At 38.3% G+C, this 56,775-nt stretch carries 63 protein-coding genes and 5 pseudogenes (2 of these 68 only partly in view); 44 read left to right on the top strand and 24 right to left on the bottom strand.

The window, feature by feature from the left end; genetic code table 11:
- The 16 genes and pseudogenes from MLC44_RS10375 to MLC44_RS10300 form a co-directional block, all read left to right on the top strand.
- Positions 1-868, top strand: the 3' portion of a protein-coding gene (locus MLC44_RS10375) for a transaldolase (protein ID WP_151899792.1). 116 nt of this gene lie to the left of the window's left edge; the window shows 868 of its 984 coding nt (coding positions 117-984); its start codon lies off the left edge, out of view; it ends in the stop codon at positions 866-868.
- Positions 865-2,055 (top strand): type IV pilus twitching motility protein PilT, encoded by a 1,191-nt coding sequence (locus MLC44_RS10370; RefSeq protein ID WP_151899793.1) that lies wholly within the window; start codon positions 865-867, stop codon positions 2,053-2,055. The genes MLC44_RS10375 and MLC44_RS10370 overlap by 4 nt, the downstream gene beginning before the upstream one ends.
- Positions 2,056-2,111: 56 nt before the next feature.
- Positions 2,112-2,648, top strand: a complete 537-nt coding sequence (locus MLC44_RS10365; protein ID WP_151899794.1) for a 50S ribosomal protein L25/general stress protein Ctc — start codon at positions 2,112-2,114, stop codon at positions 2,646-2,648.
- Between the two features lie 7 nt (positions 2,649-2,655).
- A complete protein-coding gene (pth, locus tag MLC44_RS10360; protein WP_434636638.1) occupies positions 2,656-3,210 on the top strand; it encodes an aminoacyl-tRNA hydrolase in 555 nt (184 codons plus the stop codon).
- Complete coding sequence (locus tag MLC44_RS10355; RefSeq protein ID WP_346389885.1) at positions 3,204-4,280, top strand: LptF/LptG family permease; 1,077 nt, start codon at positions 3,204-3,206, stop codon at positions 4,278-4,280. Before pth ends, MLC44_RS10355 begins: the two co-directional genes overlap by 7 nt.
- A gap of 53 nt (positions 4,281-4,333) precedes the next feature.
- Positions 4,334-5,545, top strand: coding sequence for a diaminopimelate decarboxylase (gene lysA / locus MLC44_RS10350; RefSeq protein WP_188110035.1), 1,212 nt, complete (start codon positions 4,334-4,336; stop codon positions 5,543-5,545).
- Position 5,546: 1 nt separating this feature from the next.
- Entirely contained in the window at positions 5,547-6,335 is a 789-nt protein-coding gene (locus tag MLC44_RS10345) for an HAD-IIA family hydrolase (RefSeq protein WP_151899797.1), read from the top strand.
- Positions 6,335-7,417: a prephenate dehydratase gene (gene pheA / locus MLC44_RS10340; protein WP_151899798.1), complete on the top strand. Its 1,083-nt coding sequence runs from the start codon at positions 6,335-6,337 to the stop codon at positions 7,415-7,417. The genes MLC44_RS10345 and pheA overlap by 1 nt, the downstream gene beginning before the upstream one ends.
- Complete coding sequence (hisC, locus tag MLC44_RS10335; protein ID WP_346389886.1) at positions 7,414-8,508, top strand: histidinol-phosphate transaminase; 1,095 nt, start codon at positions 7,414-7,416, stop codon at positions 8,506-8,508. Before pheA ends, hisC begins: the two co-directional genes overlap by 4 nt.
- 19 nt (positions 8,509-8,527) lie before the next feature.
- Positions 8,528-10,237 (top strand): flagellar basal-body MS-ring/collar protein FliF, encoded by a 1,710-nt coding sequence (gene fliF / locus MLC44_RS10330; RefSeq protein WP_434657217.1) that lies wholly within the window; start codon positions 8,528-8,530, stop codon positions 10,235-10,237.
- A 2-nt stretch (positions 10,238-10,239) separates the two neighbouring features.
- Positions 10,240-11,268 carry a flagellar motor switch protein FliG gene (fliG, locus tag MLC44_RS10325; protein WP_151899801.1) on the top strand — a complete coding sequence of 343 codons (1,029 nt, stop codon included), beginning with the start codon at positions 10,240-10,242 and terminating at the stop codon, positions 11,266-11,268.
- Between the two features lie 3 nt (positions 11,269-11,271).
- The gene (gene fliH / locus MLC44_RS10320) at positions 11,272-12,051 is read left to right on the top strand and encodes a flagellar assembly protein FliH (RefSeq protein WP_151899802.1); all 780 of its coding nucleotides are present in this window, start codon (positions 11,272-11,274) and stop codon (positions 12,049-12,051) included.
- A gap of 1 nt (position 12,052) precedes the next feature.
- Positions 12,053-13,876, top strand: a pseudogene (dxs, locus tag MLC44_RS10315) (1-deoxy-D-xylulose-5-phosphate synthase).
- Between the two features lie 72 nt (positions 13,877-13,948).
- Positions 13,949-14,380: a DUF4395 domain-containing protein gene (locus MLC44_RS10310; protein WP_434580150.1), complete on the top strand. Its 432-nt coding sequence runs from the start codon at positions 13,949-13,951 to the stop codon at positions 14,378-14,380.
- Positions 14,380-14,529, top strand: coding sequence for a hypothetical protein (locus MLC44_RS10305; protein ID WP_434657215.1), 150 nt, complete (start codon positions 14,380-14,382; stop codon positions 14,527-14,529). The genes MLC44_RS10310 and MLC44_RS10305 overlap by 1 nt, the downstream gene beginning before the upstream one ends.
- Positions 14,526-14,783, top strand: a complete 258-nt coding sequence (locus MLC44_RS10300) for an RrF2 family transcriptional regulator (protein WP_434657213.1) — start codon at positions 14,526-14,528, stop codon at positions 14,781-14,783. Before MLC44_RS10305 ends, MLC44_RS10300 begins: the two co-directional genes overlap by 4 nt.
- On the opposite strand, the gene pgeF is transcribed toward MLC44_RS10300, so the two are convergent.
- Entirely contained in the window at positions 14,780-15,502 is a 723-nt protein-coding gene (pgeF, locus tag MLC44_RS10295; RefSeq protein ID WP_434657210.1) for a peptidoglycan editing factor PgeF, read from the bottom strand. The genes MLC44_RS10300 and pgeF overlap by 4 nt on opposite strands.
- A 46-nt stretch (positions 15,503-15,548) precedes the next feature.
- Here pgeF and ovoA point away from each other — a divergent pair, with 46 nt between their 5' ends.
- The 8 genes and pseudogenes from ovoA to MLC44_RS10255 all read left to right on the top strand — a co-directional run bounded on the left by ovoA (position 15,549) and on the right by MLC44_RS10255 (position 19,462).
- Positions 15,549-16,412 carry a 5-histidylcysteine sulfoxide synthase gene (gene ovoA, locus MLC44_RS10290; RefSeq protein ID WP_434657208.1) on the top strand — a complete coding sequence of 288 codons (864 nt, stop codon included), beginning with the start codon at positions 15,549-15,551 and terminating at the stop codon, positions 16,410-16,412.
- On the top strand, positions 16,373-17,059 hold the full coding sequence (locus tag MLC44_RS10285) for an SUMF1/EgtB/PvdO family nonheme iron enzyme (RefSeq protein WP_434657205.1): 687 nt from the start codon (positions 16,373-16,375) through the stop codon (positions 17,057-17,059). Before ovoA ends, MLC44_RS10285 begins: the two co-directional genes overlap by 40 nt.
- Entirely contained in the window at positions 17,005-17,646 is a 642-nt protein-coding gene (locus MLC44_RS10280) for a putative 4-mercaptohistidine N1-methyltransferase (protein WP_434658879.1), read from the top strand. Before MLC44_RS10285 ends, MLC44_RS10280 begins: the two co-directional genes overlap by 55 nt.
- On the top strand, positions 17,631-17,822 hold the full coding sequence (locus tag MLC44_RS10275) for a hypothetical protein (protein WP_434657203.1): 192 nt from the start codon (positions 17,631-17,633) through the stop codon (positions 17,820-17,822). The genes MLC44_RS10280 and MLC44_RS10275 overlap by 16 nt, the downstream gene beginning before the upstream one ends.
- Positions 17,747-18,473 (top strand): annotated as a pseudogene (locus tag MLC44_RS10270) (aminotransferase class I/II-fold pyridoxal phosphate-dependent enzyme). The gene MLC44_RS10275 and the pseudogene MLC44_RS10270 overlap by 76 nt, the downstream one beginning before the upstream one ends.
- Positions 18,474-18,546: 73 nt before the next feature.
- Positions 18,547-18,822 (top strand): hypothetical protein, encoded by a 276-nt coding sequence (locus tag MLC44_RS10265; protein WP_434657200.1) that lies wholly within the window; start codon positions 18,547-18,549, stop codon positions 18,820-18,822.
- Positions 18,815-19,036, top strand: coding sequence for a hypothetical protein (locus MLC44_RS10260; protein WP_151899808.1), 222 nt, complete (start codon positions 18,815-18,817; stop codon positions 19,034-19,036). Before MLC44_RS10265 ends, MLC44_RS10260 begins: the two co-directional genes overlap by 8 nt.
- Complete coding sequence (locus MLC44_RS10255) at positions 19,037-19,462, top strand: pyridoxamine 5'-phosphate oxidase family protein (protein ID WP_151899809.1); 426 nt, start codon at positions 19,037-19,039, stop codon at positions 19,460-19,462. It abuts the gene before it with no gap.
- Here the strand turns inward: MLC44_RS10255 and MLC44_RS10250 are convergent.
- Positions 19,437-19,610: a uracil-DNA glycosylase gene (locus MLC44_RS10250; protein ID WP_434580140.1), complete on the bottom strand. Its 174-nt coding sequence runs from the start codon at positions 19,608-19,610 to the stop codon at positions 19,437-19,439. The two genes, MLC44_RS10255 and MLC44_RS10250, sit on opposite strands and share 26 nt — an antisense overlap.
- Before the next feature lie 81 nt (positions 19,611-19,691).
- Here MLC44_RS10250 and MLC44_RS10245 point away from each other — a divergent pair, with 81 nt between their 5' ends.
- Together MLC44_RS10245 and MLC44_RS10240 are read left to right on the top strand one after the other, a co-directional pair.
- Entirely contained in the window at positions 19,692-20,387 is a 696-nt protein-coding gene (locus MLC44_RS10245; RefSeq protein ID WP_346389893.1) for a dUTP diphosphatase, read from the top strand.
- Between the two features lie 3 nt (positions 20,388-20,390).
- Positions 20,391-20,962 (top strand): annotated as a pseudogene (locus tag MLC44_RS10240) (ATP-binding cassette domain-containing protein).
- On the opposite strand, the gene crcB reads toward MLC44_RS10240, so the two are convergent.
- The 7 genes from crcB to MLC44_RS10205 are packed head-to-tail and all read right to left on the bottom strand — an operon-like array spanning position 20,952 to position 25,975.
- Positions 20,952-21,341, bottom strand: a complete 390-nt coding sequence (gene crcB / locus MLC44_RS10235) for a fluoride efflux transporter CrcB (RefSeq protein WP_151899813.1) — start codon at positions 21,339-21,341, stop codon at positions 20,952-20,954. The pseudogene MLC44_RS10240 and the gene crcB sit on opposite strands and share 11 nt — an antisense overlap.
- Positions 21,310-22,008 carry a lysophospholipid acyltransferase family protein gene (locus tag MLC44_RS10230; RefSeq protein ID WP_434657196.1) on the bottom strand — a complete coding sequence of 233 codons (699 nt, stop codon included), beginning with the start codon at positions 22,006-22,008 and terminating at the stop codon, positions 21,310-21,312. Before MLC44_RS10230 ends, crcB begins: the two co-directional genes overlap by 32 nt.
- A complete protein-coding gene (locus tag MLC44_RS10225) occupies positions 21,986-23,032 on the bottom strand; it encodes a hypothetical protein (RefSeq protein WP_434657194.1) in 1,047 nt (348 codons plus the stop codon). The genes MLC44_RS10230 and MLC44_RS10225 overlap by 23 nt, the downstream gene beginning before the upstream one ends.
- Positions 23,029-23,703, bottom strand: a complete 675-nt coding sequence (gene purQ, locus MLC44_RS10220; RefSeq protein ID WP_151899816.1) for a phosphoribosylformylglycinamidine synthase I — start codon at positions 23,701-23,703, stop codon at positions 23,029-23,031. Before purQ ends, MLC44_RS10225 begins: the two co-directional genes overlap by 4 nt.
- Positions 23,703-23,942 (bottom strand): phosphoribosylformylglycinamidine synthase subunit PurS, encoded by a 240-nt coding sequence (gene purS / locus MLC44_RS10215; RefSeq protein WP_151899817.1) that lies wholly within the window; start codon positions 23,940-23,942, stop codon positions 23,703-23,705. Before purS ends, purQ begins: the two co-directional genes overlap by 1 nt.
- A 3-nt stretch (positions 23,943-23,945) precedes the next feature.
- Positions 23,946-24,659 (bottom strand): phosphoribosylaminoimidazolesuccinocarboxamide synthase, encoded by a 714-nt coding sequence (purC, locus tag MLC44_RS10210; RefSeq protein WP_151899818.1) that lies wholly within the window; start codon positions 24,657-24,659, stop codon positions 23,946-23,948.
- A gap of 5 nt (positions 24,660-24,664) precedes the next feature.
- A complete protein-coding gene (locus MLC44_RS10205) occupies positions 24,665-25,975 on the bottom strand; it encodes a S41 family peptidase (protein WP_151899819.1) in 1,311 nt (436 codons plus the stop codon).
- A gap of 110 nt (positions 25,976-26,085) precedes the next feature.
- On the opposite strand from MLC44_RS10205, the gene MLC44_RS10200 reads away from it, so the two are divergent.
- From MLC44_RS10200 to MLC44_RS10150, 11 genes and pseudogenes are all read left to right on the top strand, one after another.
- Positions 26,086-26,601: a shikimate kinase gene (locus MLC44_RS10200; RefSeq protein WP_151899820.1), complete on the top strand. Its 516-nt coding sequence runs from the start codon at positions 26,086-26,088 to the stop codon at positions 26,599-26,601.
- On the top strand, positions 26,594-27,028 hold the full coding sequence (locus MLC44_RS10195; RefSeq protein WP_151899821.1) for a thioredoxin family protein: 435 nt from the start codon (positions 26,594-26,596) through the stop codon (positions 27,026-27,028). Before MLC44_RS10200 ends, MLC44_RS10195 begins: the two co-directional genes overlap by 8 nt.
- Positions 27,028-28,316: pseudogene (hisD, locus tag MLC44_RS10190) on the top strand (histidinol dehydrogenase). Before MLC44_RS10195 ends, hisD begins: the two are co-directional and overlap by 1 nt.
- 261 nt (positions 28,317-28,577) lie before the next feature.
- Positions 28,578-29,213: a 4Fe-4S dicluster domain-containing protein gene (locus MLC44_RS10185; RefSeq protein ID WP_151899823.1), complete on the top strand. Its 636-nt coding sequence runs from the start codon at positions 28,578-28,580 to the stop codon at positions 29,211-29,213.
- Positions 29,213-29,806 (top strand): NrfD/PsrC family molybdoenzyme membrane anchor subunit, encoded by a 594-nt coding sequence (gene nrfD / locus MLC44_RS10180; RefSeq protein ID WP_434657192.1) that lies wholly within the window; start codon positions 29,213-29,215, stop codon positions 29,804-29,806. The genes MLC44_RS10185 and nrfD overlap by 1 nt, the downstream gene beginning before the upstream one ends.
- Complete coding sequence (locus tag MLC44_RS10175; protein WP_434658909.1) at positions 29,716-30,135, top strand: hypothetical protein; 420 nt, start codon at positions 29,716-29,718, stop codon at positions 30,133-30,135. The genes nrfD and MLC44_RS10175 overlap by 91 nt, the downstream gene beginning before the upstream one ends.
- Positions 30,136-30,148: 13 nt before the next feature.
- Positions 30,149-33,424, top strand: a complete 3,276-nt coding sequence (locus MLC44_RS10170) for a molybdopterin-dependent oxidoreductase (RefSeq protein WP_346389897.1) — start codon at positions 30,149-30,151, stop codon at positions 33,422-33,424.
- A gap of 78 nt (positions 33,425-33,502) precedes the next feature.
- Positions 33,503-34,153 carry a TorD/DmsD family molecular chaperone gene (locus tag MLC44_RS10165; protein WP_346389898.1) on the top strand — a complete coding sequence of 217 codons (651 nt, stop codon included), beginning with the start codon at positions 33,503-33,505 and terminating at the stop codon, positions 34,151-34,153.
- Entirely contained in the window at positions 34,150-35,250 is a 1,101-nt protein-coding gene (locus MLC44_RS10160; RefSeq protein ID WP_434657190.1) for a 4Fe-4S dicluster domain-containing protein, read from the top strand. The genes MLC44_RS10165 and MLC44_RS10160 overlap by 4 nt, the downstream gene beginning before the upstream one ends.
- Complete coding sequence (locus MLC44_RS10155; protein ID WP_434657188.1) at positions 35,247-35,672, top strand: hypothetical protein; 426 nt, start codon at positions 35,247-35,249, stop codon at positions 35,670-35,672. The genes MLC44_RS10160 and MLC44_RS10155 overlap by 4 nt, the downstream gene beginning before the upstream one ends.
- 10 nt (positions 35,673-35,682) lie before the next feature.
- Positions 35,683-36,141 (top strand): hypothetical protein, encoded by a 459-nt coding sequence (locus tag MLC44_RS10150; RefSeq protein WP_346389901.1) that lies wholly within the window; start codon positions 35,683-35,685, stop codon positions 36,139-36,141.
- On the opposite strand, the gene MLC44_RS10145 is transcribed toward MLC44_RS10150, so the two are convergent.
- From MLC44_RS10145 to MLC44_RS10130, 4 genes are read right to left on the bottom strand one after another with little or no spacing between them, the layout of a single operon-like run.
- Positions 36,134-36,265, bottom strand: a complete 132-nt coding sequence (locus tag MLC44_RS10145) for a hypothetical protein (protein ID WP_434657186.1) — start codon at positions 36,263-36,265, stop codon at positions 36,134-36,136. The two genes, MLC44_RS10150 and MLC44_RS10145, sit on opposite strands and share 8 nt — an antisense overlap.
- 17 nt (positions 36,266-36,282) lie before the next feature.
- Complete coding sequence (locus MLC44_RS10140; protein ID WP_434657184.1) at positions 36,283-37,284, bottom strand: hypothetical protein; 1,002 nt, start codon at positions 37,282-37,284, stop codon at positions 36,283-36,285.
- Complete coding sequence (locus MLC44_RS10135; protein WP_434657182.1) at positions 37,265-38,836, bottom strand: vWA domain-containing protein; 1,572 nt, start codon at positions 38,834-38,836, stop codon at positions 37,265-37,267. Before MLC44_RS10135 ends, MLC44_RS10140 begins: the two co-directional genes overlap by 20 nt.
- Positions 38,833-39,744, bottom strand: a complete 912-nt coding sequence (locus tag MLC44_RS10130; protein WP_434580128.1) for a VWA domain-containing protein — start codon at positions 39,742-39,744, stop codon at positions 38,833-38,835. The genes MLC44_RS10135 and MLC44_RS10130 overlap by 4 nt, the downstream gene beginning before the upstream one ends.
- Positions 39,745-39,789: 45 nt before the next feature.
- On the opposite strand from MLC44_RS10130, the gene MLC44_RS10125 reads away from it, so the two are divergent.
- Entirely contained in the window at positions 39,790-40,146 is a 357-nt protein-coding gene (locus MLC44_RS10125; RefSeq protein WP_188110038.1) for a c-type cytochrome, read from the top strand.
- 107 nt (positions 40,147-40,253) lie between these two features.
- Here MLC44_RS10125 and MLC44_RS10120 read toward each other — a convergent pair.
- Both MLC44_RS10120 and MLC44_RS10115 read right to left on the bottom strand, forming a co-directional pair.
- A pseudogene (locus MLC44_RS10120) lies at positions 40,254-40,538 on the bottom strand (redoxin domain-containing protein); the annotation flags it as partial.
- A gap of 29 nt (positions 40,539-40,567) precedes the next feature.
- A complete protein-coding gene (locus tag MLC44_RS10115) occupies positions 40,568-40,750 on the bottom strand; it encodes a hypothetical protein (protein ID WP_434657180.1) in 183 nt (60 codons plus the stop codon).
- 64 nt (positions 40,751-40,814) lie between these two features.
- Between MLC44_RS10115 and MLC44_RS10110 the strand changes: the two genes are divergently transcribed.
- The gene (locus tag MLC44_RS10110; RefSeq protein ID WP_346389904.1) at positions 40,815-41,327 is read left to right on the top strand and encodes a nitrous oxide reductase accessory protein NosL; all 513 of its coding nucleotides are present in this window, start codon (positions 40,815-40,817) and stop codon (positions 41,325-41,327) included.
- 21 nt (positions 41,328-41,348) lie between these two features.
- Here the strand turns inward: MLC44_RS10110 and dnaK are convergent, their stop codons facing one another.
- Positions 41,349-43,235, bottom strand: coding sequence for a molecular chaperone DnaK (gene dnaK, locus MLC44_RS10105; protein WP_151899838.1), 1,887 nt, complete (start codon positions 43,233-43,235; stop codon positions 41,349-41,351).
- A 108-nt stretch (positions 43,236-43,343) separates the two neighbouring features.
- Complete coding sequence (grpE, locus tag MLC44_RS10100; RefSeq protein ID WP_151899839.1) at positions 43,344-43,874, bottom strand: nucleotide exchange factor GrpE; 531 nt, start codon at positions 43,872-43,874, stop codon at positions 43,344-43,346.
- 192 nt (positions 43,875-44,066) lie between these two features.
- Between grpE and MLC44_RS10095 the strand changes: the two genes are divergently transcribed.
- A complete protein-coding gene (locus MLC44_RS10095) occupies positions 44,067-44,342 on the top strand; it encodes a hypothetical protein (protein WP_434657179.1) in 276 nt (91 codons plus the stop codon).
- Positions 44,343-44,365: 23 nt separating this feature from the next.
- Positions 44,366-46,087, top strand: coding sequence for a hypothetical protein (locus MLC44_RS10090; protein WP_434657177.1), 1,722 nt, complete (start codon positions 44,366-44,368; stop codon positions 46,085-46,087).
- On the opposite strand, the gene MLC44_RS10085 is transcribed toward MLC44_RS10090, so the two are convergent.
- Genes MLC44_RS10085 through MLC44_RS10055 form a run of 7 tightly spaced genes read right to left on the bottom strand, consistent with a single transcriptional unit; the run spans position 46,079 to position 53,615 of the window.
- Positions 46,079-46,657, bottom strand: a complete 579-nt coding sequence (locus tag MLC44_RS10085) for a ComF family protein (RefSeq protein ID WP_151899841.1) — start codon at positions 46,655-46,657, stop codon at positions 46,079-46,081. The two genes, MLC44_RS10090 and MLC44_RS10085, sit on opposite strands and share 9 nt — an antisense overlap.
- A 10-nt stretch (positions 46,658-46,667) precedes the next feature.
- A complete protein-coding gene (gene lepA, locus MLC44_RS10080; RefSeq protein ID WP_434657175.1) occupies positions 46,668-48,458 on the bottom strand; it encodes a translation elongation factor 4 in 1,791 nt (596 codons plus the stop codon).
- A gap of 8 nt (positions 48,459-48,466) precedes the next feature.
- Complete coding sequence (locus tag MLC44_RS10075; protein ID WP_151899843.1) at positions 48,467-49,393, bottom strand: ribose-phosphate pyrophosphokinase; 927 nt, start codon at positions 49,391-49,393, stop codon at positions 48,467-48,469.
- 59 nt (positions 49,394-49,452) lie between these two features.
- Positions 49,453-49,860, bottom strand: a complete 408-nt coding sequence (locus MLC44_RS10070; protein ID WP_151899844.1) for a Fur family transcriptional regulator — start codon at positions 49,858-49,860, stop codon at positions 49,453-49,455.
- A gap of 38 nt (positions 49,861-49,898) precedes the next feature.
- Positions 49,899-50,867, bottom strand: a complete 969-nt coding sequence (holA, locus tag MLC44_RS10065) for a DNA polymerase III subunit delta (RefSeq protein ID WP_151899845.1) — start codon at positions 50,865-50,867, stop codon at positions 49,899-49,901.
- Positions 50,860-52,806 (bottom strand): RNB domain-containing ribonuclease, encoded by a 1,947-nt coding sequence (locus MLC44_RS10060; RefSeq protein ID WP_434657172.1) that lies wholly within the window; start codon positions 52,804-52,806, stop codon positions 50,860-50,862. Before MLC44_RS10060 ends, holA begins: the two co-directional genes overlap by 8 nt.
- 5 nt (positions 52,807-52,811) lie before the next feature.
- Positions 52,812-53,615, bottom strand: coding sequence for an HDOD domain-containing protein (locus MLC44_RS10055; protein ID WP_434657170.1), 804 nt, complete (start codon positions 53,613-53,615; stop codon positions 52,812-52,814).
- A 143-nt stretch (positions 53,616-53,758) separates the two neighbouring features.
- Here MLC44_RS10055 and MLC44_RS10050 point away from each other — a divergent pair, with 143 nt between their 5' ends.
- The 3 genes from MLC44_RS10050 to purL all read left to right on the top strand — a co-directional run.
- The gene (locus tag MLC44_RS10050) at positions 53,759-54,085 is read left to right on the top strand and encodes a hypothetical protein (protein WP_151899848.1); all 327 of its coding nucleotides are present in this window, start codon (positions 53,759-53,761) and stop codon (positions 54,083-54,085) included.
- Between the two features lie 12 nt (positions 54,086-54,097).
- Complete coding sequence (greA, locus tag MLC44_RS10045) at positions 54,098-54,622, top strand: transcription elongation factor GreA (protein WP_151901487.1); 525 nt, start codon at positions 54,098-54,100, stop codon at positions 54,620-54,622.
- 62 nt (positions 54,623-54,684) lie between these two features.
- A protein-coding gene (gene purL / locus MLC44_RS10040) for a phosphoribosylformylglycinamidine synthase subunit PurL (RefSeq protein ID WP_418640554.1) crosses the window boundary here: on the top strand, positions 54,685-56,775 show its 5' portion. It continues 126 nt past the right edge of the window; only the first 2,091 of its 2,217 coding nucleotides appear in the window; it begins with the start codon at positions 54,685-54,687; its stop codon lies beyond the right edge, outside the window.

Here is a 56,775-nt window from a genome sequence, read left to right as displayed (position 1 = left end):
TCCGGCAATATTTAAGAATGCAATTTTAAGCTCTCCTGCATACAAAGAGCAACTTGCATCACTGGATGCGCTTTCTCCAAAAGAAAAATATGAAGCAGTGGCAATATATGACATACGAAAAGCAGCAGATATTTTAAAACCCTTATACGACAAAGGGGATGACGGATATGTCAGTATAGAAGTTGATCCTTTTTTGTGTGATGACGCACAGGCAACTGCTGCAGAGGGAAAAAGGCTTTTTAAGGCGATAAACAGAGAAAATGTTATGATAAAAGTTCCGGCCACAGAAGCTGGGTATGAAGCGATGCAGGCGTTGACATCTGTTGGAATCCCTGTGAACGCAACATTGATTTTTAAAAAATCCCAAGCCATATACTGTGCGCAGGCTTTTGAAAAAGGAAGTGAAATATATGGCAAAAGCGTGCCTACTGTTATCAGTATTTTTGTCAGCAGAATCGACCGGGCACTTGATATACTCTTAAAAGAAAACGGTATAGAAACAGGATTGACAGGCATATACAATACTTCTGTCATCTATGAAGAGATACAGAGTATGAATGTAGAGGGATGCAGGGCTCTTTTTGCCAGTACCGGAGTAAAAGACGACTCTCTGCCGCCCTATTATTACATCGAAAAACTGTTGGCGTATAACAGTGTCAATACAGCCCCTGTAGATACCATAAAAGCGTTTCATGCGCATAATGGTTCTAAAAAAGCAGCTTTGCCGATTGATAAAAAAATCATTAACAGACATTTTACACAGATAGAAGATACCGGTGTTAAAATGGATGAAGTACTGCAAAAGCAAATAGATGATGGTTTGGAAGCATTTAAAAAAGCATTCCAAGAGATATTGGAGGCATTATGAATACAGAGGTTGATGTCAGTAAGCTGACATTTGAGCAGTTAAAAAAAATACGTCTGCATCTGAAAAAAATGATTGAGGTGGGAGGCAGTGACTTACATGTAAAGGCCAATGCTGTAATTCGGGCAAGGATTAATGGAAATATTGTCCAGTTTTCCGGTGGTATTTTAACAAAAGAGGATGCTTTGATATTTGCAAAAGAACTTTTAAAAGGGCGTTTTGCCGAGTTTGTTGAAAAAAAAGAACTCGATTTGGTATATCCTTATGATGAAAACAATCGTTTCCGTGTCAATATATTTTTTCAGATGGACGGAGTGTCGGCAGTATTTCGTGTGATTCCTATCAAAATTCCTTCATTTGAAGAACTCTATTTACCGGATATTGTCAAAAGTTTTACACAAAGAGAAAGAGGCTTGGTTCTTGTGACGGGTGTGACCGGAAGCGGTAAGTCTACAACACTTGCAGCACTTGTCAATGAGATTAATCTTACTAAGAAAAAGCACATAATTACCATTGAAGATCCGATCGAATTTGTGCACAAGGACAGAAACTGTATCATCAATCAGCGTTCTGTAGGCCAGGATACCCTCTCTTTTGGAACAGCTCTGCGTGCAGCACTTCGTGAAGACCCTGATATTATTCTGGTAGGGGAAATGCGGGATCAGGAGACGATAAACCTTGCCCTGCACGCGGCAGACACCGGTCACCTTGTTTTTTCAACACTGCATACAGTGGATGCGAAAGAGACGATCAACCGTATAATTGCCCAGTTCCCGACAGATGAGCAAAATCGTGTGCGTCTTTCACTTGCAGGTGTTTTGCAGGGAGTAGTTTCTCAAAGGCTGATACCTACTGTAGACGGAAAGCGCCGCGCCGCTCTTGAAGTACTGGTACGGACTCCGACAATTGAAAAACTTATTTTGGAAAACAGAGATTACGAAATTCGTGATGCAATTGAAGCAGGAAAAGAGCATTACAAATCACAAAGTTTTGACCAGGCTATTCTGGATCTCTACAATGAAGGTGTTATTTCCAAAGAAGAAGCGCTTAACAATGCGACGAGTGCTTCTGATGTAGAACTGAAAATGAACGGACTTATAAGCGGGACAATGGCAGATATGGCTGAAGAAAATGAACTGCCAAAAGTTGAAATATCTTCTGACGATGATGATATTTTTGATTTAAAGTAAAGTTTAATCCATAAAACTGTATAATTGCGCCTATTTTAAAAGACAAAGGACTTCATATGTTAGAAGGTATAGTTAGAGAGAGTATTGGCAAAAAGGGCACAAAAGCGCTTCGCCGTGATGGTTATCTAATTGCGAATATTTACGGAAAAGGGCTTGAAAATATCAATGCTGCATTTAAAGAAAATGAGTATATCCGTACTGTTCGTAATAAAAACACATTGGCATTTCCTGTTTCAATTGATGGAAAAGAGATGCAGGTTGTTGTTCAGGCATATGAGTCTCATCCGGTAACAGGAAAACTTTTACATGTAGATTTAATGGTGGCACAGCCAGGTGTTGTAACACACTATATGGTTCCTGTTGAAGCGGTCGGTGATTCAATCGGTGTGAAAAACAAAGGACTTGTAAATATTTCAAAAAGACGTTTGAGAGTCAAAGCAAAGATTGAAGATTTACCAAAAGCAATTACAATTGATGTAACAGATATGGATATTGGCGACGCTAAGCTTATTCGTGACATCGAAGTAACTGAAAATGTACAATTTACAGATGCTGACCGTGTTGCCGTACTAAGTATTATCAAAGCTAAGTAGTAGCAATATGCTTATAGTTGGGCTGGGAAACCCTGGATCCGACTATGAGGCTACACGCCATAATATCGGTTTTATGGTTATAGATGAACTGATTCGTCGTCATAATGCCAGTAAGATTTCCTCCTCATCATTTCAAGGTGAACTCTATAAATTTCAAAATCATTTTTTATTAAAACCATTGACATATATGAATCTTTCCGGAGAATCTGTTGTAAAAGTAAAGCAGTTTTACAAAATCGAAGATGTCGTTGTAATACATGATGATTTGGATCTTCCTTTTGGTGCCTTACGTTTTAAAAAAGGCGGAGGACATGGCGGGCATAACGGTCTTAAATCAATAGATTCAAAAATATCCCGTGAATATGTCAGAGTAAGAATGGGCATAGCAAAACCAGCGCATAAGGGAGAAGTGGCCTCTTATGTATTAAGTCCTTTTAGTGCAACAGAACAAAAATGTCTGTCGGAATGGATAGATAAATGTTGTGATGCAGTGGAGTTTTTACTGGCACATTCATTGGAAGAGACACGGTGCAAATACTCCCAAAAGGCAATGGAATGTTAGCATTCAGATATATTTCATGGCACTATATAAAATATTTTTTGATTATACTGACAGCTTTGGTTCTGTTTGTTGTCGGTTTTGACTATATGGGCAGTGCCCAGGATTTATCCAAGTCATCGGCAAACCTTATTTTGATTTATCTGGTGTACAAATCATTTTCTGCCATAGATATTTTACTGCCAATCGCACTGGTATTTGGAATGATATCTACAAAAATATATCTTATCCGCTCCAATGCACTTGTTTCATTCTTTTCTTTGGGATATTCAAGAGTAGATGTTTTGCGTCCCTTTGTTCTTGTTTCTACCGCTGTTATTGTTCTGTTTATAGCGCTGCATGCGTGGTCGAATTTTGCCAGAGCAGAAGAGTTTTCCAGAAATATTAAAAAGAATTCGCAATATTTAAGTCCCACACGCGATCTTTTTTTTGCGTACAAGGGAAAGTATATATATTTTTCAAAACTGCTTCCTTTGCAGGAAACTGCGAAGAATATTCGTGTGTTTAGTGTTACAAATGAGTCTTTAAAAGAAGTGGTTGTTGCCAAGTCAGCCAGATACATAGATAACTACTGGTTTATCAGGCAGGCTGATATTATTACAAAGCCTGATGATTTGTCTCTTGCCTCACCCGGAATAAAAGTCACTAAAGCAAAAGATTTGAAAATTTTAGAAGGGTTTCGCCCTAAAATGCTTGACCAGGTATATGAGGGAAAAGTGAACTTTACAATTATAGATGCCGTGGATGCTATGCTTTTACTGAATAAACAAAACATTAATACGGATAATATCAAGTCAGCACTTTATAAAATATTTATCTATCCTTTTTTTGTTCCGTGTCTCATTGTTATAATATTTTTCTTTGTCCCAATGAGTGTACGATTTTTGAATGTTTCTCTTTTTACATTTGGTGCAATCCTGGCAACGTTGCTCACCTGGGGAATTCTCTTTTTTCTGATAAAGCTTGCAAACAATAAAGTGATACCGAGTGAAGTCGGGATAGTTCTTCCTGTTGCGATATTGGCTCTATTGGCCTTTTTTCAGTGGTATAGACACAGAACACTACTGTCTTAGGCACTTCTAAGCACATTTTAGATAAAATCATCTAAAAAATATTTGGAATTTTTATGATTGATTTTAAAGCATTGGCAGATGAGTATGGAACACCCTTGTACGTATATGATTTTGATTATATGTCCGCACAGTATACAGAGTTAAAAGAAGCATTCAGGGGACGTAAGTCTATTATTGCTTATGCAGTAAAAGCAAATTCAAATTTAAGTGTTGTTCGTCATTTTGCAAAAATGGGCAGTGGTGCTGACTGTGTTTCTATTGGTGAAGTGCGTCGTGCTCTTTTGGCAGGAATTCCCGCATATAAAATTATATTTTCTGGTGTCGGCAAAAGTGATGAGGAGATACGTGAAGCGATAGAAAAAGATATTTTATATATCAATGTTGAAAGCGAAGCGGAGCTTGATCGGGTTGAGGCTATTGCAGAGAGACTGGACAAGCCTTCACGCATAAGTATCAGAGTGAATCCCAATATTGACCCGCAGACACATCCTTATATCTCTACCGGACTGCATGACAATAAATTTGGTGTGGATCTCTCAAGTGCTAAACGTATGTATATCAAGGCTAAAAATTCTCAATATTTGGACCCTGTCGGTATTCATTTTCATATAGGCTCACAACTGACACAATTGCAGCCGATAAGAGAGGCTGCCGAAATAGTTGCAGATTTGGTGCGTTCACTGCAGGCTATTGATATAGAGTTGAAGTTTTTTGATGTTGGTGGCGGACTTGGCGTCAAATATGATAATGAAGAGACGATAAAGCCCTATGATTATGCACAGGCCATTCTGGGGACACTCACTGCTCTTGACTTGACAATTTTGTGTGAGCCAGGCAGATTTTTGACGGCAAATGCAGGATACTTTGTGACGAGAGTTCTCTATGAAAAACAAAATGGTGATAAAAAATTTGTTGTTGTTGACGGTGCAATGAATGATCTGCTGCGTCCGTCACTCTATAATGCATATCATAAGATAGAAGCAATTACAGACAATAATGGTCCGGTGAGAGAAGTAGACATAGTCGGTCCGGTGTGTGAAAGCGGTGACTTTTTTGCGAAAAACTATCCTCTGCCGGAGCTAAAGAGAAATGATTTGCTTGTGATTCACAGTGCCGGTGCCTATGGATTTGGAATGGGGAGCAATTACAATACACGTGGACGAAGTGCGGAAGTCGCTGTTGAAAACTCCAAAGCAAGACTTATCAGAAAAAGAGAGTGCTTTGAAGATCTTATCTGTCTAGAACAAGAATTTTTAGTAGACTAAAATGTATTTTATAGATGTGCAGGGAACGCTTATCAGTGATGAAGACAAATCTCCAATAGATGGAAGCAGGGAGTTTATACAAATGCTCAATCGTGAGCATATTCCTTATATGATCATAACAAATAATACAAAAAAAGCATCACAGAATTTTTTGGCATATCTAAACAGACTGGGTTTTGAATTTGACGCGACAAAGTACCTTGATCCTTTAATGCTTCTGGAATCCCGTGTCGAAAAAGAGGCTGTGGCTGCATATGGTGCAAAAGAGTTTTTACAAACACTGCAAAGCATGGGATACAAACTTGACTACACAAACCCCAAAACCGTACTGATTGCCATAAAAGAGGATTTTTCTGCGGATGAATATGCACAAATGATAGATTTTTTACTTGATGGTGCGAAACTTGTCGGTATGCATGAGACATCTATTTATGCAAAAAACAACAGGCGCTACCCTGGAGTAGGTGCGATTTTGAAGATGCTTGAATTCGCGACAAGCTGTTCTTATGATGTTGTAGGCAAACCAAGTCAGGCATTTTACAATGAAGCACTTAAAAGAATTAAAAGACAAAATCCTGCCGCAGATTTTCAAAACATAACTATTATCAGTGATGATGTAAAAGGTGATTTGGGCGGAGCAAAAGAGCTTGGTATGAAAACACTCTTTGTAACAAGCGGAAAATATAAAAGTGCCGAGGAAATTGTCCCTTTTTTAAAAGAAGCAAATATCCCCGATTTTATATATAAAAATATGCAGGATATTTTAATCCGCCACAAGATGGAGCAATAATGAAAACTTTAGATGACTGTAGAGAAGCGATAGATGCGATCGACAATGAGATGCTTACACTGTTGAATAAGCGTATGAAAGTTGTCCAGAGAGTCGGAGAAATCAAAAAAGAGACCGGTGGCGCAATCTATAGACCAGAACGTGAAAAAGCAATTATTGACAGACTGGTTTCTTTGAATGAAAAAGAGGGCGGACTGTTAAATAACAAAGCAATAGAAGCAATATTTTTAGAAATTTTTGCTGTGGCAAGAAATTTGGAACTGCCGGAACGTATAGCTTATTTGGGGCCTGAAGGGAGTTTTACGCATCAGGCGGCTGAGAGCCGTTTTGGGGCTATGAGTGACTATCTTTCGTTAAATTCTATCGCTTCTGTATTTAAAACACTTGAATCCGGCCGTGCCAAATTTGCAGTTGTGCCTATTGAAAATTCTCGTGACGGAATTGTTGGAGAGACACTTGATCTGCTTGCAAAAAGTCCTATGAAAATTGTTGCAGAACTTTATATGCCGATTCACATGTCTTTTGCAACAAAGGCGGAAAAACTTGAGGATATTACAAAAATCTACTCAAAAGACAAAGGCTTTGGGCAGTGTCGGGAATTTTTAAATGAACATGGTTTGATCAATGTTGAACTGATCCCGGTAGAATCGACGGCAAAAGCAGCCATTTTGGCGGCACGTGAGCCAAATTCGGCTGCAATATGTTCTCATATTGCAGCAAAACTGTATGGACTTCCTACTCTGTTTGAAAACATTGAAGATGCCATAGACAATACAACGCGTTTCGTCATTTTAAGTGATTTTAAAAATTCTGTCAGCGAGAATGATAAAACTTCTATACTGGTACGATTAAAAGACGCTGTTGAAGCTGGTTCTCTGGTGCGTTTTTTACAGGATTTTGAAGAAGAGAAGATAAATCTTTCAAAAATTGAGTCTCGTCCCTCAAGAGACAAAGGTGGTTTTGGCTACTGGTTTTATATAGACTTTTATGGTCATATAGATGAGGAAAAGATTCAAAAAGTCATACAGAAACATAAAGACGAAGTCACTTGGCTTGGAAGTTACGTAAAGGGTGAAGAGTGAAATTTAATAAAAAACTACAAAATATCAAAACTTATGAGGCGGGCAAGCCTATAGAACTTGTCGTACGTGAATTCGGCATAGAACCAAAAGATATTGTAAAACTTGCTTCAAATGAAAATCCGTATGGATGCTCCCCCAAAGTACAAAGTGCCGTGGCAAAAATTCTACCGAATATGGCACTTTATCCTGATGACAGTATGCTTAAACTTAAAAATGCGTTAACAAAAAAATATGCAACAGAGCACAAAAATCTTATTATCGGCAGCGGAAGTGACCAGGTTATAGAATTTATTATGCATGCAAAAGCTGATGAAAATTCCAAAATACTGATGAACAGTGTGACTTTCGCAATGTATGAGATTTATGCGAAACATGTCGGGGCAGAGATTGTGAGAACTGCATCACAGGAGCATGATTTAGATGAATTTTATGAGCTTTATAAAGAGACAAATCCTGCGATAATTTTTTTGTGCACACCGAATAACCCGACAGGGGATGCAATAGATGCAGACAAATTGATGAAGTTTATAGAAAAAATCGACAATGATACTTTGGTTGTTGTAGACGGTGCCTATATGGAATATGCTGCATATAAAGACAAAAGTAAAAAAATCATGCCTCAAGAGTTGGTTGAAAAATTTGAAAATGTCATTTATCTGGGTACTTTTTCAAAAGCCTACGGACTTGGAGGCATGCGTGTCGGGTATGGTATTTCGTCAGAAAATATTATAAAAGAACTGTATAAACTGAGACCGCCTTTTAACATAACGACATTGTCGCTTGAAGCTGCCAGTGTTGCACTTGAAGATGAGGAATTTGTAAATAATTGTATCGCTTTAAATTTCCAAGAGATGAAACGCTATGAAGAGTTTGCAAATGAGCAAAAAATAGATATAATAGAGAGTTATACAAACTTTGTTACTTTATGCCTGAATAACACACAAAATTCGACAGAAATTTCTAATGCTTTATTGCGTAAAGGAATGATAGTACGGGATTTAAGTGGTTATGGGTTGAATGCAATTCGTGTAACTGTCGGAACAAAAGAGCAAAACAGCCGTTTTTTTGAACTTGCATCACTGTTATTATAAAATTTAAGATGGGAAGTTGATGGATTTTAAAGTACTTTTTTCGCAATTATCAGTTTTGTATGCAAAACTTACAAAACAGCAAAAAATGATTATAGCAGCTGCTGTAATAGGTATTGTTGCTTTTTTGATTTTTTTAGTTGTTTTTACTGCTAAAAAAACTTCACTTGACAGATATGAAGTACTTTTTGATTCTCTGACACCCTCTGAAGCTGCAAAAGTTGTAGAACAGCTTGACAAAGATAATATTCCTTATAAAATTGAAGCAAACAATGTTATCAAAGTGCCTCGTGATATTGTGTACAAAGAGAGGATTTCTATTGCCTCTTTGGGTATTCCAAAAAACAGAGGCGTGGGATTTGAACTTTTTGACAAACAGGAATTCGGTGCTACAAATTTTGATCAAAAAATCAAGCATCTGCGCGCATTGGAAGGTGAACTCTCCCGTACTATCAGTGCACTTTCCCCTGTAGAAAAAGCAACAGTGAGCCTTGCTCTGCCGAAAGAGACTCTTTTTGTATCCAAACAGGTTGATCCGACAGCCTCTGTAATGGTGCAGTTGGTTGAGGGAAGGATGCTTACTTCCAAGCAAATCAGGGGAATTAAAAATCTTGTCGCAGCAGCTGTGCCAAAACTAAAACCTTCTAATGTAATGTTGATTAACAGTGACGGCGTAACACTTGGTGATGACGATGAAATGGCACAAATGAGTGAACTCTCTATTGCTCAGCAAAAATATAAAATAAAAGAAGAGAAAAAAAAGCAGGAAAAAATCATTGATGTTATCGCACCTTTTGTAGGCGGCAGTGACAAGGTTGTGGCACAGGTAACCATAGAATTTGATTTTTCACAAAAAAACTCTACTTCCGAAAAATATGATCCTGAAAATGTTGTGCGAAGCGAACAGGTTAATGAAGAAAAAAGAGAAGGAAGTGCCCCAAAAGAAGTCGGAGGCGTTCCTGGAACGGTAAGCAACATTGGTCCGGTACAGGGACTTGCCTCAAATAAAATGGTGGAGAAATATTCAAAAAACTCCGGCACAACGAATTATGAAGTCGGAAAAACCGTCAGCACTACAAAGAGTCAGTTTGCAAGAATCAAAAGGATAACGGCTGCAGTTGTCGTTGACGGAAAATACAAACCAAAACTGGACAAAGAGGGGAATCCAACTGATGAGATGGAGTATGTGCCTTTGGATGCTGCGGACATAAATGCCTTAACCTCTCTTGCCAGTCGTTCTATCGGTATTGATCCTAAAAGAGGCGATCAAATCAGTGTACAAAATTTGCAGTTTGAAAGAGCATCTGTAAGCGGAGGGGCTCAGGGAGTCAACAAAGCTATTGCATTCAGTGAAATATATTTGGCTCCATTTTCCGGTTTGCTGAAATATCTGTTTGTGTTTATCCTGTTGTTTGTTTTGTACAAAAAAGTCATTGCTCCGTTTGCGGATAAGATGCTTGAAGTGTCAAAAGAAGAAGAAGAACTTGTTGCGCCTTCACTGGAACTGGATGAAGAAGAGGGCGATGATTTGGTCGAAAAAGTACAAAAAATGCGTAAAAAAGTTGAAGAGCAACTTGGTATGGGAAGTAATTTTAATGAAGATGACCTCAAACATGAGGTTATCCTGGAAAAAGTAAAAACTATGGCGGAGGATAGACCTGAAGAGGTGGCTTCTTTGCTGGAGGCTCTTTTGAGTGAAGAGTCTGAAGTTCCATCTAAAGAGAGGAAGTAAGTATGGCTACTTTAACACAGCAGCAACAGGCCGCACTTGATGAAATGAGTATGGCAGAAAAAATTGCCATACTTCTGCTGCAGTTGGGTGAAGACGCAACAGCGGCAATATTTTCAAATATGGGTGTTGAGGCTATTACTGAAATATCAAAATATATTGCAGCAAACAGAACTATTGACAAGGCAATAGCAACTGCTGTTTTAGAAGAGTTTCATGCGATATTTCAGTCGGGTCAGTATATGACATCAGGCGGTATGGAGTATGCAAGAGAACTACTCTACAGAACACTCGGTCCCGAAGAGGCAAAAAAGATTTTAGACAAACTCTCAAAAAGCATGCAAAATACACAAAACTTTGCCTATCTTTCAAAAATCAAACCACAACAGCTTTCAGACTTTATTATCAATGAACATCCACAGACAATTGCTTTGATTTTGGCACATATGGACCCTACTGAGGCTGCCGACACATTGCAGTATTTTCCGGATGATTTGCGAAGTGAAGTTGCGATGCGTATGGCAAAACTCGGAGACATTTCCCCTTCGGTTATCAAACGGGTTTCTGCTGTTCTTGAATCAAAACTTGAATCGCTTGCTTCTTATAAAGTAGAAGTTGGCGGAACACGTGCGGTTGCAGATATCTTTAACCGCCTTGGTGCAAAAAGCTCTAAAGCGACTTTGGCAAATATTGAGCAGGTCGATGAAGAGTTGGCAACACAGATTAAAGAGATGATGTTTACTTTTGAAGATATTGTGACTTTGGACAAGAATTCTATTGCAGAGATTTTAAAGGCTGTAGACAAAGCAGAATTGATGCTGGCACTCAAATCTGCTCCGGAAGAGTTAAAAGAGAAGTTTTTCTCTGCAATGAGTGAGCGGGCTCGAGAAGCCTTTGAAGAAGAGATGCAGTTCCTGGGAGCAGTCAAAATGAAAGATGTTGAGGCGGCTCAGAGAAAAATTGTGGAAGTGGTCAATCAGTTGGCTGAAGCGGGAACTATCCAAATGGGCTCCAGCGAAGAGATGATAGAGTAAAAAATGGCAACTATAATATCTGAAAATGAAATTAACGAGCATAATGTGCAAAAATACAGTTTTAAAGTTATTGCAATGGGCTCAAAAGAAGAGCAAAAAAAAGAAAATAAGGTATTTACACAAGAAGACAATCCAAAGGCAAGAGCTTCGGATGTTGATTCGAGTGCTCTGAGTACGAGTTCTAAAGATTCACTTATAGAGTCTTTAATGAAAAAAACAGATGAAATGTCATCAAACTTTATAAAATTGCAAATGAGACTCGAAGCCAAAGAAGAAGAGTTTCAAGAAGAACTGAAAAAAGCCAGGGAAGAGGCTTTTGCTGAAGGCTTGAAGGCCGGAGAGGCAAAAGCAAGAGAAGAGATTGACAAAACACTGCGTAGTAAACTCGAGCTTTTGACAAACTCCATACAAAAACTTGAAGAGAGTGCGAGTGAATTTGAAAAAGCTTTAGAAGGGATAAAGAACGAATTGCTGCATGCGGCCATAGACATTGCAAAAGAGGTTGTACAGATTGAAGTCAGTGAAAATTCCTCACAGATTGCTAAAAAACTCAGTGATGAGTTGATACAGGAATTACAAAATGCTTCTAAAATAACACTGAAGGTCAATCCAAAAGATCACAGCGCTATCGCAGAACATTTTACCAAACTTGAGCATGTAAAAGTTTTGCCTGAAAGTGCAGTAAGTGAAGGCGGTGTTATAGTTTTGAGTGATGCAGGCAATATTGATGCACAAATATCAAAAAGATTTGAGAGAGTAAAAAAGGCAGCTTTAAGTGAGTAGAATGAATATAAAAGAGAAAAGTATTAAAGAGCTTGAAGCTCTCAGTGAAGATATAAGAAAACGAATTTTGGAAGTTGTGAGTAAGAATGGCGGACATTTGAGTTCTACTCTCGGGGCTACAGAGATAATTGTGGCAATGCATAAAGTATTTGATTCTCAAAAAGATCCTTTTATCTTTGATGTATCACACCAGGCGTATGCCCACAAACTGCTTACAGGAAGATGGGAAGAATTTGATACACTCAGACAGTTTAACGGAATATGCGGTTATACAAAACCAAGCGAAAGCAGCGATGACTATTTTGTGGCAGGACACAGTTCCACTTCAATATCTTTGGGAGTCGGGGCTGCCAAAGCCATAGCGCTTAAAGGTCAGCAAAATGAACGTATTCCCGTGGTGCTTATCGGTGACGGTTCTATGACGGCAGGTATGGTGTATGAGGCGTTAAATGAGTTGGGTGAGAGAAAGTACCCGATGATTATTATTTTAAATGATAATGAGATGAGCATAGCAAAACCTATTGGTGCAATCAGCAGAATGCTCAGCTCTGCCATGGCATCTCCTTTTTACCAAAGATTTAAAAAAAATACGGAGAGTTTTGTCGACAACTTTGGCGACGGTGCCAGGTATATAGCCAAGCGCATGGAAGAATCTTTGAAACTCATTACTCCGGGCATACTCTTTGAAGAGATGGGGATTAACTATATAGGTCCAATAGACGGGCACAATATTGCACAACTTGTAGAGATACTCAAAACGGCAAGAAAACTCAACGAACCGGTTATAATTCATGCACAGACTCTTAAAGGAAAAGGGTATGAAATTGCAGAAGGCAAAGAAGAAAAATGGCATGGTGTCGGTCCGTTTGATCTCTCAAGCGGAAGTTCTGCCAAAAAAGCCGCAACAAAAAGCGCTACACAGATATATACCGAGTCTCTTCTTTCTTTGTGTGAAAAAAATGAGAAGATTGTCGGTGTTACAGCAGCAATGCCAAGCGGTACAGGGCTAAGTGAGCTTATAAAAAAATATCCGACACGTTTTTGGGATGTGGCTATTGCAGAACAGCATGCCGTGACTTCTATGGCAGCACTGGCAAAAGAGGGATTTAAACCTTTTTGCAGTATTTATTCTACATTTTTGCAGCGTGCCTATGATCAGGTAATTCACGATACCTGCTTGATGGATCTGCCTGTTGTATTTGCACTTGACCGTGCCGGAATTGTTGGAGAAGACGGAGAAACCCACCAGGGTGTATTTGATGTCAGTTATTTGCGGACTATTCCAAATATGACACTGTTTGCACCTAGAGATGAGAAGAGTTTTCATCAGGCAATGGGTTTTGCCGCAAAATATGAGCATCCGTGTTCTTTGCGTTATCCAAGGGGTTCTTTTACAGAAACTGATTTGCCTGAGTCTGCACCTTTTGAACTTGGAAAATCCCAGCTTTTACAGACGGCAAAGAGCAATATTCTTTTTATCGGTTACGGAAATGGTGTCGGACGGGCATATCAAACAGCACAATGCATGAAAGAAGATGTAAGTATTCTCGATTTACGTTTTGTAAAACCGCTTGATGAAGAGATGCTCAAAGATTTGTCAAACAGGTATAACAAATGGTTTGTTTTTTCAGATACGGCAAAGTATGGCGGTGTCGGCTCTGCAATTTTAGAGTTTTTATCAAAGGAGAATATTTTAAATATATCCGTTGTATCCTTTTGAATACGAGGATGCATTTATCACACACGGCAATACAGAGTTGTAGAAGAGTCTTTAGAACTCTTGCCTGAACAACTGGCAAAAAAAGTCACAAACCACAAACCTTAGTAATCTACTATGTTTACTTGACTTTAAACGACTTCTTTATTATTATTCCAACAATCAATACAAGGAGTCGGCATGAGTCAAAAGTCCTGTCCTATATCATTTATCAAAGTTGATGCTAATATTGTCAGAATTAATGCATCTTATATTTTACTGCTTTTCAGTCTTTATCTTGGTACATCATCCAGGGGTATTGTGCTTTTTTTAATTGCAGATTTTATGATAAGACTTTTTATTGACAAAAACTACAGCCCTTTGTACTTCCTGTCTGCAAGAACTAAAGAGCTGTTACATGTAAAGAGTAAATTTGAAGATGCTGCAGCTAAAAGACTGGCTACATATTTTGGGTTGATATTTTTAGTATTTATAGTATTATTTGATCTATTGCATGCACAAATGCTGTTTTATATTATGAGTGGTGTTTTTCTTGTATGTCTGTTTTTGGAAGTTGCTTTTAACTACTGTCTGGGATGCAAAATGTATTATTTATATAAAAGATTTATGTAATGGTAGGCGTGTCTACAAAAAGCCTGTATGGTGTTGCAGCAATGCATGCGTTGTACAATTCTCCCAGAAACAAGCTGATGCAGATAAAAGAGATAGCTGCGATGACGCAAATTTCGCACGGTTACCTTGAACAATTCTTTCAAGCTTGAAAAAGCACGGCTTTGTTGTAAGTATAAGAGGTGTAAACGGCGGGTATAAACTGGCCACAGATGCTTCTGATATTATCGTTCTAGATATTGTAGAAGCCTTGGAAGGAGAACTTTTTGTAGTAGGGCAAAATGTTGGAGCAAGTGTAGTGCTGGACTCTTTTTGGAAAGATATTCAGGAGAAAGTCCGTGCTGTTTTTCATGTAAAACTCTCTGAACTTGACAAGGCATATGCAACATATTTTTATGAAATTTAAAGCATAATAATCCCTGCAAATCTTCCGGTAGGGTTGTTTTTTCTGTAAGAATAAAATCTGTCAGAATGACAACAGTTGCAAATATCTGATATCTCAATATTCTTGGCTAAAACACCTGCTGCACAGAACTGTTTCTGGAGTATTGCTCTGATATCCAGGTAGAATTTCTTTCCTTTTTTATCAACAGCATAACTGACTTCTTTCTCTTTTGCCTCTTTGTAAATCTGCTCATTTATTTCATAACATTTCTGACATATTGCAGGTCCGACGGTGACTAGAAGATCCTTCATATCAGATGAAAAACTCCTGACAAAACTGTTAAGAACATTTTGAACAATATTTTCAAAGGCTCCTGCTCTGCCGGCATGTGCTGCAGCAATGACATTTTGTTTGGGATCATAAAAAAGGATCGGAGAACAGTCGGCTGCCATTACCAGCAGAGGGGTGTTTTTTTTATTTGTAATCACTGCGTCACAGGTAGGAGGATTGAAAAAGTTGTCGTTTTTATCAACTGTTTTTACAATATTTGAGTGAATCTGTTTCATGTGTACAAGTGTTTTATAGTCATAATGGAGTTTTTTTGCCAAAGTTTTATGATTTTGCAGTACATTTTTTGGATTATCCTGAACATGAAAGGCTAAATTCCCGCTTTCCTTACATGTAAAGGCATGTGTGAGTTTTGAGTAGTTGTTTAATAATTTACTTTGATAAAATTTCATATAATGATTATAACATAAGCCATGATAAATAGAAAAAGGAAAAATATTGAGTAAACTAAGTATGTACCCGGTCACACTTGATGGAGAAAATATTGAGAAAAAACGCAAAGAGATACGCGAGTACTTCCATAATACCTTTGATCTGTTTGAAAAAGTTTTTGAATTGTTGCAAGATGAGTCTGTGTTTTACAAGAAAAGCGAACCGACCCGTCATCCAATGATATTTTATTTTGGACATACAGCGACCTTTTTTGTAAACAGACTTGTGAGTATGCAAATAATTTATGAAAGAATAAATCCTGAATTTGAGTCTCTGTTTGCTGTAGGCGTGGATGAAATGCGTTGGGATGATCTGGACGAGTCACGCTACAGGTGGCCTGAAGTCTCTGCAGTGAAAAATTACCGGGATGCTGTGCGAAAACTGGTGGACAGATTGATCATGCAGTTGGAGTTTAGCTTACCGATAAAACAGGACTCACCAATGTGGATTATACTGATGGGGATAGAGCATGAACGTATTCACATAGAGACATCTTTGGTGCTGCATCGTCAAATGCCTCTGGAATATATCAAAGATGTTCCTGAATTCAATATCTGTACACACTCTTCAGATGCGCCTCAAAATGAGATGATAACACTCAAGGGCGATACAGTTACTCTGGGAAAAGCCAAGAATCATCATCTGTATGGATGGGATAATGAATATGGCAGCTATGAAGAAGTTGTTAAAGATTTTCAGGTTTGTAAATTTCTTGTCAGCAATGGCGAATTTATGGAGTTTGTCAATGACGGCGGATATGAGACAAAAGAGTACTGGGATGAAGAAGGGTTGGTGTTTTTAGAAAAATCCAATGCAAAGCATCCTCATTTTTGGGTCAAAAAAACGGAGTCTTTAAGTACAGAGCGTTAAGCAAAATTATAGATATGCCGCAAGATTGGCCTGTGGATGTGAATGCTCTTGAGGCAGAAGCATTTTGCAGATACAAAAGCAAAAAAGAGAACAAAGAGTATCTCCTTCCAAGTGAGGCAGAATATGAGTTGATATATAAAAAAGCCAATCTTAAAGATGTTCCTGCCCTGCATGAGAGTCGTGCAAATATCAATTTTTATCATTATGCTTCCTCCTGTCCTGTTGATGAGTTCGGTTTTAACGAGATTTATGATGTTATAGGAAATGTATGGCAGTGGAGCAGAACACCGATACGCCCTTTTAAAGGTTTTGAAGTGCATGCGGCCTATGACGACTTTTCTGTGCCTACTTTTGATGACAAGCATGCTATGATACTCGGTTCATCATGGGCCAGCAGTGGAAACCTAATCATGAAACACTCTCGGTATGCATTTAGAAAACACTTTTTTCAAAATGCCGGTTTTCGCTATGTTATAACACAAAACAGCAAAGATGACCGTGGAGATATCTATGAGAGTGATGAACTTGTTTCACAGTATTGTGAATTTCAGTATGGTGACACGCATTTTGGTGTTGAAAATTTTGCCATAGCCTGTGCAAAATTGCTGCAAAATATGCAACAAATACAACAAAAGCACTGGATTTAGGCTGTGCAACAGGAAGAGCCAGTTTCGAGCTTGCAAAAACATTTGACAAAGTTGAGGGTATAGATTTTTCTGTACGTTTCATTCAGGTCGGTTCCAAATTACAAGAAGCAGGCTATGTTGCGTTTACATGTAAGGAAGAGGGTGAACTCAGTATCAATAAAAAAGTGACTCTGCAGGATTTGGGATATGAGCAGTTGGCTGAGAAAGTCTCTTTTTGGCAGGGAGATGCCTGTAACCTGAAGCCTGATTTCACTGCGTATGATTTGATAATGGCGACGAATCTCATAGACAGACTTTACAACCCAAGACTCTTTTTGGACACGGTAGACCAAAGACTCAATGCCGACGGTATACTGATGCTTACCTCTCCCTATACATGGCAGGAAAGCTCTACAAAAAAAGAGTTTTGGCTTGGCGGATACAAAGATGAAAACGGGAATGCAGTCAGAACAATAGAGCGCCTGAAAGATATTCTGCATGATAAATTTGAGCTTTTACATGTAGAAGATTTGGAGTTTGTCATAAAAGAAACAACAAGAAAATATCAACATACCGTTTCACAGGTAAGTGTATGGAAAAAGCGTTGAAGAAGTACAGTTTTGATACAGCCAGTGAACGTGAAGGCAGCAATGCGGAAAAATATGTTTTAAGAGAACAGCTTTTCGGTACACAGGATGTCCTTCCTGTATGGGTAGCAGATATGGATATAGATACACCACAGTGTGTTTTGGATGCTGTGAAAAAAGACTCCGGCATCCGGTAATGGGATATGAAGAGGTACCGGAGTCCGTATTTATGGCACAGATTGCATGGATGAAACAAGAGCATAATGTTACTTTTGCATTGGAAGATATGTTCTATTCCCATTCTGTTGTAGCATCGATGCATACTGCTATAGAGGCTTTTACAAAAGAGGGAGAGGGTGTTATCGTACAAACACCTGTCTATCCGCCTTTTTTCCACAGTGTTTTGCAATTAAACAGAAAACTTGTTAAAAATCCGCTTACATGTAACAAGCAGGGAAAATATGAATTTGATATAGAAGATTTGAAAGCAAAAATTGATGAAAATACAAAGCTTTTACTGCTGTGTTCTCCTCATAATCCTGTGGGAAGAGTATGGAAAAGAGGAACTTGAACAGATACTGGAAGTTTGTCTACAACATAATATTGTCGTTTTTGCGGATGAAATACATGCTGATCTGGTCTATGCACCATACAAACATACTCCGTTTGCCGCATTAGGCTCACGGGCAAAAGATATTACACTTACCGCAATTGGCGTAGGAAAAACTTTTAATATGGCAGGTTTTGCAATAAGCACAGTAGCCATCCCGAACAAAGAGCTGCGGGAAAATTTAAAAAAGCGTATGACAAAGTGCATTTTGCCCAAGGCTCATCTTTGTCACATGTAGCATTTGAAGCTGCCTACAAAGAAGCAAAAGAGTGGCTTAGAGCATTGAAATTCATTTATATGAAAACTATTCTATGCTGAGCGCACTTGCAAAAAAGTATCCGCACTTTATGAAGGTAACACCGATTGAGGCGACCTACCTGGCATGGATTGATTGTCACGGTATGGGCTTAAAAGACAAAGAGCTCCGTAGCTTTTTTATCAAAGAAGCAAAACTCGGACTTAATCCCGGTATCAGTTTTGGCAGAGAAGGCAGTGGGTTTATGCGCTTGAATTTTGCGCTCAGCTCTGCTAAAATGGCAGAGGTCGTTCAAAGACTTGAAAATGCATTGAGGAAAATAAGTGGCTGATATAAACTGGAATGAGTATAAAGAGTACAAAAGATACACAGCAAAAAATGACAATTTCGCAATATTGCTTGATTTCATTAAGAGTTATTATAACATGACAAACCCTTTTGAAATCTTTGAAATACTTGTTCAGGATGAAACGGCAAAAATGATGCTGGATAAACGCAATATAACAGATCCGGAAAAACTGGAAAATTTTATGTTTCAAAACTAAATGAAAAAAGAGTTAAAAAAAATTACTGCGTTTATTCAAAAACATCATGTGATGAGCCTGGCAACAACAGACAGGGACCAACTTAGCGTTTGCAGCCTTTTTTATGCGTATGACACGAAGAGTCTCTCTTTTATAGTAGCAAGCAGTGAAGAGACATTACATGTAAAGCATATTTTAAAAAATCCGTTTATTGCAGGGAATATTTTACTTGAAACACAGGAAGTCGGAAAAATCGAGGGTTTACAGTTTCGGGGGGAAATGAAGCAACTGCAAAACAGTGCTTTGAAAAAACTTTATTTTAAAACCTTTCCGTATGCATTGGCAATGATGCCCAAACTCTGGCAAATAGAAGTGCATTATTTTAAATTGACTGATAACAGACTGGGTTTTGGAAAAAAAATTATTTACGAACCGTTTTCACTTTAAACAAAGAACAATCAGCCCCACTGCTGTTTAAAACCACCATAGAGGGAATCTGTGCGGATTTAAATCCGTACGCTTTGCATCCATGCGGTTTTGATGCTTCCCAGGTTACATAATAGTATTCACATTTTCTACAATTAATTCTTTTCATAAATCTCTCTCTTTAAGTAAGTAATTCTAGCATATTAGATAAAATAAAGAAATGAATTTCTTCCAGATTAAAAGGAAACAGATGAATAATAAAATTTTTTTGATGCTGCAACTGCAAAATCAGCTCAACGATGCAACCAATGGTGAAGAGTGGACAAAAGGCATAACAAAAAACGGCAAGTCTATTAACTGGAAACGCTGTATATATATGGAGTGCGCAGAGATGGTGGACAGTTTTGGCTGGAAGCATTGGAAGAGTATAGATGTCGAGCCTGACTGGCAAAATCACCAGATTGAAGTTATAGATGTCTGGCATTTTATTATGAGCCTGGCAATAGAAGAATACAGTAAAAATTTACAAGGCGGCATCGAAGATATAGCGATAGACATATCAGCTTTGAAAGCACTCGGTGGCATAGAATCCGATGCTGCAGCATTTGCATCGCAGGAGGATGTGATGCAAAAAATTGAAAATCTTATACGCATTGCTGTCTCAAAAGAGAGCATTGCTTTAGAAGAACTGGTATCAGAATTTTTTGATTTGGTCAGTATGAGCGGTCTGAATCTAGAGACGCTTTATCGTCTTTATGTAGGAAAAAATATACTCAATCAGTTCCGTCAGGATCACGGATACAAAGAGGGCAGTTATATAAAAATCTGGAAGGGTGAAGAAGATAACGTTGTGATGAAAAGAATATGGGAAGAGCACGCTGATGTGACTCCTGATGAGCTGTATAAAAAACTTGAACAGGCCTATCCTGCAGAAAGTGAGAGCTGATTTTTGCAAGATACTGTTTTAGAGATAAAAAATGTAAGCTTTGGCTATACAAACAAGAAGCCTCTTTTTGAAAACTTTTCACTGTGTTTAAAACAGGGGAGTTAAAGGCTATAGTCGGAGAGAGCGGAGCCGGTAAAAGTACACTTTTTGAACTTATACTCGGAAATCTCAAACCACAAAACGGTACGATTAAAGTTTCAAGGGTGTCTGAGATTTTTCAAGATCCTTACAGTTCCTTTCATCCGAGTTATACATTATTGCACCAAATAAAAGATGTGGCATCTTTGGATAATCTCAACAGTTTGATGGAAAATATGAGTTTTGAGTATGATCTGCTTTTAAAACTGCCGCATGAACTCTCAGGCGGACAGCTTCAGCGTGCATCTATCATAAGGGCTATGCTTATGCAACCGCAACTCCTCTTACTGGATGAACCGACATCGGCACTCGATAATGTGATTCAGCTTGAAGTGATGAAAATGCTTATAAAAAATCTTGACTCAATGGGAATGCTTTTGATTACCCATGACATGGACTTGGCATCCTGGTGCGCAGATGAGGTCATCAGGATTTGAAAAAATGGTTGATGAGATAATAACCGCTTCCCGCCATAAATACTGTTCCAAAAACATTCAGTGCCATATTTAAAAGCCCCAACGCGATACTCCCTCCTTCCAAAAGCAAAAAACTTTCAATGGCAAAGGTGGAATAGGTGGTCAATGCACCTAAAATTCCTGTTGAGAGAAAAGATTTCATATGGGGTGTTAAAAAAGTTGAATACATAAAATATGCCAAAAGCGCACCCATAATAAAACTTCCTATGAGGTTGACACCAAGTGTCCCAAAAGGGAGTTCATGCGGTACTCTGTGGGAAATAAGCCCGTTAATGTATGAGCGTAATACTGCTCCGATAAATCCGCCGCTACCTATTGCTAGTATTGTTTGCCAGCTCATGATCGTATACCTTTTGCATTTTTTTTCTTAGTTCATTTAACCAGTCCGGATCATTTTTATCAGCAATAAAAGAGTCAAGAAAAACAACTTTTATATTTCGGGGAACATAATAAAAACGTTTCAGATCATAGCACTTTGCAGTCTCTATAAGAACGATAGGCTGCACTTTGAGCTTGTATTGATCTGCGATGACTTTGGCTCCTGACTTGAAAGGGAGCATTTTGGCTCCTTTTGAACGTGTGCCTTCTGGAAACATTGTAATGACTCTTTTCTTTTTCAGCCTGTCTTTGGCAGCACGAAGCAGTTTGATGAGAGATGTTTTGCTCTCCCTTTCTACTTCTATATCTTCTGGCATACTCATTGCCAAACCAAAAAACGGTACATCAAAAAGAGACTTTTTTGCAACCCATGTTATATCTTTATTTGTAACAGTCTCCAAAATACCGATATCCAAATCACTTTGGTGGTTTACTAAAAACATTTGTGCATTGGGGTCTTCTTTTCCTTCGACTGTTGTAGAAAAAAATGTAGTGAGCCTGATAAACCATGCTACTGCTTTTCTTGCATAGGGACGAGGTAAAATCGGATATAATATTATGGAAAAAGTCAGCCCTGTAAAGATAATGAACGTGGCATAAGCCCAACTAATATGAGCAAGTATCTTCATTTTTCACCCAGCCTATTTTATTGTTTTTCAGTTTTACTTTTATAAAGTTTCGCACCTGTCCTTCTTTCGTTAAATGGTATTGTGTTTGTGTTGTTTCAAATACAGTAGAGTTGTCTACCGGCAGCAGATAAAGAGGTGTACCCTCTTTGATACATACTTTTTTCTGGGGTATTGCCAGATAAATTATATAAATTAATGGTATGATAATAAAAATCAGATAGAAATATTTACGACGTACAAGAATTAGAATAAAACCTAAGAATGCCACAGCAGCCGCTATATACATCTTGATCGTATCATGTGACTGGTCTCGCGGTCGCAAGTCACTTTGTGTGGTAACACTGTCATCATTGACTATAATCGGGATTGTGACTAAAGCATAATCATTTTTAAGCAAATTAAAATAGGAAAAAGAAAAATTTTCTATTTTTTTGTCAATAATAACAAAATATATAATCTTCCCTTCCCTGTAGTTACCGGAAATTGATTCAAGTCCCTGCTTGTATACATGTTTAAAACGGATTTCATTCAGATCAGCGTTTTGTGCTGAGGCAACAAATATAACAATGTTGTGTGTATCGTCATACACTGTTGTTTTATACTCTTGAATAGTAAAACTATTGGCTATGATATTGGAAAAGTTTTCCCCGGGATTGAGTGTAATTACATTAAGGTTCGGACCTTGAAGCGTTGTGCTGTTGTAATCATGGGGTGCCATTAAAAAAGCTTCAATATCGGGAAGTTTTGCCTGTTTTTGTGTTGCCTGCATATGAAAAGTATCAAAATAATACTTTCCTTTTTGCACTCTCTGGGGTGCTTCATCAAGGATTTTGATACCTTGATGATTTGAAAATTCATACAAAACATCATCAAAGTTTTTTACTGTTGAGAGTGTTTTGTAAGTTACGGGAAATATTTCACCTTTAATAACTCTTGTCGGAATTTCATCATAGCTGAGATAAATCACTTTATTTGCAAAAAGTGATGTGATGAAAATGAGAGCAATTAAAAGTGCTTTGATCACGACGCTAAAAATCCTTCTAGCATTTTTATTCCGTCATCGCTTCCCAAGAGAGATTCCATAGCGCGTTCTGGATGCGGCATAAGGCCAAAAATATTTTTTTCTTTATTGCAAACACCAGCAATGCCTGCAACACTTCCGTTAGGATTTTGTATTTCACCGTTTGCGTCAGTGTATTTCAAAAGTATTTGTCCGTTGGCTTCAAGCTCTGCCAGACCCTCGTCATTTATGTAATAGTTTCCGTCATGGTGTGCTATTGGTATATTTACAACATCGCCGGTATGCAGTTTTTTTAAAAAAACATTGTCACAGTTTTCTACACGAAGATGGTGATGTTTTGAAATGAAGTGCAGCCCTTCGTTCCGCTTCAGTGCGCCGGGAAGAAGTCTTGCTTCTGTTAAAACCTGAAAACCGTTACAAATACCTAAAATTTTTCCGCCATTTTCTGCATACTCTTTTACTGCAGACATAACAGGGCTGAATTTCGCAATAGCACCGCTTCTGAGGTAATCACCATAGGAAAATCCTCCTGCTACTACAAGCAAATCAGTATCTTCGGGTATTGTTGTAGATTTGTGCCATACTATCTGTGTTGTCGCACCAAGTTTTTCAAAAGCATACTGTGTATCATATTCACAGTTCGTTCCCGGAAATTGTAAAATAGAAACTTTCATTATACAAGCTCTATAGTATAGTCTTCAATTACGGTGTTTGCCAAAAGATCTTCACACATTTTTGTCACATCAGACATTGCTTTTTCTTTATCTGTTTCATTAATTTTGAGTATGATCTGTTTGCCTACACGAACATCTTCAACATTACCAAATTGCAGAGAGTTAAGGGCATGATGTACAGCTTTTCCCTGCGAGTCTAATACGCCTGCTTTTAAAAATACATTTACTATTGCTTTCATTTGTTATTTTCCTAAAATTCTGTTTAATACCTGCTCGTAAGCTACTGTAACGCCACCTAGTCCTTGTCGGAATCTGTCTTTATCCATTTTTTCACCACTTTGTATGTCCCAAAAACGGCAGTTGTCCGGTGAAATTTCATCAATGAGAATGATATTTCCCTCTTTGTCTTTTCCGAATTCAAGTTTAAAATCAACTAAATTCAAACCTTTCTGAGCAAAATAAGGCTTTAAAATATCATTTACCTGTCGAGCCATACGGCGAAGTTTGTCAAGCTCATCCTGAAAATCAACCAGTCCAAGAATCAGTGCATGCTGGTCATTGAGTTTAGGATCACCAAGTTCATCATTTTTGTAGTCAAACTCTACAAGAGTAAAAGGAAGAACCGTACCGTCTTCAATGCCAAGGTTGCGGGTAAGACTTCCCGTTGCAATATTGCGGACAATGACCTCTATGAGGATAACATCAACTTTTTTATGAAGCATGTGATTGTCATCAAGCATTTTCACAAAATGAGTGGGAATGCCATTCTTTTCCAAGAGTTTGAACAATTCTGTAGAAATTTTATTGTTCAGTGCTCCTTTTCCGACTTCGCTGGATTTTTTTTCGCCATTAAATGCTGTTAAGTCATCTTTAAATTCAGAAATGACTAAATTTTCATCTTCTGTCGCGTAGAGTTTTTTTGCCTTACCTTCGTAAAGTAATTCTTTTTTTTTCACGTTTTTTATCCTTTCATTATAACAAGAGCTTTTATGATGTCAACGGCTTCTTTGAGTTGAATGTCTTTGTTGAGCATTTCTGGCGTAATTATATCTTTTTTATCTTTTTTATCTTCTTTAGTCTCTTCTTTTTTCCCGTCAACTTTTTCAAGTTCTTCCTGCAGATGTTTTTTCAGGTCTGCTTCTTTTATGGCAAACTCATTTTTATGTGTTTTAAGCTCACCTGGAATAACGACTACGTCAGGCTTCACGCCTACCGCCTGAATGGTTCTTCCGCTTGGGAGGTAGTATCTGGCAATAGTAAGTTTTATTGCTTCTGTTTTTGTAATAGGCAGGACAACCTGTACACTTCCTTTGCCAAAAGTGTTTTCTCCTACGAGCACAGCGCGTTTGTGGTCTTGCAGAGCCCCACTGACAATCTCGCTGGCACTGGCACTTCCCCCGTTGACTAAAACAACCAAAGGAACCTTTGTCAGAGTATTTGAGGCATGAGCGCTGTAGGTTTTGTTTTCAATTTTTCGTCTTCCTTTTTGGGAAACTATCACGCCGCTGTCTACAAAAGAGTCAACCAGACCTACTGCCTGGTCAAGTAATCCGCCGGGATTGTTTCTTAAATCTAAAATAATACCTTTAGTGGAAGCTTTGCGTTTATTTATCTCTTTCGTAACATCTTCTACAACTTTTTTGTCAAAACTGGCAACGCGTATGTATAAAATATCATTATTTATTACTTTTGCGTGTACAGATTCTATTTTGATTATATCACGGACAATATGGATAGAAAGAGGCTTGAGTTCTCCCTCTCTGACGATGAGCAAATCAATAGGTTCTCCGACTTTTCCCCGCATAAGGGATACCGCTTCATCTATAGTCATGCCAATAGTAGATTTGTCGTCAATTTTTAAAATTATATCACCTGCTTTGAGCCCTGCTTTGTCTGCCGGTGTTCCGTCAATAGGGGATATAACTGTGAGTGCACCGTCTTTCATACCAACAGTAATTCCCAGACCGCCAAATTCACCTTCTGTCTGTACTTTTAATCGTTTGTAATCTTTTTCTGTCAGATAATTTGAATGGGCATCAAGATTTTTCATCATACCGTCAAGTGCTTTGTCTATAAGCTCTTCTATCGTTACATCATCAACATCATATTGTTGTACTATGCTGATGACTTTCGTGAATTTCTCCAAAGCCTGAAGTCTAGAAGCCTGTGCATCTTTTATGGAACTCTCTGCAAATAAAGAAGAAGAAAGCATAAGCGCTATTGATGTCGCAACCGATGCAAATCCTAGAGTGATAAACTTTTTGTTTTTCATAATAAACCTACTGTTGATTTTTTAAAGAAGATATTATACCAACAGTTGATAAATGGAAAACTTTTATGCTAAATATGATAAAATCATTTTAAATTTGTATGGGATATCAAATGAAAAACATTGTACTGATAGGTTTCATGGGTGTAGGCAAAGGAAGTATAGCGCGCGAAGCGCTCAAATATTCTTCGTATATGACGATAGACACTGATGACATTATAGAAAGCATGGAAAACAGAAAAATTAAAAAGATATTTGAAGAAAACGGTGAAGAGTATTTTAGAAAACTGGAAAAACGGGTTGCAAAATGGCTGGAAACAAGTGTACATGATACGCTGATTTCTACCGGCGGCGGTTTCTACAAACAGACAAATTTACAAAAAATAGGTACAATTGTTCTATTGGATTCTCCTTTTGATGCTATCATTAAACGATTAAAAGAACACCCCAATGCAACAAGAAAATTGAAAAAAAGACCGTTGCTTGCTGATTTGAAAAAAGCAAAAAAACTTTATGATGAACGACGACCTCAGTATCTGAAGTTGGCAGATATCATCATAGATGTTACTGGAAAATCAGCACAGGAATGTGCAAAAGAACTCTTAAAAAAGGTAAAAAAACATGGGTAAATTATTATTGGTACTGGCATTTGTATTCACAACATCTCTGATGGCTGATGAGATACACTGGGCAAAAGACTATCAAGAAGGGATGGTTCAGGCACAAAAAGAGCATAAACCTGTTCTTTTTATTATTTCAAGTCACTCTTGCAAATACTGTCTGCTTCTTGATAAAACAACACTTAAAGATGAAAAAGTTGTGCAAAAGATAAATAAAAATTTTATTGCTGTTCGTTCATGGACGGACAAAAGAGATTATATTCCGGCTGTACTGGCACAAAATACTCCGGGCCTTCCGGGAATATGGTTTTTGTTACCAAATGGTGATCCTATGTTTCAGCCACTTTTGGGATATGCAAAAAAAGATGTGTTTTTACAGGCATTAGAGATAGTGCAAAAAGAATTTAATACAAATCAAAAGAGAGTGAAAAAGTAATGATATTTGTAAAATCCAGTGATAATGATTTTGATGGAAAGTTTGAAGAACTTTTAGCGCGCGGAAAGATGGATATTGCCCATGTAAGCGGCATAGTAAATGATATTATTGAAGATATAAAAACAGATAAAAATCTGGCTTTGCGATCACATATCAGTAAGTTTGACAACTGGACACCAAAAAATGATGCAGACTTGAAAATAACGACGGCATCTATGCAAAAAGCCTATGAAAATATTGACAAAAAGCTTAAAGATGCCCTGCATCTTGCCTATGACAGAATAAAAGCATATCATGAAAAGCAAAAACCGAAATCATGGTTTGATACAGAAGCAAACGGAACGATTTTGGGACAGCAGGTGACTCCGGTTGAGAGTGCAGGGCTCTACATTCCGGGAGGAAAAGCAGCTTACCCCTCATCTTTGCTTATGAATGTTATTCCTGCGCAGGTTGCAGGTGTTGAAAATATTATTATCTGTACGCCGACACCGGATAATGAACCAAATGAGCTTTTACTCGCTGCCTGTCATCTTTGTGGTGTGAGTGAGGTATATAAAGTGGGTGGTGCAAGTGCTATTGCCGCAATGGCGTATGGAACCGAGACAATACCGAAAGTGGATGTTATAACAGGACCCGGAAATATTTTTGTGGCAACTGCAAAAAAAATGGTTTTCGGTGAAGTCAATATTGACATGATAGCCGGGCCAAGTGAAATAGGTATTTTGGCAGATGAGAGTGCAAAGGCCAACCACTTGGCTATAGATCTGCTTTCTCAGGCAGAACATGACGAAATGGCAAGTTCTATTTTGATTACACCCTCGCAAAAACTGGCCGATGCTGTAAAAGATGAAATTGAAATATGGCTAACAAAACTTTCACGCCAGGAAATAGCCAGAAAATCCATAGAAGAAAGAGGGGCAATCATCGTAACAAAAGATATGGATGAAGCCGTTGGTTTGATGAACAAAATAGCGCCCGAACATCTTGAAGTCGCTACGATGAGCCCTTTTGAACTTTTGCCGTATATCAAGCATGCCGGAGCAATTTCTTGGGACACAACACACCTGAAGCTATAGGCGACTATGTTGCAGGACCAAACCACACGCTTCCTACTGGGGGTACAGCAAAATTTTATTCACCGCTTGGTGTTGAAAATTTTATGAAAAAAAGTTCTATTATTTCATTCAGTAAAAATGCTATCAATGAGATTGGAGAAGAGTGCGCTTTGATTGCAAATACAGAAGGATTAACGGCTCATGAACAGTCTGTCCGTGTTCGCCTAAAATAAATAATTATCTGATTATAATATATTAGTTATAAAATTTTATTTTATAACTAATATAAATCTTTGAAATATTAATTTTCCCGATATACCCATTACAAAAAAATTATCAAAAATATATCACTCTTTTATTACTTCTTTAAGGTTCATGCGTTAATATATCTACAGTAAAAAAAGCCTGAAATGCCGTGCATAAGGGCTTCTTTTAGTGTTAATAAGTCGTAGTTATAAATCTTAAAAAAGCCACTGAAGGCCAAAGGAGAATATATGCAATTAGGTTTCCTAGTTGATTTACACCTGTGTATGGGTTGTAAAGGTTGTGAGATCGCATGTAAAGTGGAAAATGAAGTTCCGCTTAGTACATGGAGACTTCGTGTTAAATATGTAGATGTGGGAACTTTCCCTGAAACTAAGAGAACATTCACCCCTCTTAGATGTAATCATTGTGAAAATGCACCATGTGAAAGAATTTGTCCGGTATCCGCTCTTCACTATATTGAGAATGGTATTGTAAACATTGATAAAGAGAGATGTATCGGCTGTGCCGGTTGTGTAATGGCCTGTCCGTACGGTGCAATATACATTGATCCTGAAACGCAGACTGCTGATAAATGTACCTACTGTGCACACCGTATTGCATCTTCGATGATGCCGGCCTGTGTGGTTGCATGTCCGGTAGAAGCAAATATTTTTGGTGACTTGGAAGATCCTGCATCAAATATTTCAAGATATATTCAAGATCACAGAGATGTACAGGTTCGTAAACCTGAGAAGGGAACAAATCCTCATCACTATTATGTCGGAGCAGGACAAGCGAGTCTTAATCCTCTTGCATCAAGAAGAGAAGAAGGGTATAACCTGTTTAACAATATTACAACACTTCCACTAGGGGGGCATCACTAATGGTACATGAAACTTTAGCAGCAACAAATGCTGTAGTAACTCTAGATGTTGCAATTCCTGATATATTCTGGGGTTGGTATGTAACAATGAATATGTGGGCAAAAAGTATCGGTACCGGTCTGGTATTTATGCTTTTTCTTTTATTAAAGAAAAATCCGAGTGAAATGAACGGACTGCGAACGCCGGTTATGATTGCTTCTTTTATCTTTATGAATATTTTCCTGGTTTTCACATGGTTGGACCTGCATCAAATGTGGAGAATGTGGCATATATTCTTTTATCCTCACTGGACATCAGCAATTACAGTGGGTGCCTGGATGGCAACACTCTTTGTAGGTCTTGAATTTGTCATGATTGCAGTAATGATCAGAAAAGAGAAATGTTTGCTGACAAAACAGCCTACCGCCTTTTTTGATAAAACACTTTTTTGGGTAACGCTGCTGGCAATTCCAGTAACACTTTATACTGCCGGTATTATGGCTGAAGCAACAGCAAGAGAATTATGGCAGATGCCGACAGAATCAGCACAAATGATTTTGGCAGCAACACTTCCGGTTCTGCGGCAATTATCCTTCTCGGCGGTTCTAAATTAAGCGACGAAACGAAAAATTTCTTTGGAGCGATTTTAGGATTAAGTGCTTTAATGGCATTTATTATTTATATGTCAGAGTATATTTTCGGTGCTATGAAAGCTGAAGAAGTTGCAGCTATCTTAGGCTATGTTAAAGGCGATGGTGAGTATGCTACAATGTTCTGGATTGGACAGTGGGTTGCATATATCTTACCAATGATACTGGTTGCACTTTCACGAGTAAGTAACAGTAGCAGTCTTTTAAACCTCGCAGCTATTTTAGCTATCGTAGGTCTGTGGGTAGTGAAGCATGTTTGGCTAGTTATTCCACAATTATTACCAATGAGTTAAGGAGAAAGTATAAATGTATTTACAAAGTAGAAGAACATTTTTAAAAGGTGCTGCATTCAGCGTAGCTGGTGTAGCTATTGCTAAAGGGGTATTTGCAACAGATGCAATTGCCGAATCTGTTAGCCAAAGTAAGTTTACAAACACTCCTGATACAATTTCTTTTTATCCTGACCAATCAGAGTGGGACAATTTTGCGGAGCTCGACGGAGATGACTGGAAACGTGGCGGTATCGAACGCCATGGCGTCCGATCTGCCGACAATCCTGACGGTATCCAGGTAAACAACTATACAATTGTTCCAACAGTCTGTTCAAACTGTGAAGCGGGTTGTGGTCTAACTGCATGGGTTAACAAAGATACTATGACGGTAAGAAAGTATATGGGTAACCCATTACACACAGGTTCTCGAGGCAGAAACTGTGCCAAAGGGTATGCTGTAACTTCTCAAATGTACGATCCTGATCGTATTCCGTTTCCTATTAAACGTGCGCCGGGTTCAAAACGTGGTGAAGGAAAGTGGGTTCGTGTAACATGGGATGAGGCAATGGCTGCTATCGGGAAGAAAATGCATGACACACTTGCAAAAGGTGATGAGATTTCTAAAAAATCTATCATGTACCATGTCGGTCGTCCAAACGAAAACGGCTTTGGTCCGCGTGTTCCGCAATCTTTAGGAATTGACGGATACAATTCACATACCAATATCTGTTCGGCAGGGGCTCGTCAGGGAACTATCCAATGGGCAAATGATGACAGAAACTCACCGGATTGGGCAAATGCAGATCTGATATTCTTACAGTCTTCACATGCAGCAGATGCGGGTCACTATTTCCAACAGTCAGCCGGTTTGATTGCTGAAGCGCGCAAACGTGGTGCAAAAATGGTTGTTATTGACCCTAGAATGAGTAACTCAGCGGGTATGGCGGATTTATGGATTCCGTGTTGGCCGGGAACAGAAGCAGCACTTTATCTATATTTGACAAACCGTATTTTAAATGAAAAGAAAAAAGACGGGTCAGATATTGTAAATCATGAATTTGTAAAAGAGTGGGTTAACTGGGACAGACTGATGGCCAACAAAGATTATCTGCAAAAGATGATTGGATACGGATATATCTCTAAAATGCCAAAAGATGACAGTTATGAGTCTTTTATAGAAGTTGCAAAAGAGTTGTACGCTCCGTATACTAAAGAGTTTGTTGTTAAAGAGTGTAAACTCGAAGGTATGGAATATAAACTGGATGAACTGTGGGAGATGTTTGTACCTGCAGGAGCTAAAGTTGCTACATATTTATGGCGTGCAGGACCAATCGGTCACCGTGGTGGCTGGATGAATACACGTGCAGGTTTCCTGCCTCTTGTTTTTGTCGGAGCTATGCGTGGAGATATCGGTGGAGTAGGTATGCACCACTGGCATGAAATTTCAGTTGCAGGAAAAGGTGACAAAGCCACAGTTGCAGGAAAACACCCTGAAAAAACTGATGCATGGAATGAAATTGCATGGCCGCCGGAGTATCCTATTTCAACATATGAGATGGGTTACATGATGCCACAGATTATGATGGATGATGCATGGCATGAGAAATGGACGAAACGCGGACTGAAGATTCCTAAATCTATGGCTGTTTATGTTCCAAGAATGCACAATCCTTTATGGATTAATCCGGATGGATTCAGATGGATAGAAGCACTCAAGCGTGAAGATAAATTTGAATTGTCATTTAACCTCTCTCCTACCTGGTCTGAAACAAACTGGTACTGTGATTATGTACTTCCTGTTGGACTTGCGGGTGAGAGAAACGATCAACAGTCAACGCCTTCAAAACCGGAACAGCGTATAGAATTCCGTCAGGCGGTTCTTCGTGTTGCTGCTGAAAAATCAGGTTGGAAAGCAAAAAGACCGGAACGTGCTACACTTGAAGCACACATGAAATTCGGTCTGGGTGAAGTATGGGAAGAGAGTGAATTCTGGCCAAATCTAATTGTAGATTATGTAGATCCGGATGGTTCATTGGGCATCAGAAAATACTGGGCAAGTAAAAAAGATCCGTCCCGTGCGGTAACTGTTCCTGAGTATTTTGATGCGGCGATGAGTCTTTTACCGAAATTAAAAGCCGAAGCGACAAAACTGTATGCAAAAGAAGAGTTCCCTGTTTACAGCTACATGAGAGATCATGGTGCCTGGACAGAAAAAACTGATGTATACAAGCCTCAGGAAGAAGAACTTGAATTTGACGGAACATATTACCATGCACACGGTCATAAATATTCCAAAGACGAAGTTACCAAGGATGAATTCGGTGCATTATGGGTACAAGACGGAAACTTCAAAAAATCTATCGGTGCTGAAATTGACGGAGAACTTCGTGAAGGTTTCCATACATTGAGTAAAAAGCTTGAATTTTTCTCTGAGTGGTTGGCTGAAGAATGGAAATGGCCGGAGTATGCTATTCCAATTTATCCGAGAAATGATGCAGAGAGCGACAAAATGGTACACCTTGTAACACAGGTTCACCATAAGCACATGAAAGCGGACAATGAATTTGCACTCAATACGATTTATCGTCTGCCGTACAATATTCATACGCGTTCTGTGAACTCTAAACACTTGATGGAGATTTCACAAAACCACAATCCTATTTGGATCTATACAAAAGATGCTGAAAAACTCGGTATCAAACGCGGAGATGCAGTTAAAGTACAAATACAGGATACTCTTACAGGTATTAAAAGCGGTTACTTTATTGCAATGGCTGTGCCAACTGAAGCAACACGTCCTGGTGTTCTTGCATGTTCACACCATGCAGGCCGCTGGAAACTCAAAGACTCTGTAACTATTCCGGGATTTGAGCATCAGCTTGGTATTATGAGTTTGGGTTCTCCTAAATATGAAATGACTGATGACGGAAAAGTCGGAACAATGAAACCGACTGAAGGTATCAAACCGCATCATGCATGGCAGTTTAAAGAGTACAACAAAGATCTTGACAATATCTGGTGGGATGGACTCAGTGGTGCATGGCAAAATGCGGTAGCCCCTTGTCATCCGGATCCTATTGCCGGAAACCACGGCTGGCACCAAAAAGTTATCATTACCAAAGCAGGTGCTGATGACAAAATAGGTGATATTAAAGTGAACTATGAAAACAACTTTAAAGTGTATCAGGCATGGAGAGATCAGTTGACTCGTCCGTTGACTGCGGCAGACAAACTACGCCGTCCATATCATATTAAACGTCCGGTGAAACCAAGCCAAAAGGCTTATGAGTTCAATATAAAAGACGTTTAACAACAAAGGTAAAGCCCACTTCAAGTGTGGCTTTACTATACTTCTAATATAAGAAAATTTCCAAAAGGCACATTTTTAATGAATAATGATTTAAAACAAGAGCAGATTGCAAGAATAAATTTGTATGCACTTATCTCAAGAATAATGATGAGTGAAATTGATGAAGGGCTATTAAAATCAATAGAAGAAGACGAAAATATGCTCTCTTTTTTTCCAACATTCAAAGAATGGAAAAAACGAAAAGAGCTTGATTCAAAAGATTTGATAGAAAGATATCTGAATGTTGATTTTACTAACCTTTTTTTACTCCATCTTATTCCGTATGAATCGTTTTACACGAGAGATGATCAGATGCTTGAAACAGGTGGCGACAATCCTGTACAGGCGATTTTTAATGCTTTTGAATTTAATGTACAGCTTGACAAAGCACGGGTTATGGCTGCTGACCATATAGCGATTGAACTTGAGTTTATGTATGAACTCTGCAGAGCAGAGCTAAAGGCACTTGAAGAGGGGAACTCTAAAGTGGCACAGGAGATAGCACAGATTCAGTACGGTTTTATGCGAGACCATATTTTGGAGTGGGCGCCAATGTATCTGTTAAATGTGAAAAGTGAAGCAGGCACGGCTTTTTATTTTGATGCGGCTGATTTGGCTTTGGAGTTCATTATGAGTGACTTTGAATACCTCACAGAATTAAAAAACAGCGGATATAATCACCAAGCATGAGCCTTTTAACTTTAGATGTCAGCAAATGCGTGCATACTTCAAACAAGTTTGCAATATGTGACAAATGTGTGCAGGCATGTCCTGTTCAAACAATTCATCTGGAAAACTCTGCAATCTCTTTTACACCGAGTGAATGTGTTGGATGTGGAGGCTGTAATGCAGTTTGCCCTACTGCGGCATATACACTGGATGATTTTAACCCAATGAATTATATTTTCCAGTTTTTAGAAGATGAAAAGAGTGTGCTTACATGTAAGGACGAAAATTTCCCCTGTATAGCCTCATTGAGTGTTGAAGAGTTATTGAGTGTTGCATTGATATCTTCAGAAAAAATTACTCTGGATGTGGGACCCTGTGCAGAGTGTGAAATAGCAAAAACAAATCTTGCTGTTATAAACAACAGAGCAGAAGAGGTGAATTTCCTGCTTGAAGCGATGCAACAGGAAAAAAGCCTGAATGTTGCAGCATTAAATCTTGAAATAAAAAAAGAAAGTGATACTTTAAGCCGGCGTAAACTGCTCTCAAAAGAGGGTGTCAAAACTGCAATATCCATCAAGCAGCAACTTCAAAATGAAGTTGATGCGAGTGATACGAATGTAAAGACACATACAGTTACAGCAAAAGATATTATGAAAATCAAAGAGAAGAATATACCGGACAGGCGAAGTCTGTTGCTTATGGCTATGAAACGTGCCAAAGTGCCTGAAATGTATCATACGATTTCTGTAGAGGACATCTCATTTATTTCACAAAAGGATCTGGATGAGACTACATGTACCAATTGCCAGATGTGTTACAGAATTTGTCCGACCGGTGCTCTGAGCTCAGATCACAGAGGCAGTAAAATTGATTTTAATCCGCTCGCCTGTGTACAGTGTCACAGCTGTCATGATGTCTGCGAACCGCATTCTCTCACACTGAGAAAAACATTTTCGCTCAGTACTTTTTTTGAACCGAAAATTGAAACCCTGGTGCGTTTTGACATTAAAAGATGTGATGAATGCGGGAACTTTTTTGCCTATCAGGGTGGAGAGAAAATCTGTAACAGATGCAGGATTGAAGAAGAAGAAGCAAAAGAACTATGGGGGATACAATGAGTGAAAGAATGGCAGAAGTCGAGACAATGAATGCTGATGACGGGATTAAAAAAGAGACAAAGCTCTTTGGGCTTATTGCTGAACATGCCAGTCCAAACAGACTGTTTGTTTTACTTAACAAAGAGATAAAAGCAAATAATGCCGATGCCATGATGATACCGATGAATATACGCGAAGATGATTTTTATTATACACTTTCAAATATGAAAAAATCTCATGTCAACGGTGCATATATAGCAGAAGAATATCAGGAGAGTGCAGTAGAACTGCTGGATGAAGCAGATGAATTTGTACAGGTGTATAACAAGTGTGATTTTGTTCTAAGAGACGGTGAACGACTGATCGGAACGTATCTTGAGAAAAACAATACATTGCTTGGCGAAGCTTTAGCAAAAGAAATATTTGAAAAATATATAAGATAGGAAGACAATTATGGATATAAAAGATTTAAATGAATTAAGAAACGAATTTGAAATGATGCAAAAACAGGCAATGCAGGCTGCCTGTGATGACGGAAGCTGTGCAGAAGATGAGTATGAAGACTATCCAGACTATTTAAAGGCCATTTATGCAGAGATTATGCCTCCGGCAAAAAGCGGTATCTATTTTTCAAGATGGGATTTAAAACGCATAGCAGCTGAACTGGGCGAATCTTTTGCCATAGATGTACGTGAGAGAATGTTTAAAAATTTCATGCAGTGGATTGCTACACCCGAAGACATGCAGGCTGTTGTCAATGAATTTAAAAAACACATGGATATGAAATGTGATTTGTATCAAGAATATATGCAAAACTATCCGGCAATGAAAGAGATTTTCGAACCGAAAATTCAAAAAGCGGAAAAAGCAAAAAAATATCTTGACAAAGTCTATATCGAGTTTTTTACTTAAGCTTTTTCAGTATCTCTTTTTTTATTTTTCCGAGATTGAGGGGATGTTTTTTATGAATATCCGCCTCAAGCTTTGCAATATCCTCATCTAAACCTCTGTTTTGATAATTCATTATTAAGAGCAAGAGCAATTCTTTTGCATCTATTGCGCGTTTAATATCTGCAAACTCTTCTTTTTGTTTTTTGTAAAAAATGATTTTTGACTGATTTTTGCGGTGAAAAATCCGGCTAAAAAAATCAGGGTATAGATGAAAAAAGTTTTTATCTGCGCAAAATTTATCCATGCTTGATTTTGTGGGGCATTTGTTTTGTCTAACAAGAGTGCAGGATTTGTTTTTTTTACTTTGACTTTATATGCTTTTGTATGGAGTGTGTAATAGCTGTTTTTGCGCGGGGAATAAACTTCTAACACAAAAGAGGGGATTGTAAAATTATCTGCCGCGCTGAGGGCATATATATATTCTGTATTGATAATATACCCATCTTCTGTAAGCCTGGAAAGTTTGTCTTTTCTTTTTGAAAATATGCTTACATTTTCAATCTGCGTATTGAGGATATTCAATGCTGTTTCTTTGTAACCCGTACCGGAGAGTATATAATGCAGATTGACAATCCCGTACTGGTCAATTTCATCGGTGTCAATTGTAGAGCTGATTTTAAAATCTCCTACCAGGTCAACATGTTTTTTAAATTTTTCTACCTTGAGTGTTAAAGGTTTGAGCGCTATTTTTGTATCATAGGTGCTGATGGCTATACTGTCATCATGGTCATCAACATAACTTTGTTTGACAGCTTTGTCACTGGCGGTGCGAATAATAAAATCAAAATTTACATGCAGTGTTTTTGCTTTGAGTGCAAAGAGAATAAACTTAAAGGTTGTCTTCGTGTTGTGGTAGCCTTTGTCCTGTATGCTTTTTTGTAAAAGTTTTACTTCATAATCAGGGCTTTTTTGCACATTAAAGGAAAAAAACATATGATCACTGTGGTTTTTCTGTTCCGCCTGAAAGGTAATGAGCAGAGGTTCTTTGATGTGGACACTTTTTTTATTGGTTGTAAGTTTGTAGGTTGCCAGCTGGCCTGCACCAAAAAGTGAGACAGTAAAAAGTATAAAAAGCAAAAATATCTTACCAAGGGTGTTTTTCATTTGTATATCCTTTGTTTATGAGTTCATAAGCTCTGTATCCCAGCTTGTATTTTGATTTGTTTTTCTTCTTTACATGTAGAAGATTTTGGTTCTCTTTTTTCTTTTTGCTGTTTTTTCCGCTGCCGCTGCTTTTTTGTGAAGCTTTTTGCTGTGAGTTGGACGATGAGGCACTTTTGTTTGTGCTTTTTTTCTGCATTTGTTTTTTATCATCTTGCTTTTTGCGCTGCCTGTTGGTTTTTGGAAGCATTTGTCCGAGATTTTTTTCATCCTGAAGTCCCAGTTTATACAGAAGGCTGAGATTGTAAAAGGCATCTTTGTCAAATCCAAGTGCCAATGATTTTTGGTAATAGCGCATTGCTCGGCTGTATTTTTTCAAGGCAACAGCACAATTGCCGAGATTGTAAAAAATATTTTGTTTGAGTTTTGGATCTGTGGAACGTATTTGTGAAAAAAGTTCTACAGCTTTTTTGTAATTTTTTGCTTTGCAATAGGCAACTGCACTGTTATAGTAGCTTGCAGGGGAGGGAGAAAGCTTGAGAAACTCCTGTGCAGCAGCTGCATAGTTTTTATGCCTGTATGCCTGATTTGCTTTGTTGTGATGATAAAAATCCAAGAGCGAGGCCGCATGAACAGGGTACGGCAGAATGATAAAAGGCAGAAGAACAAAGAGTTGGTGCAGTTTTGTTACAGCAAGAAAGAAACTAAGCAGCGCTATAAAAAGCGGAAAAATAAAAAGTTCCCGGTAGCTGAGTACCTTTGTCGTTGATTCAACAGCAGTATCCTGTTCTTGAAGATCGCTGATGATTTCCTTTGATATATCTGCATCTGTGTCTAATTCATAATATTTTCCTCCGCACTCCTGTGCCAACGGTTTTAAAAGTGGATTTATTCTTGAAATTACAAGATTCTCGTTATTGTCCAAAATAGGTTTGTTGTTCTTTTTCAGTGTGGTTCCTTTTGTTGAACCTGTTGCAACGATATAGGGAATGATGCTATTTTTTTTACATATATCTACGAGGCTGGCAAGATCTTTGTCCTCGCCCCCGTCAGTGAAAATAATGAGATTTTTTTGTTTATAGGAAGTCTTGGCAATACTTTGAAACAAAGAGAGCAGGGAGGTTCCTTTTGTTAATATATATTTTGGCTCCAGAGAGTTGAGTGCCATCATACTGATGGTACTGTCTGTTGTCGGAGGTGAGATGAGCATGGCGTTGGAGGTGAATGCAAAAATACTGAACCGATCCTGATTCAGTTGCCTAAGCAAAGAGGCAATATTTTTTTTTGCCACTTCATAGCGTGTTGGCTTCAGGTCATCCGCCTGCATTGAAAAGGATGCATCAAGGGCTATAATATAATCCTGTGCATCAAATTTTTGCTCGATCGGTTTGTTTGTAATGACCGGTCGACTGAGTGCGATGAGCATAAAAAACAGAGAAAGGTAGAGCAGGTTCTTTTGCTTTTTTGTCTTTTGCTGTGTCTCTTTTATATCATTCTTATAGTAAAAATACAGTGGAATCAGAAAAGAAAGAATCCAGGGATACAAAAGTGTCATAAAACTTCCTTTTTCTGTTTTGTAATAAGATAGAACAGCAGGAGCAATGCCAAAGTAAGCGGATAGATAAAGAGATTTTGTTTATGAAGATAATGTTTTGATCGAATGGCACTTGGTTCGAGTTTGTCTATTTCCTGATAAACTTCTTGCAGCATCTTGACATCTTTAGCCGCAAACATTTTTGCACCTGTGTTTTTTGCTATGAGTTTGAGAAGATTGGCATCAAAAGAGGAGGTGTCTCCTATGCCTATGGTATAAATTTTCACATGCTGCTTTTTTGCCCTTTGTACCGCCTCTTTTACAGAAACAGCACCACTGTTCTGATAGCCGTCTGTCACTAGAATAATCACTTTTTCTTTTGCTTTTCCTTTTTTGAGGATTTTGAGTGCAGTTGCCAGTCCTTCTCCTATAGCGGTACTTTCTCCTGCAATGCCCACATCAAAAAAATCCAGTAAAAATGCAACACTCTTCATATCATAGCTCAAAGGAATGGCAGGATAGGCATAGCTTCCAAATATTGCTACACCGACATTGTCGTTGTAACGTTTGGATATAAATGAAGCTAAAAGTTCCTTGAGTGCATCAAATTTTCTTTTTTGCGGATTTTCTGAGTCAAATCCACTCTCCGCCATGGAACCGCTGGTATCAAGAGCAAAAACCAAATCTCTTCCTTTTCGCTTGGAAGAACTTTTTTGGTCATATACAATTGGTGAGGCAAGTGCAAAAATCATAGAGGAGAGAATCAGGGAATAGAGCAGTTTTTCTTTGTTGATGAAAGAGGTTTTTTTTGAAAAGAGATGTATGTGCGGGAAAATAATTTTTTTGAGCGTAAGAGGACATTTATATATGCAGATTACCAAAAGTAAAAGGATGAAAACATAAGGATATTCAAAGGTAAAATTATTCAATTTGTCACTACTTTTTGATACAATTATAGCAAAGAGGAGATGAGAATGAGATTTATTTTTTTATTTGTTATCCTGCTAACGAAAATATATGCAGATTCAGATGCTTACAATCGTGGTGAAATGCTTTTCTTTGCCAATGCCTGCTCAAGCTGTCATGGACCATCTGCCGAAGGAAGCAGTACCTATCCGAGACTTGCAAACAAAAAAAGCAGTTACCTGAAAAAGAAACTGATTGATTTTCGCGCAGGAAAGGCCAGCAGTGTTTCACAGCAGATGATGGCGCAGTTTGCGAAAAAACTGAGTGATCAGGATATTAACGATTTATCCTTTTTTCTTTCCAATCACAAAGAAGTCCCTGTTGAAGATGTACAGGACGATATACTGGGCGGATTTGGTTCATAAATCTGTTCCGGTACAAATAGATCCTGCAAATACAAAAGAGTACATAAAAACCATACGGGGAATTGGATATATGATGCTTTAGTGTAAGCGTGTTTGAGACGCTACATCTATTTTTCTGCCCACAGCATTCTTAGATAGAGCCCCGGCGTTGAAGTGTATCCAACCTCACTAAATACCAGTTTTTTGTGTTTGTCATAAATAAAAGTTGTCGGAAATCCGGAAATATGAAATATTGAGGAGAGTTTTCCATTTTGGTCGTTGACAACTTTGAAAGTGTAATTATTTTCATCAAGATATTTTTGAAGCTTTTCATCACTCCCTGACTTCACAGCTATGGTAATGACTTCAAAATAGTGCGATAAAAATTCTATATTTGAAGCTTCAAGCTTACATGTAGGACACCAGCTAGCCCAAAAGTGTACTAAAACGGTTTGTTTTTTACTACTTGATACTCTTGATTATTTATAAGTTTAAAGCTGTCAACAGTTAAGGGACTCTGTGATAAATCCTGACTTCTGTACAAACTTAAAGCATTTGCAAAAAGAGTCATCGTAATCACAAAAAAGATAATTTCTTTGAGGTAGTGTTTCATTTTTTTTAGCATAAGACAAGCTTAACACTATTGTAATAATAAACTGATAAAATGCTAAAAAAATAAAGGAAAATACATGGTTAAAGCACTACTTGTTTCACTGTCTCTCGTATTGATGACGGGATGCAGCACTTCATTGCACAAAGCAACTCCTCATAAAACAAAAAAAACGGTGCATAGAATGTTCCAAAGTGTTTCTAAGGAAAAAGCTGTTTTGTTGCAAAAAGGAAAGCATAAAGAATCTTGCCATATATGCGGCATGAATTTGGTAAAGTTCTATAAAACAAATCATGCGGCAAAAGAGAATGGGATAACACATCAGTACTGTTCTATTCATTGTTTGACAAAAGATATTAAAGAAGGTGCTGAACTGGAAAATCCTCAAGTTGTTGATGTGAGTTCTTTGAAATTTGTTCCTGTAACAGAAGCTTATTATGTTGTTGGAAGTAAAAAACCCGCTACAATGAGTAGAATAAGTAAATATGCATTCAAATCTTTAAAAGACGCACAGGCTTTTCAGGCCCAATATGGTGGGAAAATAGTTGATTTTTATTCTGCCTGGCAAATAGCCAGGAAGGATTTTAAATAAGAAGGGGTTGAGACAGAGTGTTTACTCTATCTCAGCGTCGATAACATCGTCATCGTCTTTTTTCTTTGCTGCATCTGCTGCTCCGGCTTCACCGCCTTGCTCTTTTTTATACATCTGCTCTGCCATTTTATGGCTTGCTTCTGTAAGTACTTTTACTTTCTCTTCAATTTGCTCTTTTGTAGAGTTTTCATCTTTTAGAACATCTTGAAGATCCTTGATAGCCGCTTCTATTTTTGCTTTTTCGTCAGCTGCAAGGTTGTCTCCCATCTCTTTCATTGATTTTTCAGTTTGTGCAATCAATGCATCTGCCTGATTTTTGAGTTCAACAACAGCTTTTCTTGCTTCATCTTCAGCTTTATGCGCTTCTGCATCCTGAACCATTTTTTCAATCTCTTCTTCGCTTAATCCTGAAGCACCTGAGATTGTAATTTTTTGCTCTTTACCAGTTCCCTTGTCTACTGCTGAAACTGTCAGTATTCCGTTGGCATCAATATCGAACGTAACCTCAATTTGAGGTACACCACGCGGTGCCGCCGGAATATCAGTCAGTTCAAACAGACCTAAAGATTTGTTGTCTTTTGCAAATTCTCGCTCACCCTGCACAACGTTAATGCTAACAGCCGGCTGGTTGTCTTCTGCAGTTGAGAAGATTTGAGATTTTTTTACAGGAATTGTAGTTCCTTTTTCGATAACTTTCGTTGCAACACCACCAAGTGTTTCAATACCAAGTGATAACGGTGTAACATCAAGTAAAAGAACATCTTTAACATCTCCTCGTAATACACCACCTTGAATAGCTGCACCTGCAGCAACAACTTCATCAGGGTTTACTGATTTATTTAACTCTTTGCCGTCAAAATAGTCAGAAACTCTTTTTTGTACCAAAGGAACACGAGTAGAACCACCAACCATGATGATCTCTTTGATGTCGCCTTTACTTAAATCTGCATCTTTCATTGCAATTTGAACATGATCCATTGTTTCATCTACAAGTGGTTCAATCATCCCTTCAAACTTAGCACGGGTAAGTTTTACAACCAAGTGCTGCGGACCTGCTTCTGTCATTGTGATAAACGGCAGGTTGATTTCTGTTTCTGTTGCCGAACTTAACTCTTTTTTCGCACTTTCTGCAGCATCTTTCAAACGCTGTAGGGCCATTTTGTCATTTTTAAGATCAATTCCGTGACTTGCTTTGAATTCACTTGCTAACCAGTCAACAATTTTGTTGTCAAAGTCATCACCACCAAGGAATGCATTTCCGTCTGTTGAAAGAACTTCAAATGTTCCGTCAGAAATTTCAAGTGTAGTTACATCAAATGTACCACCACCCAGGTCATATACCAAAACATCTTCATCAGATTTTTTCTCTAAACCATATGCAAGTGCTGATGCAGTCGGTTCATTGATGATACGAAGTACATTCAGTCCCGCAATAGTACCGGCATCTTTTGTCGCTTTTCTTTGGCTGTCATTAAAGTATGCCGGAACGGTAATTACAGCATCAGTAACTTTTTCTCCAAGATACGCTTCAGCATCTTCTTTTAGTTTTGAAAGAATTTTTGCTGAAATTTCCTGTGGTGTGTAGATTTTTCCTGCAACATCAACTGCTGCCATACCGTCTTTGTCTACAATCTTATATGTTACTTTTTCCTGTGCAAGTTTTGCATTTTCTTCATTCATCATAAGACCCATGATTCTTTTGACAGATGAAATTGTTTTTTCCGGATTTGTGATAGCCTGACGTTTTGCAGGGTCTCCTACTAAAACCTCTCCCTTGTCTGTAAATGCAACAACTGAAGGTGTTGTGTTTTTTCCTTCTGCATTTGGAATGATTTTCGCTTCACCACCCTCATATACTGCCACACATGAATTTGTTGTTCCTAAATCTATACCTATTACTTTGCTCATTTTTTCTTCCTTTTTTTAAGTTTAATTGAATTTTATATTTTTTAAAACAGTGTAATTGTACGCTCTTTTAAATTTTTTTTTTGCAACCTAGGTTGCATTTACTGAAAGCTAGTTTGCAACAACAACCATAGCTTCTCTCAATGGTCTCTCTTTATATTTGTAACCTTTTTGAAAGGTTTGGACAATCTGTCCGCTTTCAACTTCATCACTGTCAACACTCTGTACGGCATTGTGAATATTCGGATCAAACGGCTCTTCATGTGATACCATTGTTACACCGTGTTTTTCCAGTGCTGTAGTAAATTGCTTGAGTGTAAGTTCAATACCCTCTTTGAGCTTTTCTATAAGTTCCTGAGGTTCGGCATCTGCATTAGCAGACTGCAGGGCCATCTCAAGAGAATCCACTACAGGGATCATATCTTTTGCAAATTTTTCGTTTGCATATTCAACCGCAGTGTATTTTTCACGTTCAAGTCTCTTTTTAATATTGTCAAAATCAGCATGAACACGTGCATACTTGTCTTTTAGTTCTGCCAGTTCTTTTTGCAGTAAATCTAATTCGTTTTCAACTGCTTCAGCTTCAGCAGCGACTTCATCATTCTCTATTTCGTTATTATTTGTATTTTCTTTTTCAGACATAATGATTCATATCTCCTTTTTCTTGAAAAGATAACGTATTATACACATTGAGTGTAATAATGTCAAGTAATGGTTGTGTGATTTATATAAAATAACTTTAGTCACATCCTGTCAAGTTTGTTTTCATCTTCTTAAAACTGTAATGAAGCTTCACTTGAGTATTATTATACTACAAATTTATGGAGAAATATTATGAAATATTTAACTTGGTTCTTTATTGGCGTTGTAGGTATATTTATTTTCGTGTATGTCATACTCTTTACAGGCTTTGGCAATTCATTGATAAAACCCGCTATAGAGAGTAAAATCAGAGAAGAGACGAAACTTGATTCTAAACTAAAGGTTTTTTCTTTATCAATGAGTGATTTTCAAATAATTTTGCAATTAAATGAGAACAATACAATTAAAGCTGCAGGAACCTATTCGATTTTTCAAAATCTTTTGATATACAATACAGTGTTGATTTAGGAGAACTGGCAACGCTGCAGCCTTTGACTGTAATGCAGTTGCAGGATGCCTTTTTTACAGAGGGAAGGGTACAGGGGAATGACAAACTGTTTACTGTTTTAGGAAAGAGTGATGTTGCCAAAAGTAAAACAGACTACAAAATTGTTATGACAGACTTCAGTCCCACTGCAGTTATTGCCAAAGTAGCGCGTGCCGATTTAGCCTCTTTACTGCATATGATCAATCAAAAACCGTATGCGAGTGCCCAGGTGAATCTGAATGTCAATTTTACAAACATTACGCCGCATCAACTTGACGGTGATATTCTTCTTGTTACAAAAAATGGAAAATTAAACGCAAGCGTGATGAAAAAAGATTTCAATATTACTATTCCTCCAACAGCATTTGCAATGAATTTGGATGCAAAGCTCAAAGGCGATGCAATTGATTATAGATATAATCTCAATTCTAACCTTGCCAAAATGACATCGCAAGGCAATATAGTTCCGGCACCGTTACATGTAAAGGCAAAATACGCATTACATGTAAAAGAGCTGGCTGTTTTAAAACCGATAACTTCGGCTGATATAAGAGGAAAATTAAATCTCAACGGAACAGTAGTCGGCAATAAAGAAGAAATGATTCTCAAAGGAAAAAGTGACTTGGCTGCTTCAAACACAGCATTTACAGCAACACTGCATGATTTTGCACCCAAAAGCATTGAAGCGGATATAAAAGGTCTCAAGCTTCAAAAACTGCTTTATATGCTCAAACAGCCTCATTATGCAGATGCGCTGTTTACCATGCATGTGAACATCAGCAATGCTGATCCGAAAAATCTGCAGGGTGTTGTGACATCTCAGATTACAAAGGGGCTGGCAGACACAAGGTACATTACCCAAGCGTATAAATTTAAAAGTATGATGCCAAGAACAAAGTTTCATGCTGAAACCCATACAGTACTCAGTAAGAATATCATTGACACGAAATTAAATTTTTCTTCAACGCTTGCGAATTTTGTGATTAAAAAAGCACGTTTTGATACAAAAGAGGCTTCTTTGCAGACGGACTATACCGTAAAAATTCCTAATCTTGAGCAACTCTATTTTGCAACGCAACGGCATCTCAAAGGTGCTTTGGCTGCCAATGGAATACTGAAAAAAGCAAAAGATTTGGATTTTACACTTTTTTCAAATATAGCCGGCGGCAAACTTGATGCAAAACTGCACAATGATGACTTTGTTGCAAATTTAAAATCACTGCAGACTTTGGATGTTCTTGATATGCTGCTGTATCCTAAAATATTCAAGGCCTCTGTAGACGGAAAATTTCTTTATAATCTCGCAGATGAAAAAGGTGACTTTAAAGGATTGCTTTTCGATGGTACGTTTATGCCTAACCAGGTACTTGACTTGACAAAAAAATATGCACATATAGACCTGTATAAACAGCGTTTTAAAGGAGATGTAGATGCAAAAATAAAGAAAGAAAAAATTGTTGCCTCGTTGGATTTAAAGTCAAATACATCTTCCATTGTGGCAAAAAATACAAAAATTGACACAAAAGCCAATACAATTGATGCAAAAATTGATATTAATGCGAACGGCAATCCTTTGAGTGTTACGCTAAAAGGAAATATCAACAGACCGAAAATCGGGGTAGATGCAAAGCAGATTATCAAAAAGGAGGCAACAAAAGCGATTAAAAAAGAGATACAAAAAAGAATAGGAAAAGATGTCGGAAATCTGTTGAAAGGATTATTTTAGACTTACATCAGTCAGGGTAAGGCAAAAACTGACGGTTTGGCCCTGTTCTTCAACTTTTGTACAGGCCTGTGCAAGTGTTTGCCCTGTTGTGATAATATCATCAACTAAAATGATACTCTCATCATCTTTGAACTTTTTCAGTTGAAAGTTTCTTGGATTTTCCTGTCTGAATTGTTTGCTTTTACCCGAATACGAAACACTGTTTTGTGCCCGAAGTTTATTGTAAAGCGGACGGATATTGTATGTTTTAAGTGCATGGTTTAACAGTGCTGTGTGCGAATAGCCACTTGTACTTTTGTCATCTATTGCCAAAGAGAGATATTTCTCTTTTGTATGAAATTCTTTGGCAAATTTTTTAAAGCTGAGTTTTGCTAAAATAGTATAAATATAAAAACCGATATCGGTATGTTTCGTAAACAACAGTTCTTTTATCTCCTCATATTTGTAAAAAGAGAGGATGTCGGTACCGTTAGGGAGTTTTCTTCTGTAAAGAGCAGGGGAGAGAAAGTTTGTCTGGCAGGCGGAACATATGTGTGTAAAAGTATAACTTTCACACACTATACATTTCATAAAATCTGCTTTAGTCCATTTTTAAAACAGACATAAAAGCCTCTTGCGGCAGCTGCACCTTGCCTATGGATTTCATTCGTTTTTTCCCTGCTTTTTGTTTTTCAAGGAGTTTGCGTTTACGGGTAATATCTCCACCGTAACATTTGGCAGTAACATTTTTTCCCATTGACTTGACTGTTTCCCGGGCTATGACCTGATTGCCCAGTGATGCCTGTACGGCTACTTCAAAAAGCTGACGGGGAATAAGCTCTTTCATGTTTTTTACAAGTGTTCGCCCGCGAGAAAGCGCAGAAGTTCGCGGGACAATCACACTGAGTGCATCCACGACCTCTCCGGCAACTTTGACATCAAGTTTGACAAGGTCGCCCTCTTTGAATTCGGTCGGTTCATAGTCAAAAGAAGCATAGCCTTTTGAAATGGACTTGAGCGTATCATAAAAATCCACGACTATTTCATTCATAGGTATTTCATACTCAAGCATTACTCTTTCTTCGTTGAGATAGGTCATTTTGTTTTGGATACCTCGTTTTGAAACCAAAAGATTCATGATATTCCCTAGATACTCACTGGGGGTGATCACTGTGGCTTTCACATAAGGCTCTTCGATTCTGTCAATATGATTGATTTCGGGCAATTCTGACGGGTTTTGCACTTTTACCATCTTCCCGTTATTAAGGTACACATGGTAGACAACCGAAGGGGCTGTGGCAATTAGATCAAGTCCGAATTCTCTCTCCAGACGCTCTTTGATGACTTCCATATGCAGCATACCCAAAAAGCCTACACGAAAACCAAAACCGAGTGCTATAGATGTTTCAGGTTCATAAGAGAGGGAAGAGTCATTGAGTCTGAGTTTGTCAAGTGCATCTCTTAAGTCTTCAAATTTGTCGGTATCTATAGGGTAGAGTCCGGCAAATACAAAAGGTTTAGCAGGTTCGTAATCCCCAACCGGTTGGGCAGTGGGATTTTTCGCATCAGTGATGGTATCACCGACACTCACCACACTTACCTCTTTAAGCCCTAAGACTACAATGCCGATTTCACCACTCTTTATAGCCTGTGTTTTGATTTTTTTCAAAGGATGCGGATATAATAAATCAAGGACTTGATGCTCTTCATCGTTTGACATCAGTTTAATCGTCTGATTTTTTCTAATTTCTCCGTCAAAAACACGTACAAGTGCCAGGGCACCAAGGTACTGGTCAAACCAGGAGTCATAAATAATTGCTTTGGTAGGTGCATCCGGATCACCGACAGGTGCCGGAATTCTCTCAACAATGGCATCAATAAGGTCACGAATCCCTACGCCTGTTTTTGCACTCACAAGGACAGCATCTGTGGCATCAATACCTATAGAAGTTTCTATCTCTTCGGCGACTTTATCAGGATCGGCGGCAGGAAGGTCAATTTTATTAATAACTGGAATGAGTTCAAGGTCGTTGTCAAGTGCCAAATAGACATTGGCAATTGTTTGTGCCTCAACACCCTGTGCGGCATCAACGATAAGCAGGGCTCCGTCAGAAGATGCCAAAGATTTACTCACTTCATAAGAAAAATCAACATGACCCGGTGTGTCTATAAGATTGAGAATATAATGTTCCCCGTCTTTGACATAGTCAAGGCGAACGGACTGTGCCTTGATGGTAATGCCGCGTTCCTGTTCTATATCCATGGTATCCATCATCTGTGTACCCATTTCTCTCTCGGTAACAGAACCGCACTCTTGTATGATCCTGTCAGCCAAGGTGCTTTTTCCATGGTCAATATGGGCAATGATTGAGAAGTTCCTAATATTTTTCAATGATACTCCTATGCAAAAAGACTGTTCACACTCTCGTTGTGATAGACTCTGCGAATTACTTCGGCAAAAAGTGGTGCAACACTCAAGACTTTTATTTTTGAATGAGGTTTTGATTCTAAGGTATTGGTTATAATGAGCTCATCAAGCTCACCGTTCTCAAGATTCTGGTAGGCATTTCCACTGAGAACACCGTGTGTAGCGCATGCCATCACAGAAACAGCTCCTTTGTTCTTAAGAGCAGTGGCCGCTTTGACCATTGTTCCTGCCGTGTCAACCATATCGTCTATCATAATAACATCATGTCCCTCGACATTTCCGATGATATTCATGACTTCACTTTCATTTGCTTTTTCACGGCGTTTGTCAACGATAACCATTTCAAGACCCATTCGGGATGCAAAGTATCTCGCACGCGCAACCCCGCCGATGTCAGGAGAAGCAATAATAGGATTTTTGAGGTTTTTGCTTTTTATATACTGCTCAAAGGTAATAGAACCGTAAAGATTGTCAACCGGAATATCAAAAAATCCCTGAATCTGTCCGGCATGCAGGTCTATAGTTACGACTCTGTCTATGCCGGCAGTTTCATAGAGGTTTGCTACAAGCTTAGCCGTAATCGGGACACGGGGAGCCGCCTTTCTGTCTTGTCTCGCATAACCGTAGTAGGGAACAACAGCTGTAATACTTGAAGCTGATGAGCGTTTGAGGGCATCAGTCAAAATTAACAGTTCCATAAGATTGTCATTTGAGGGAGCACCGGTTGACTGTACGATAAATACATCACGACCACGGACAGATTCTGCAATCTGGACCGAAATTTCACCGTCGCTAAACTTTTTAACATCAGCTTTCGCTAAGGGAATATCTAAAATACTACAAATTTCTTTCGCAAAATCAACACTGGCAGATCCTGCAAAAATTTTATAACCACGCATAGGAGTTCCTTCTTGGAAAAATTAATGTTGTATTATACAGCAATTGTACTGAGTATATGTTAAAGTTCTTGGCACTTTTGACAAAGTCCGGATAAAACCAGGTCGGCTTTGTCGATTTTAAAATGAGAAGTCTGTGAAGCGAGTTGGGCAGTTTGTGACAGGTCCAGTACAATATCCTGAATTGTATGACATTGTCTGCAGATTACATGGGAGTGTGTCTCTTTTGTCAGTTCAAATACTGATTTCTCATTTGGAATTTTTACTTCCTGTATAAAAGCATTCTCCATCATAAGATTAATATTTTTATAAATAGTAGCCAGTGAGATAGAATTGAATTTTTTCAGCATGACTTCATACAAGTGCTCTATTGTCATGTGTCCATTGGCATGAAGTGCATTTGCAATTTCCAGTCTTTGCGGTGTTGCTTTTAAATGATGTTGACGTAATATATCTGTATAATTATTCATAATAGAATTATACACTACAAATATTTAAAAATAGTTTTCTAAAGCAGTTTTTGTAATCGGATTAAGCTGGAAAAGAGAATCGCGCTTTTGTCACCACTTGAACTTTTCATCTGAAGTTCACTGTTTAAGAGTAATTCATGCAGTTTTGCATATGTCTGCGGTTTTATTTTAATTGCAGCAGAGGCTTTTTGTTCTACCACAAAAGAGGGTGCAGGGTAACCTAAAATTTCTAAAGCATTAGGCGCACCGTTTATTCGGATATATATGTTAAACATATAAAGCTGTGTCAAATAGGCGGTAATTGCTGTAATAATTCTTATTTCATCTTCGCCATGTTCGAGTATATTAAGTAAATCAGGACGAAAATCTTTTTTGTCAAGCAGTTTTGTTATAAAGTCGTCAAGGTTGATACTTGCAAGTCCATATACCAGATTGTCAACATCTTTTGTTGTAATGGCTCTGTCATAAACACGAAACTTTTCTATTTCATTCGATGCAAGTGCAACATCTCCATTGTGAATTTTTAAGAGATGGGAAATTGTAAATTTATCAATATTGACATGTTTTTCTTGGGCAAGTGCATAAATAATATTTTGTGCTTCATACTCTTTTGGGTGAAAAAATCTTACACTCATGACATTTGTTTTGGCAAAAGCTTTTTTATTGTTGTAGGTTTTATGGTCTGATCCGTAATAGGCATAGACAAAAATATTTTCTGTATTTTTGTCACATAAGGATAAAAACAGATCAAGCTCTTTTTTGGGAATTTTTTTTTCGCTTTTTATGACAAGGATATTTCTGTCTCCAAAGAGTGAACCCTGCGAGAGATGTGCCTTTGCAGAGTTAAAATCATATTCGTCATGGTAATAGCTGAGAATATTTGCTTCTTCTATGTTTGTCAGCATTTTTGTATACATATCTATCAAGAAGGTACTCTCTCCAAAAAAGATAAAGCTGTTGGAAATACTTTTGTTTTGTATATGTTTGTCAAACTCGTTTTTATACATTGTTTTCTGTTTTTCCGACTACCGAGGCATATATTCGGGCTCTTGCTATATTCACTTTATCAATGCGTACAATGACATCTTCAAAAAGTGTTACATCCGCACCCGATGTAAAATGCAGTCTTGCACCTATGATTTTATCATGCAGCTGGGCACGCAGTTCCGGATCTGTAGAGGTAATTCTTGCTTTAAACTCTTTGTGCAGGTTTTGTTCTGCCCATCTTGCATATTTGCGTGCTTTGTATTCGGACTCTATAATCATAGCCTCGCGCTCTTTTTCACTGATAGCCATACTGAGTGATTCTATATTTCTTAAAACATAAGACTGTTCCTGTGTGTCGCCTCTGTTAATCGCTTTTAAAAGTCTGTGCACAATTAAATCACTGTACCTTCTGATGGGTGAGGTAAAATGGGTGTACTCTTTAAAACCCAGTCCAAAGTGCCCGACATTTACAGGGGAGTATCGTGCCTGCATCTGGGACTGAATAATCAGTGTATCCACTTCCGCTTCAATGCCCATCTCTCTGGCCTGTTTTTGGATGGAGTCTATTGTTTCTTTGATAGTGTTTTTTATCTCTACATGTATGCCTATGCCGGCTAACTCCTGGTAAAGCTTCTGAAGTTTTGCCTGACTTGGCGGTTCGTGGATTCTAAAAAGCCCTCTTTTGTAACGTTTTGCCGCTTCTTTGTTTGCTAAGAGCATACAGTCCTCTATAAGTCCGTGAGAAGGTGTCTCCTGGGCAAGGGTTGTGGCGACAAGGTTTGTGTTTTCATCCAGAGTCATCTCTATTTCTGTAGAATGAAAGTCAAAACCTTCCTGCAGACGTTTTGCCCGTAATCTGTCGGTAACTGTTTTGAGCTTTTTTATCCAGGCAAATATCTCTGTTTCTTCTTCTGTTTTTGCCTGCAGCTTATTTTCTAAAAAGAGGTCAATCTCTTCATAGTTAAATCTTCTGTCAGAGTGCATAAGTGCCTCATACACTTCAGATTTTACGACTTCAAGAGTTTTTACATCAAGTTTGATTTCAAATACATAAGCAAGTCTGTCTACATGGGGTTGAAGGGAACATAAAGTTTCGCTGAGTTCTCTCGGGAGCATAGGAATAGAACGATGCGGCAGGTAAATAGAAAAACTTCTGTAGATTGCTTCGGTATCTATGGGACCAAAAGGTGTGACATATTCACTGACATCTGCGATAGCAACATAGAGGGTTGTGTTCTTGTCATCCCAGTAGATGGCATCGTCAAAATCTTTTGCAGTCACAGGGTCTATTGTACAAAATGTCAAATCTCTTAAATCTTTTCTTTTTGGATACTTTGAAGCATCAACAGGTTGAAAAGAGCGAGCGATTTTTAAAACTTCCTCATCAAATGCATCATGCTTGTTAAACTGAGCAAGGACAATTTTCTCATCAGATTTCGGGTCTTTGATATTGCCTATTTTTTCCATGATTTTATTTTCATTGTTGTCAACTTTAAAAAGGTCACCCACTGCATAGTTATTGAGCTCTTCTGTTGACATCTCAGCACCGACGGGATACTCGGTTTTAAGATCAACTAAAGATTTGTGTCCCTCTTTTTCTATGATGTAGGCGACACTGTAAGTCTGTTCTTTTCCGACTATTTCTACTATTTTGGCACTCGGTTGTCCTCTGTGCCCTAAAAGTCTCTGAGCAATAACCAAATCCCCTTCATTGGCAAGTCCGAGATTGTTTTCATTGATATAGAGGTCTTTAATATTCTCGCCTATTACATGTAAATAGGCTGTTCCTTTTTGGACAAGTCCTAAAACTCCGGCACGGTATTTGGAATTGAATTTGTATATATTATGCTTGTGTGTCAGGTATTTTTTTGCAAGCCATTCGCGTACTACAGGGAGTTCCTCTTCCGTGATGTCTTGTTCATTGAGTCCATGAGTGAGTCGTATAAGTAGTGATTTCAATGCATTTAACTCTTTATATGTTCCAGGGCTTGATCGAAACTCTTCATATCAAGTCCGTATTTTTCTATTAACTCTTTTGCAGCTTGAATGCTCTCGTTTGTGATTACACCGTTTATAGGAACAGTGATACGTACTACATGAAGAATCTGTGCAGCTTTTTTATCTTCTTCTTTGGCTGCATCGGGATTTTGACAGTTGCGTATAACATCAACAAGTCCCTCTTCAAATTTCCATTGTGCAAATATTGTAGCACTGACTTCAGGTGTATCTACACCTACAATCTCTTTTTCGGCAGCTTCAACATCCTGTAACTCCTGCATAACTGCTTTGAACTCTGCTTCTTTTTTGTCCGCTATAATCTGCTGTGCAATAAGTACTTTTCCGATTTCTACCAAAAAGGCAGCAGGGGATAAAATACCCATAAGCCTGTTTTCTCTTTTTAGACACCAGGCCGTAGTAAGCGCATGCTGTTTTTTTGAGAGTTCAGAGAACATTTCGTTTGTAATGCCGTAGGGCGACAAATCAAGATCAAAGCTTTTTTTCACGATTGAAGCTAATGCAAATCCGCGAACAGTACCCATACCAAAGAGACCGACTGCCTGACTGATAGCATTTATTTCTCTGGAAAAACCGTAAAGCGGTGAATTTGCCGCTTTAAGGATATCGGCTGTCAAAAGAGGGTCTTTTTCTAAAATTTTTGCCATATCATTAAATGTAGAGTTCGGATCTTTGTAAACTTTCTCTATTTGAAGAGCAGATTCCGGAAGTGGCGGGAGTTGCTTGATTTTTTTTAATATATCTTCAGTCATTTAATTTCTCTCTTGTTAAATATAGTCTTTGTAGTGTAATTATAGTCTCAATAGCTAAATACATACTGAAGTAACCATTTTTCTTGATGCTTGTTTACAAAAAACTGTTATTATTTTTCATAAAAATTTTAGAAGGAACAGATATGCAAAATGATGCAATGTTGACGCAACTGCGATATGTACCAAATGAAGCTTTGGTGCAGCAACTTAAAAGAATTCAAAAAAATACTCCGGGATATGAAAAAATAGAGAAGCATATTTTGGATTTAAATGATCATCTCAAAGTAAATAATGCCTATGTCGCTTTATCCAATACAAAAGATTACTTTAAAATAAAAGTAGAGTCACCTACTCCTGAGTTAGCACAGGAAGCACATGAAAAGATAGAGCATTTCAGCAGAAAATTCAAGGTAAAAACAGACAAATTACCAAATAAAGAAACATATTATATTATAGGGTACGAGCATTAGGAACAACAGTTGATGAAAGAACCTATGAGTATCGAAGGGTATGACAAACTTACAGAAGAGTTTAAATATCTGCTCGAAGTTGAAAAACCCAAGGTGGCACATGAAAAACTTGTAGCTGCCGCACTTGGTGACCGAAGTGAAAATGCTGACTATCAGGCGGCAAAAGAGAAATTGCGTTTTATTGACAAAAGGCTTTTTTATCTCAACAAAATGATTCAAAATTCACAAATCATTGATCCCTCTTTACATGTACATGAACGTATTTCTTTTGGAAGTACCGTTACATTGGTTGATCTTGAAACCGATAAAGAAGAGGTGTATACTTTATGCGGTGTGCTTGAGAGCGAACCGGAAAACGGACTGATATCCGTTCATTCTCCTATAGCAAAAGCATTGCTTGGCAAAAGTGCAGGCGACGAGGTCAAAGTCAGGTTGCCAAATCAGATAAAAGAGTATGAAATTGAAAAAATAGAGTATAAAAATATCTTTTCTCTGAAAAAGAATATTCGCACAAAAAGTGATTTTTCTTTTCATTAAAACAACTTTTACCATTGCTTGGATATAATTCATTTTTAAAAACCAATTTTTAGGAAACCCCCGTGAGCCAACAATTACAAAACATTGATGAACAGTTAGCCAACCATAAGCTTTCGCAAGAAGACTATATACATATTAAAGAGATCTTAGGACGTGAACCGAATTTGGTTGAATTAGGTATATTTTCAGCCATGTGGAGTGAACACTGTTCGTATAAGTCTTCCAAAGTCCATTTAAAAGGGTTTCCTACAAAAGCACCATGGGTTATTCAGGGACCTGGTGAAAATGCCGGTGTTATTGATATTGGTGATGGATATGCGGCAGTTTTTAAGATGGAGTCACATAATCATCCGAGTTTTATAGAACCCTATCAGGGCGCGGCAACCGGTGTCGGCGGAATTATGCGTGATGTTTTTACAATGGGTGCCCGTCCTGTGGCAAACTTGAATGCACTGCGTTTTGGCAATATTTTGAACAAAGATGATATTTCCAAGCATCAGCGTTATTTGGTGCGCGGTGTCACTGAGGGAATCGGCGGTTACGGCAACTGTATGGGTGTTCCGACCATCGGCGGTGAAACCAGTTTTGATGAGTGTTACAACGGAAATATTCTTGTCAATGCTTTTACTCTGGGAATTGCAAAAAGTGACGAAATATTTTACGGCAAGGCAGAGGGGACAGGAAATCCAGTCCTTTATGTAGGTGCTAAAACAGGTCGTGACGGTCTTGGCGGAGCTGTTATGAGTTCGGACAGTTTTACCGAAGAGAGCAAATCTTTGCGTCCGACGGTTCAGGTAGGGGATCCTTTTACCGAAAAACTGCTTTTGGAAGCATGTCTGGAGCTTTTTAAAACGGATCATGTCATCGGAATCCAGGATATGGGAGCTGCCGGACTTACATCTTCTTCTTTTGAGATGGCGGGACGTTCAGGTTCGGGAATGATTATGCACCTTGACAAGGTTCCTGCGCGCGAAGAAAATATGACTCCTTATGATTTTATGCTCAGTGAATCGCAAGAGCGTATGCTTTTGTGTGCCAAAAAAGGTTCAGAACAGGCTATTATCGATATTTTTGAAAAATGGGATCTGGATGCTGCAGTTATAGGCGAGGTAACAGATACCGGAAAAATGGAGCTTTTTTGGCATGGAGAAAAATGTGCTGAGGTTCCTGTTGACCCTGTTAGTGAAGAAGCTCCGGAACTGAACCGTCCTATGAAAAAACCTGCTTACCTTGATGATATTCACAAAGTAAGTATTGATGATTTTGACAGAGTGTCAAATCAGGAAGCGTTTGAAAAACTGACAAAATCTATGGAAGTAGTTGATAAATCATGGATTTACACACAATATGATTCTATGGTACAGACAAATACTGTTAAAAACGGAGGCATGCTTGATGCTTCCGTCATCCGCGTAAAAGAGAATAAAAAAGCTTTGGCAATGTCAGCTGACTGTAATGTGCGTTATTGTTATATAGATCCGAAAATGGGAGCAGCGGCAGCGGTTGTTGAATCCGGGCGTAATGTTGCCATGAGCGGAGCAAGACCGTTGGCAATTACCGACTGTCTTAATTACGGAAATCCGGAAAACCCTGAAGTTATGTGGCAGTTTGGCCAAGGCTGTTTGGGTATAAAAGAAGCATGTGCAGAGCTGACAACTCCGGTCATTGGCGGAAATGTTTCTCTTTATAATGAAACAAACGGTGTTTCTGTTTTTCCAACGCCTTCTATTGCAACCGTAGGTGTGAATGATGATGAAAACAATGTGTTAATGTCAAGTTTTCAATCTGAGGGAAATGCGCTTTATCTGATAGGCGAAAGCAAATCAGAATTCGGCGGTTCTTTATATATGAAAGAGCTTTACGGCACTGTTGCCGGAGTTATACCTGAAATTGACTACAAGAAAGAGCTTGCTCTTTGGGATTTGGTTATAGAAGCAAACAAAAAGCATTTGCTGGAGTGCGCAAAAGATGCAAGCAGCGGCGGTGTTGCAATAGCATTAGCGAAAATGGCAGCCACAAGCGGACTTGGCTGCGATGTAGATATGAGTGTTGCTGATGATCGGGATATCTTTGCAGAAAGTATGAGTCGAGCCATTATTGAAGTAAAGTCTGAAAACTGTGAAGCTTTTGAAGCGATGCTTGATGAATCAATG

The organism is Sulfurimonas sp. NW9 (assembly GCF_051132275.1).
GTDB classification, from domain to species: Bacteria; Campylobacterota; Campylobacteria; order Campylobacterales; family Sulfurimonadaceae; genus Sulfurimonas; species Sulfurimonas hydrogeniphila.
The sequence above is the reverse complement of the archived record's forward strand: the minus strand, read 5'-3'. Positions and strand labels throughout refer to the sequence as shown.

What these genes read in the sequence shown, in the direction of transcription:
- MLC44_RS10370 (WP_151899793.1), top strand. Translation starts at nt 865, where the DNA reads ATGAATACAGAGGTTGATGTCAGTAAGCTGACATTTGAGCAGTTAAAA.
- MLC44_RS10365 (WP_151899794.1), top strand. Translation starts at nt 2,112, where the DNA reads ATGTTAGAAGGTATAGTTAGAGAGAGTATTGGCAAAAAGGGCACAAAA.
- pth (WP_434636638.1), top strand. Translation starts at nt 2,656, where the DNA reads ATGCTTATAGTTGGGCTGGGAAACCCTGGATCCGACTATGAGGCTACA.
- MLC44_RS10355 (WP_346389885.1), top strand. Translation starts at nt 3,204, where the DNA reads ATGTTAGCATTCAGATATATTTCATGGCACTATATAAAATATTTTTTG.
- lysA (WP_188110035.1), top strand. Translation starts at nt 4,334, where the DNA reads ATGATTGATTTTAAAGCATTGGCAGATGAGTATGGAACACCCTTGTAC.
- MLC44_RS10345 (WP_151899797.1), top strand. Translation starts at nt 5,547, where the DNA reads ATGTATTTTATAGATGTGCAGGGAACGCTTATCAGTGATGAAGACAAA.
- pheA (WP_151899798.1), top strand. Translation starts at nt 6,335, where the DNA reads ATGAAAACTTTAGATGACTGTAGAGAAGCGATAGATGCGATCGACAAT.
- fliF (WP_434657217.1), top strand. Translation starts at nt 8,528, where the DNA reads ATGGATTTTAAAGTACTTTTTTCGCAATTATCAGTTTTGTATGCAAAA.
- fliG (WP_151899801.1), top strand. Translation starts at nt 10,240, where the DNA reads ATGGCTACTTTAACACAGCAGCAACAGGCCGCACTTGATGAAATGAGT.
- fliH (WP_151899802.1), top strand. Translation starts at nt 11,272, where the DNA reads ATGGCAACTATAATATCTGAAAATGAAATTAACGAGCATAATGTGCAA.
- MLC44_RS10310 (WP_434580150.1), top strand. Translation starts at nt 13,949, where the DNA reads ATGAGTCAAAAGTCCTGTCCTATATCATTTATCAAAGTTGATGCTAAT.
- MLC44_RS10305 (WP_434657215.1), top strand. Translation starts at nt 14,380, where the DNA reads ATGGTAGGCGTGTCTACAAAAAGCCTGTATGGTGTTGCAGCAATGCAT.
- pgeF (WP_434657210.1), bottom strand. Translation starts at nt 15,502, where the DNA reads ATGAAATTTTATCAAAGTAAATTATTAAACAACTACTCAAAACTCACA.
- MLC44_RS10275 (WP_434657203.1), top strand. Translation starts at nt 17,631, where the DNA reads ATGGAAAAAGCGTTGAAGAAGTACAGTTTTGATACAGCCAGTGAACGT.
- MLC44_RS10265 (WP_434657200.1), top strand. Translation starts at nt 18,547, where the DNA reads ATGCTGAGCGCACTTGCAAAAAAGTATCCGCACTTTATGAAGGTAACA.
- MLC44_RS10255 (WP_151899809.1), top strand. Translation starts at nt 19,037, where the DNA reads ATGAAAAAAGAGTTAAAAAAAATTACTGCGTTTATTCAAAAACATCAT.
- MLC44_RS10250 (WP_434580140.1), bottom strand. Translation starts at nt 19,610, where the DNA reads ATGAAAAGAATTAATTGTAGAAAATGTGAATACTATTATGTAACCTGG.
- MLC44_RS10245 (WP_346389893.1), top strand. Translation starts at nt 19,692, where the DNA reads ATGAATAATAAAATTTTTTTGATGCTGCAACTGCAAAATCAGCTCAAC.
- crcB (WP_151899813.1), bottom strand. Translation starts at nt 21,341, where the DNA reads ATGAGCTGGCAAACAATACTAGCAATAGGTAGCGGCGGATTTATCGGA.
- MLC44_RS10230 (WP_434657196.1), bottom strand. Translation starts at nt 22,008, where the DNA reads ATGAAGATACTTGCTCATATTAGTTGGGCTTATGCCACGTTCATTATC.
- purQ (WP_151899816.1), bottom strand. Translation starts at nt 23,703, where the DNA reads ATGAAAGTTTCTATTTTACAATTTCCGGGAACGAACTGTGAATATGAT.
- purS (WP_151899817.1), bottom strand. Translation starts at nt 23,942, where the DNA reads ATGAAAGCAATAGTAAATGTATTTTTAAAAGCAGGCGTATTAGACTCG.
- MLC44_RS10205 (WP_151899819.1), bottom strand. Translation starts at nt 25,975, where the DNA reads ATGAAAAACAAAAAGTTTATCACTCTAGGATTTGCATCGGTTGCGACA.
- MLC44_RS10200 (WP_151899820.1), top strand. Translation starts at nt 26,086, where the DNA reads ATGAAAAACATTGTACTGATAGGTTTCATGGGTGTAGGCAAAGGAAGT.
- MLC44_RS10195 (WP_151899821.1), top strand. Translation starts at nt 26,594, where the DNA reads ATGGGTAAATTATTATTGGTACTGGCATTTGTATTCACAACATCTCTG.
- MLC44_RS10185 (WP_151899823.1), top strand. Translation starts at nt 28,578, where the DNA reads ATGCAATTAGGTTTCCTAGTTGATTTACACCTGTGTATGGGTTGTAAA.
- nrfD (WP_434657192.1), top strand. Translation starts at nt 29,213, where the DNA reads ATGGTACATGAAACTTTAGCAGCAACAAATGCTGTAGTAACTCTAGAT.
- MLC44_RS10175 (WP_434658909.1), top strand. Translation starts at nt 29,716, where the DNA reads ATGGCAGATGCCGACAGAATCAGCACAAATGATTTTGGCAGCAACACT.
- MLC44_RS10170 (WP_346389897.1), top strand. Translation starts at nt 30,149, where the DNA reads ATGTATTTACAAAGTAGAAGAACATTTTTAAAAGGTGCTGCATTCAGC.
- MLC44_RS10165 (WP_346389898.1), top strand. Translation starts at nt 33,503, where the DNA reads ATGAATAATGATTTAAAACAAGAGCAGATTGCAAGAATAAATTTGTAT.
- MLC44_RS10160 (WP_434657190.1), top strand. Translation starts at nt 34,150, where the DNA reads ATGAGCCTTTTAACTTTAGATGTCAGCAAATGCGTGCATACTTCAAAC.
- MLC44_RS10155 (WP_434657188.1), top strand. Translation starts at nt 35,247, where the DNA reads ATGAGTGAAAGAATGGCAGAAGTCGAGACAATGAATGCTGATGACGGG.
- MLC44_RS10150 (WP_346389901.1), top strand. Translation starts at nt 35,683, where the DNA reads ATGGATATAAAAGATTTAAATGAATTAAGAAACGAATTTGAAATGATG.
- MLC44_RS10140 (WP_434657184.1), bottom strand. Translation starts at nt 37,284, where the DNA reads ATGAAAAACACCCTTGGTAAGATATTTTTGCTTTTTATACTTTTTACT.
- MLC44_RS10135 (WP_434657182.1), bottom strand. Translation starts at nt 38,836, where the DNA reads ATGACACTTTTGTATCCCTGGATTCTTTCTTTTCTGATTCCACTGTAT.
- MLC44_RS10125 (WP_188110038.1), top strand. Translation starts at nt 39,790, where the DNA reads ATGAGATTTATTTTTTTATTTGTTATCCTGCTAACGAAAATATATGCA.
- MLC44_RS10115 (WP_434657180.1), bottom strand. Translation starts at nt 40,750, where the DNA reads ATGCTAAAAAAAATGAAACACTACCTCAAAGAAATTATCTTTTTTGTG.
- MLC44_RS10110 (WP_346389904.1), top strand. Translation starts at nt 40,815, where the DNA reads ATGGTTAAAGCACTACTTGTTTCACTGTCTCTCGTATTGATGACGGGA.
- dnaK (WP_151899838.1), bottom strand. Translation starts at nt 43,235, where the DNA reads ATGAGCAAAGTAATAGGTATAGATTTAGGAACAACAAATTCATGTGTG.
- grpE (WP_151899839.1), bottom strand. Translation starts at nt 43,874, where the DNA reads ATGTCTGAAAAAGAAAATACAAATAATAACGAAATAGAGAATGATGAA.
- MLC44_RS10095 (WP_434657179.1), top strand. Translation starts at nt 44,067, where the DNA reads ATGAAATATTTAACTTGGTTCTTTATTGGCGTTGTAGGTATATTTATT.
- MLC44_RS10085 (WP_151899841.1), bottom strand. Translation starts at nt 46,657, where the DNA reads ATGAAATGTATAGTGTGTGAAAGTTATACTTTTACACACATATGTTCC.
- MLC44_RS10075 (WP_151899843.1), bottom strand. Translation starts at nt 49,393, where the DNA reads ATGCGTGGTTATAAAATTTTTGCAGGATCTGCCAGTGTTGATTTTGCG.
- MLC44_RS10070 (WP_151899844.1), bottom strand. Translation starts at nt 49,860, where the DNA reads ATGAATAATTATACAGATATATTACGTCAACATCATTTAAAAGCAACA.
- holA (WP_151899845.1), bottom strand. Translation starts at nt 50,867, where the DNA reads ATGTATAAAAACGAGTTTGACAAACATATACAAAACAAAAGTATTTCC.
- MLC44_RS10055 (WP_434657170.1), bottom strand. Translation starts at nt 53,615, where the DNA reads ATGACTGAAGATATATTAAAAAAAATCAAGCAACTCCCGCCACTTCCG.
- MLC44_RS10050 (WP_151899848.1), top strand. Translation starts at nt 53,759, where the DNA reads ATGCAAAATGATGCAATGTTGACGCAACTGCGATATGTACCAAATGAA.
- greA (WP_151901487.1), top strand. Translation starts at nt 54,098, where the DNA reads ATGAAAGAACCTATGAGTATCGAAGGGTATGACAAACTTACAGAAGAG.